Annotated in this window: 50 protein-coding genes (2 of these 50 running past the window's edge); 26 read left to right on the top strand and 24 right to left on the bottom strand. The window is 47.0% G+C overall.

What is annotated here, in order from left to right; all coding sequences use genetic code 11:
• Positions 1-28 carry the 5' portion of a hypothetical protein gene (locus G5B30_RS00955; protein ID WP_165318078.1) on the bottom strand. 851 nt of this gene lie to the left of the window's left edge, so 28 of the gene's 879 nt are visible here — the first part of the coding sequence; its start codon is at positions 26-28; its stop codon lies off the left edge, out of view.
• Positions 29-461: 433 nt separating this feature from the next.
• On the bottom strand, positions 462-602 hold the full coding sequence (locus G5B30_RS00950) for a hypothetical protein (protein WP_165318077.1): 141 nt from the start codon (positions 600-602) through the stop codon (positions 462-464).
• A 404-nt stretch (positions 603-1,006) separates the two neighbouring features.
• Here G5B30_RS00950 and G5B30_RS00945 point away from each other — a divergent pair, with 404 nt between their 5' ends.
• From G5B30_RS00945 to G5B30_RS00930, 4 genes are read left to right on the top strand one after another with little or no spacing between them, the layout of a single operon-like run.
• Positions 1,007-1,495, top strand: a complete 489-nt coding sequence (locus G5B30_RS00945; RefSeq protein ID WP_165318076.1) for a hypothetical protein — start codon at positions 1,007-1,009, stop codon at positions 1,493-1,495.
• Positions 1,496-1,506: 11 nt separating this feature from the next.
• The gene (locus G5B30_RS00940; protein WP_165318075.1) at positions 1,507-2,391 is read left to right on the top strand and encodes a TlpA family protein disulfide reductase; all 885 of its coding nucleotides are present in this window, start codon (positions 1,507-1,509) and stop codon (positions 2,389-2,391) included.
• Positions 2,388-5,570 (top strand): SusC/RagA family TonB-linked outer membrane protein, encoded by a 3,183-nt coding sequence (locus G5B30_RS00935; RefSeq protein ID WP_165318074.1) that lies wholly within the window; start codon positions 2,388-2,390, stop codon positions 5,568-5,570. The genes G5B30_RS00940 and G5B30_RS00935 overlap by 4 nt, the downstream gene beginning before the upstream one ends.
• Positions 5,570-6,979, top strand: coding sequence for a RagB/SusD family nutrient uptake outer membrane protein (locus G5B30_RS00930; RefSeq protein ID WP_317164299.1), 1,410 nt, complete (start codon positions 5,570-5,572; stop codon positions 6,977-6,979). Before G5B30_RS00935 ends, G5B30_RS00930 begins: the two co-directional genes overlap by 1 nt.
• A 68-nt stretch (positions 6,980-7,047) precedes the next feature.
• On the opposite strand, the gene G5B30_RS00925 is transcribed toward G5B30_RS00930, so the two are convergent.
• From G5B30_RS00925 to G5B30_RS00910, 4 genes are all read right to left on the bottom strand, one after another.
• The gene (locus G5B30_RS00925; protein ID WP_165318072.1) at positions 7,048-7,344 is read right to left on the bottom strand and encodes a hypothetical protein; all 297 of its coding nucleotides are present in this window, start codon (positions 7,342-7,344) and stop codon (positions 7,048-7,050) included.
• A gap of 151 nt (positions 7,345-7,495) precedes the next feature.
• On the bottom strand, positions 7,496-8,092 hold the full coding sequence (locus G5B30_RS00920) for a MauE/DoxX family redox-associated membrane protein (RefSeq protein ID WP_165318071.1): 597 nt from the start codon (positions 8,090-8,092) through the stop codon (positions 7,496-7,498).
• 94 nt (positions 8,093-8,186) lie between these two features.
• Positions 8,187-8,816: a Crp/Fnr family transcriptional regulator gene (locus tag G5B30_RS00915; protein ID WP_165318070.1), complete on the bottom strand. Its 630-nt coding sequence runs from the start codon at positions 8,814-8,816 to the stop codon at positions 8,187-8,189.
• Positions 8,817-8,890: 74 nt separating this feature from the next.
• Positions 8,891-9,283: a hypothetical protein gene (locus G5B30_RS00910; protein ID WP_206366968.1), complete on the bottom strand. Its 393-nt coding sequence runs from the start codon at positions 9,281-9,283 to the stop codon at positions 8,891-8,893.
• 279 nt (positions 9,284-9,562) lie between these two features.
• On the opposite strand from G5B30_RS00910, the gene G5B30_RS00905 reads away from it, so the two are divergent.
• Complete coding sequence (locus G5B30_RS00905) at positions 9,563-10,549, top strand: hypothetical protein (RefSeq protein ID WP_165318068.1); 987 nt, start codon at positions 9,563-9,565, stop codon at positions 10,547-10,549.
• On the opposite strand, the gene G5B30_RS00900 is transcribed toward G5B30_RS00905, so the two are convergent.
• From G5B30_RS00900 to G5B30_RS00890, 4 genes are all read right to left on the bottom strand, one after another.
• Complete coding sequence (locus tag G5B30_RS00900) at positions 10,540-12,750, bottom strand: OstA-like protein (protein WP_240903069.1); 2,211 nt, start codon at positions 12,748-12,750, stop codon at positions 10,540-10,542. The two genes, G5B30_RS00905 and G5B30_RS00900, sit on opposite strands and share 10 nt — an antisense overlap.
• Positions 12,719-12,877, bottom strand: coding sequence for a hypothetical protein (locus G5B30_RS17330; RefSeq protein WP_240903077.1), 159 nt, complete (start codon positions 12,875-12,877; stop codon positions 12,719-12,721). Before G5B30_RS17330 ends, G5B30_RS00900 begins: the two co-directional genes overlap by 32 nt.
• A 76-nt stretch (positions 12,878-12,953) precedes the next feature.
• Entirely contained in the window at positions 12,954-13,151 is a 198-nt protein-coding gene (locus G5B30_RS00895) for a hypothetical protein (RefSeq protein ID WP_165318066.1), read from the bottom strand.
• Positions 13,152-13,318: 167 nt separating this feature from the next.
• A complete protein-coding gene (locus G5B30_RS00890) occupies positions 13,319-14,062 on the bottom strand; it encodes a Fic family protein (protein WP_206366967.1) in 744 nt (247 codons plus the stop codon).
• Between the two features lie 239 nt (positions 14,063-14,301).
• On the opposite strand from G5B30_RS00890, the gene tilS reads away from it, so the two are divergent.
• The 6 genes from tilS to G5B30_RS00860 all read left to right on the top strand — a co-directional run bounded on the left by tilS (position 14,302) and on the right by G5B30_RS00860 (position 18,862).
• Complete coding sequence (gene tilS, locus G5B30_RS00885; RefSeq protein ID WP_165318065.1) at positions 14,302-15,651, top strand: tRNA lysidine(34) synthetase TilS; 1,350 nt, start codon at positions 14,302-14,304, stop codon at positions 15,649-15,651.
• Positions 15,629-16,117 (top strand): hypothetical protein, encoded by a 489-nt coding sequence (locus G5B30_RS00880; protein WP_165318064.1) that lies wholly within the window; start codon positions 15,629-15,631, stop codon positions 16,115-16,117. Before tilS ends, G5B30_RS00880 begins: the two co-directional genes overlap by 23 nt.
• 87 nt (positions 16,118-16,204) lie before the next feature.
• Entirely contained in the window at positions 16,205-16,519 is a 315-nt protein-coding gene (locus G5B30_RS00875) for a DUF4834 family protein (protein WP_165318063.1), read from the top strand.
• Positions 16,520-17,623 (top strand): DNA replication/repair protein RecF, encoded by a 1,104-nt coding sequence (recF, locus tag G5B30_RS00870; RefSeq protein ID WP_165318062.1) that lies wholly within the window; start codon positions 16,520-16,522, stop codon positions 17,621-17,623.
• Positions 17,616-17,930 carry a DUF721 domain-containing protein gene (locus G5B30_RS00865; protein ID WP_165318061.1) on the top strand — a complete coding sequence of 105 codons (315 nt, stop codon included), beginning with the start codon at positions 17,616-17,618 and terminating at the stop codon, positions 17,928-17,930. The genes recF and G5B30_RS00865 overlap by 8 nt, the downstream gene beginning before the upstream one ends.
• A gap of 32 nt (positions 17,931-17,962) precedes the next feature.
• Positions 17,963-18,862, top strand: a complete 900-nt coding sequence (locus tag G5B30_RS00860; protein ID WP_165318060.1) for an EamA family transporter — start codon at positions 17,963-17,965, stop codon at positions 18,860-18,862.
• Here G5B30_RS00860 and G5B30_RS00855 read toward each other — a convergent pair.
• The 5 genes from G5B30_RS00855 to G5B30_RS00835 form a co-directional block, all read right to left on the bottom strand.
• Positions 18,851-19,471, bottom strand: a complete 621-nt coding sequence (locus G5B30_RS00855) for an L-threonylcarbamoyladenylate synthase (protein ID WP_165318059.1) — start codon at positions 19,469-19,471, stop codon at positions 18,851-18,853. The two genes, G5B30_RS00860 and G5B30_RS00855, sit on opposite strands and share 12 nt — an antisense overlap.
• A gap of 35 nt (positions 19,472-19,506) precedes the next feature.
• Complete coding sequence (locus tag G5B30_RS00850) at positions 19,507-20,013, bottom strand: hypothetical protein (RefSeq protein ID WP_206366966.1); 507 nt, start codon at positions 20,011-20,013, stop codon at positions 19,507-19,509.
• 77 nt (positions 20,014-20,090) lie between these two features.
• Entirely contained in the window at positions 20,091-20,900 is an 810-nt protein-coding gene (locus G5B30_RS00845; protein ID WP_206366965.1) for a hypothetical protein, read from the bottom strand.
• A 65-nt stretch (positions 20,901-20,965) separates the two neighbouring features.
• Positions 20,966-22,273 (bottom strand): glutamate-1-semialdehyde 2,1-aminomutase, encoded by a 1,308-nt coding sequence (hemL, locus tag G5B30_RS00840; protein ID WP_165318057.1) that lies wholly within the window; start codon positions 22,271-22,273, stop codon positions 20,966-20,968.
• 86 nt (positions 22,274-22,359) lie between these two features.
• Positions 22,360-22,875, bottom strand: a complete 516-nt coding sequence (locus G5B30_RS00835; protein ID WP_165318056.1) for a DUF6702 family protein — start codon at positions 22,873-22,875, stop codon at positions 22,360-22,362.
• A gap of 77 nt (positions 22,876-22,952) precedes the next feature.
• Here G5B30_RS00835 and G5B30_RS00830 point away from each other — a divergent pair, with 77 nt between their 5' ends.
• Positions 22,953-23,534 carry a HupE/UreJ family protein gene (locus tag G5B30_RS00830; protein ID WP_165318055.1) on the top strand — a complete coding sequence of 194 codons (582 nt, stop codon included), beginning with the start codon at positions 22,953-22,955 and terminating at the stop codon, positions 23,532-23,534.
• A 42-nt stretch (positions 23,535-23,576) separates the two neighbouring features.
• The gene (locus tag G5B30_RS00825) at positions 23,577-25,937 is read left to right on the top strand and encodes a M1 family metallopeptidase (RefSeq protein WP_165318054.1); all 2,361 of its coding nucleotides are present in this window, start codon (positions 23,577-23,579) and stop codon (positions 25,935-25,937) included.
• A 21-nt stretch (positions 25,938-25,958) separates the two neighbouring features.
• Here the strand turns inward: G5B30_RS00825 and hemB are convergent, their stop codons facing one another.
• The 7 genes from hemB to G5B30_RS00790 form a co-directional block, all read right to left on the bottom strand.
• Positions 25,959-26,930, bottom strand: coding sequence for a porphobilinogen synthase (gene hemB / locus G5B30_RS00820; protein WP_165318053.1), 972 nt, complete (start codon positions 26,928-26,930; stop codon positions 25,959-25,961).
• Positions 26,931-27,029: 99 nt separating this feature from the next.
• Positions 27,030-28,619: a hydroxymethylbilane synthase gene (gene hemC, locus G5B30_RS00815; RefSeq protein ID WP_206366964.1), complete on the bottom strand. Its 1,590-nt coding sequence runs from the start codon at positions 28,617-28,619 to the stop codon at positions 27,030-27,032.
• A gap of 109 nt (positions 28,620-28,728) precedes the next feature.
• Positions 28,729-29,970: a glutamyl-tRNA reductase gene (gene hemA / locus G5B30_RS00810; protein WP_165318052.1), complete on the bottom strand. Its 1,242-nt coding sequence runs from the start codon at positions 29,968-29,970 to the stop codon at positions 28,729-28,731.
• A gap of 213 nt (positions 29,971-30,183) precedes the next feature.
• Positions 30,184-30,831, bottom strand: a complete 648-nt coding sequence (locus tag G5B30_RS00805) for a hypothetical protein (RefSeq protein ID WP_165318051.1) — start codon at positions 30,829-30,831, stop codon at positions 30,184-30,186.
• A gap of 18 nt (positions 30,832-30,849) precedes the next feature.
• Positions 30,850-31,518: a leucyl/phenylalanyl-tRNA--protein transferase gene (aat, locus tag G5B30_RS00800; protein WP_165318050.1), complete on the bottom strand. Its 669-nt coding sequence runs from the start codon at positions 31,516-31,518 to the stop codon at positions 30,850-30,852.
• 19 nt (positions 31,519-31,537) lie between these two features.
• Complete coding sequence (rbfA, locus tag G5B30_RS00795) at positions 31,538-31,909, bottom strand: 30S ribosome-binding factor RbfA (RefSeq protein WP_165318049.1); 372 nt, start codon at positions 31,907-31,909, stop codon at positions 31,538-31,540.
• A 418-nt stretch (positions 31,910-32,327) separates the two neighbouring features.
• On the bottom strand, positions 32,328-33,377 hold the full coding sequence (locus tag G5B30_RS00790) for an AI-2E family transporter (RefSeq protein ID WP_165318048.1): 1,050 nt from the start codon (positions 33,375-33,377) through the stop codon (positions 32,328-32,330).
• Between the two features lie 212 nt (positions 33,378-33,589).
• Between G5B30_RS00790 and G5B30_RS00785 the strand changes: the two genes are divergently transcribed.
• The 7 genes from G5B30_RS00785 to G5B30_RS00755 all read left to right on the top strand — a co-directional run bounded on the left by G5B30_RS00785 (position 33,590) and on the right by G5B30_RS00755 (position 45,352).
• Positions 33,590-34,168 carry an RNA polymerase sigma factor gene (locus G5B30_RS00785; protein ID WP_165318047.1) on the top strand — a complete coding sequence of 193 codons (579 nt, stop codon included), beginning with the start codon at positions 33,590-33,592 and terminating at the stop codon, positions 34,166-34,168.
• Positions 34,169-34,250: 82 nt separating this feature from the next.
• Entirely contained in the window at positions 34,251-35,396 is a 1,146-nt protein-coding gene (locus G5B30_RS00780) for a FecR family protein (protein WP_165318046.1), read from the top strand.
• A 205-nt stretch (positions 35,397-35,601) separates the two neighbouring features.
• A complete protein-coding gene (locus G5B30_RS00775; RefSeq protein WP_165318045.1) occupies positions 35,602-39,132 on the top strand; it encodes a TonB-dependent receptor in 3,531 nt (1,176 codons plus the stop codon).
• Positions 39,133-39,162: 30 nt separating this feature from the next.
• Positions 39,163-40,914 carry a RagB/SusD family nutrient uptake outer membrane protein gene (locus G5B30_RS00770; protein WP_165318044.1) on the top strand — a complete coding sequence of 584 codons (1,752 nt, stop codon included), beginning with the start codon at positions 39,163-39,165 and terminating at the stop codon, positions 40,912-40,914.
• A gap of 25 nt (positions 40,915-40,939) precedes the next feature.
• Positions 40,940-42,085 (top strand): endonuclease/exonuclease/phosphatase family protein, encoded by a 1,146-nt coding sequence (locus G5B30_RS00765; protein WP_165318043.1) that lies wholly within the window; start codon positions 40,940-40,942, stop codon positions 42,083-42,085.
• Positions 42,086-42,107: 22 nt separating this feature from the next.
• Positions 42,108-44,105, top strand: a complete 1,998-nt coding sequence (locus G5B30_RS00760) for a DUF5689 domain-containing protein (protein ID WP_165318042.1) — start codon at positions 42,108-42,110, stop codon at positions 44,103-44,105.
• An 83-nt stretch (positions 44,106-44,188) separates the two neighbouring features.
• A complete protein-coding gene (locus G5B30_RS00755; RefSeq protein ID WP_165318041.1) occupies positions 44,189-45,352 on the top strand; it encodes an SGNH/GDSL hydrolase family protein in 1,164 nt (387 codons plus the stop codon).
• On the opposite strand, the gene G5B30_RS00750 is transcribed toward G5B30_RS00755, so the two are convergent.
• Together G5B30_RS00750 and G5B30_RS00745 are read right to left on the bottom strand one after the other, a co-directional pair.
• Positions 45,327-45,860, bottom strand: a complete 534-nt coding sequence (locus G5B30_RS00750; protein WP_165318040.1) for a hypothetical protein — start codon at positions 45,858-45,860, stop codon at positions 45,327-45,329. The genes G5B30_RS00755 and G5B30_RS00750 overlap by 26 nt on opposite strands.
• A 41-nt stretch (positions 45,861-45,901) precedes the next feature.
• The gene (locus G5B30_RS00745; protein ID WP_165318039.1) at positions 45,902-46,786 is read right to left on the bottom strand and encodes an AraC family transcriptional regulator; all 885 of its coding nucleotides are present in this window, start codon (positions 46,784-46,786) and stop codon (positions 45,902-45,904) included.
• Positions 46,787-47,141: 355 nt separating this feature from the next.
• On the opposite strand from G5B30_RS00745, the gene G5B30_RS00740 reads away from it, so the two are divergent.
• The 6 genes from G5B30_RS00740 to G5B30_RS00715 all read left to right on the top strand — a co-directional run.
• A complete protein-coding gene (locus G5B30_RS00740; protein ID WP_165318038.1) occupies positions 47,142-50,363 on the top strand; it encodes a SusC/RagA family TonB-linked outer membrane protein in 3,222 nt (1,073 codons plus the stop codon).
• 14 nt (positions 50,364-50,377) lie between these two features.
• Positions 50,378-51,802 carry a RagB/SusD family nutrient uptake outer membrane protein gene (locus G5B30_RS00735; protein ID WP_165318037.1) on the top strand — a complete coding sequence of 475 codons (1,425 nt, stop codon included), beginning with the start codon at positions 50,378-50,380 and terminating at the stop codon, positions 51,800-51,802.
• 14 nt (positions 51,803-51,816) lie between these two features.
• The gene (locus tag G5B30_RS00730) at positions 51,817-53,487 is read left to right on the top strand and encodes a DUF4843 domain-containing protein (protein ID WP_165318036.1); all 1,671 of its coding nucleotides are present in this window, start codon (positions 51,817-51,819) and stop codon (positions 53,485-53,487) included.
• A gap of 84 nt (positions 53,488-53,571) precedes the next feature.
• Positions 53,572-55,377 carry a hypothetical protein gene (locus G5B30_RS00725; protein WP_165318035.1) on the top strand — a complete coding sequence of 602 codons (1,806 nt, stop codon included), beginning with the start codon at positions 53,572-53,574 and terminating at the stop codon, positions 55,375-55,377.
• Between the two features lie 86 nt (positions 55,378-55,463).
• Positions 55,464-56,078, top strand: coding sequence for a hypothetical protein (locus G5B30_RS00720; RefSeq protein WP_165318034.1), 615 nt, complete (start codon positions 55,464-55,466; stop codon positions 56,076-56,078).
• Positions 56,079-56,105: 27 nt separating this feature from the next.
• On the top strand, positions 56,106-57,671 hold the 5' portion of the coding sequence (locus G5B30_RS00715; protein WP_165318033.1) for an N-acyl-D-amino-acid deacylase family protein. Its footprint extends 15 nt past the window's final position; the window shows 1,566 of its 1,581 coding nt (coding positions 1-1,566); the start codon lies at positions 56,106-56,108; the stop codon falls past the right edge of the window.

Here is a 57,671-nt window from a genome sequence, read left to right as displayed (position 1 = left end):
TTAAATATGTGCCTATACCTGTAGCCATTTAAAATTTTAATGTAAAATTTGGTTTAAAAATTTCCTAATTCGTTATATTTTTCTTACGTTTGTATTATAGTATTAGCGACAAGACTTAGGTAGCATTCTTTTTTGCTACTTATTTAACGATGTCACTCGTGAGTGAAAACCGTCAAAATTCCACATGAGTCGATCGTGAGTTCGCTTTCTATTGGATTTTCATATCTTTGTTGATATAGTTCAATAGAGCGAACTTCATGTCAGTCTTTGTGGAACTTGAGCCTTGGCTTAAGGGTTCTTGACGGTACCACACTCAAAGCATTGGAGTTCGCTCTATTGGTGTTTTACCAATCAAGCCTTCTACGCTTTCTGAGTGTCATCGTTCACATAAACTTCAAGATTATGATTGAACGACTAAAAACCACCAGACAAAACCGCCCCGACCACTTCCAGGAAGTACGTCACTGGTTTTCCCATTCCTTGCTCATAAAAAACGTCATCCGCTCGCCGGAATAGACGCAGACCAAACGGACAGAAAAAGGAGAGGGGCAAAATGCCTCGCCTGCCTGCCGCAGGTAGGCAATGACGTGTTCTTGCAACACCGTATTCCTTCCTGTCCAACCGACCTCTTTATTTCAAAAATGACAATATGTATGCATCGCTGCGGACATAGGTCGTAGATCGGTATGGCTGTTTTTTATTATTCGCATTCTAAAATTAGCAAACTTTTCTATTCCTTCCAAGTGATGGCCATCGATTATTGTTGATTTGCAATAATATCGGGGTCGGTTTATGACTTAACCCGGTGAATGTACAGATAAAAAAATGCTTAAAACTGATAATACGTATAGGCACATTCCGGGAACCAAATTTATTAATCGATTAGACCAAAGTCCCGGCATCGGGCTGGACAGGAGGGTTGGTAGCCTCTTAATGTGCTGCCGGGAACGGAGGTCAACCGGGGTAGAATGATATAAAAACGCTACTCCACCAAAAACCTAACAGCATGCGAAAATTACGCAAAGGGGAGGGGTATGTACACCGATCTCCGCAGGTAACGAACCAAAACGAGGTACGTGAAGAAATACCTTCTTCCGTAAAACAGGTCTTTATCGACAAGGCCCAGGTACTGAAATATGAGGAGCTTCTTTCAGCAATGGCAGCGGAGTTCCGTACCATCGAGTTCACGGATTACAGCCCTGCCCGGGTGATCGATAACTTCTGGTCCCGATACAACTGCAACAATACGGACCGCTTGAACCTGTTCGATATGGTGCTGTTGGCAAAAGGAGCCGTGCCGGAGAAAAGCCGGGAGGCTATGGCGCTGGACAGATTCGTAAAGGATTTTGTTTCCTTTATCATCGCCGGGCATACGGTGCATTATATGAATCGTAATTATAATCCTATAGGCCGATATCTCCCCGTAGAACGGACGGCGGAGATCAAGGAAGGGGTAAGACTGGATTTTGTTGGACGTTTATCGGGTCTAAGGTAATGGATTACGGTATGAACGGCGGTAACCAGATGCCGAGGGTGTCTGGGTTACGGTATATAACGTTATTTTTTGTTTCCTTTTTGTTTGTTTTAATTGATGCCCGGGCGCAGTCCCGGCAAGAGGTCGGGACTGCCGATGGGCGCATGACGAGCGGCAGGGTCTTAAAGAACTATACCTTCGAGCCTATAGAAGGAGCGAGGCTGACCCTGATGAGCAGGAACGAGAGTGTCTACACGGATACGGCGGGGACTTACCGGATCCCCGGGAGCTGGGTATCGGGCGAGGTGCGTATCTCCGGCCATGGCTTTGTTCCCTATACCGCGGAACTGCAGGACGGAGGTTTCCGCAGGGGCTCCTCGACGTTCAGCCTGGTACGCGACACGGAAGATGTCCCTGCGCTGGTTATCGGTGATACCGTGCCGGAGAGTTTCTGGGACCTGCCGTTACCGGTTGTCAACCACCCCGGTGGGCGCAGCAGGGTCACCTTCCGGGAGTATATGGCGGGCCGTCCGATTCTGGTACTGGACTTCTGGGCGACCTGGTGCGCGCCCTGCATAAAATCGTTCGACCGCTGGAACGGCCTGGCACCCGGGCTTGCGGACAGCGTGGCCGTTATCGGTGTACACGTGAGCCGTCAGGACAAGGTTCCTGATTTTATCCGTGCACGGCAATGGCCGCTGCCCACGGTGGTGGGTGATATCCACCCGCTGGTCAACGCCTATTTCTTCCACAGGCAGCAGGTAGGCAATGTTGTGATCATCCGTAACGGCATCTTTTATGCGGTGCCCAAAAATAAAGGACTGGACACCGCGCAGCTCAGGGCACTGATATCCGGTGCAGCGGTGGATATGGAAATGGAAGGTGCGGCACTGCACGGAAAGGGGGAAGTACTATGAGAGCGTTTATCCTATTGCTGTCGTTCCTCTGCAGCTGTGCAGTGACCGGCCAGATCCGTATCAGCGGTTACCTCCGGGATGCAGAGACAGGGAGTGCCATAACGGGGGGTGGTATAAAGGCCGTGGTCTCCGGGCTACAGACCCGCACCGACGCCGGAGGTCGCTTCGTGCTGGAGCTGCCCGGTCCCGATACCCTGTGGATCTCACATATCGGCTACAGGGGCAGGCACGTTGCCGTCGACAGGGCTGCTACGGGTATCTCTATCGCGCTGGACAGGAATACGGGCGAGATCGAAGAGGTACGGGTCAGTACGGGCTACTATACGGTACCGCCCGAACGGGCGACGGGCTCCTTTGTGCACGTGGACAACGGGGCGCTCAACCGCGCGATGGGCGGCAATATCCTGCAGCGTCTTGAGGGCATGGCCCCGGGCGTGCAGTTTGTGCAGCCGGAGGGAGGCACGGCGTCGGCCATCCGTGTACGTGGCCTGAGTACGATCGAATCGGACGAGACACCGCTCATCGTACTGGATAATTTTCCGTATGAGGGCGATATCGGCAATATCGACCCCAATACCATCGAAAGTATCACAGTGCTCCGGGATGCTGCGGCGGCAAGTATCTGGGGTGCACGCGCGGGCAACGGTGTGATCGTCATCACCAGTAAACGTGCCACCGAAGGGCAGAGGCCCGCCGTGTCGTTCAATGCCGGCGCTGGACTTGCCGGCCGGCCCGACCTGACCTATGGCAGGGCCTGGCTTCCGAGTGCCACGGTCATGGCCATCGAAAAGGAACGCTTCGGTCTGGGACATTATACTTTCGCCGATAACGAGGGCGTAAGCCTGTATGTGGACTACCTGAAGCAGCATGCCGACGGTATCCTCGACGACGGGGAACTGCGGGATATCGAGGAGCGGCTGTCGGGTACCGATACGCGGCGGGAGGCGATGGATCACCTGTACCGCAGTTCCGCCTATCAGCAGTATGCGCTGAACATCAGGGGCAGCAGTGGACGGCACCGCTATACGCTGAACGCAGGATACCACGGCAGCCGCAGCGATGTGGTGGGCAACGACGGCAAACGGACCATCCTGGGCCTACGGCACGGGTTTCGCCCTATCGATGCCGTCGATATCGGCCTGGGTCTGGATTATGTTGGCCGCCGGGGTTCGACCGATGGTATCGCTTACGAGGGGCTGTCACAGGGAGGCCTTATAGCGCCGTACCTGCAGCTGCAGGACGGTGAAGGCAATGCCATGGCGGTACCGCAAGCCGGGCTGCGGCCTTACTATGTGGCACAGGCGGAAGAGAACGGACTGCTGGACTGGCTCTTCCGGCCACTGGAGGAAAGGGAGCTTCGCCGTAACCTGTCCATGTCGAGCGAACTGCGGCTGAATACCGACGTGCGGGCAAAATTGATGACAGGGATGTCGTTTAGCCTACAATACCGGTATACCCGGGGGAATAGTCGCTCGGAGGCACATTCCCTAAAGGACAGCTACTATGTGCGCGACCTGGTCAACACGTTCACGCAGTCCAACGGATCGCAGGTGATCCCGTTCAACGGGATATACCGGAACAATCCCGCTCTGGAAAACCTTTCGCATTTCGGACGGGCACAGCTGGACTATGCGGAAGAGCTTGGGGGCAGGCACCGTTTCACCGCACTGGCGGGTATGGAGATCCGGCATGCGCAGACCGAACAGCTGCCCGGTTCTGTGCTGTACAACTACGAGGAGGAGTACCTGACGGGGACGGCGCAGTTCAACTTTGATGAGTCGTATCCCACGCGGCCGGCAGGCACCAAACGGCGTATCCCCGGAGCGGTGTCCAACCACCGGCTGTACGTGCACCGTGACCTGTCCTATTTTGCCAATGGGAGCTACGAATTCGATAAACGCTATATCCTGAGCGGCAGTATCCGGTGGGATGCCTCGAACCTGTTCGGCGTGAAGACCAACCAGAAGGGCGTACCGCTGTGGTCGGTGGGCGGTAGCTGGAACATCAGCGGGGAACGGTTCTACGGCCTGACGGACATGCTGCCCTACCTGCGGCTGCGGGGAACCTATGGTATTGCGGGGAATGTCAACAAAACGGTGACGCATTACCCGACCGTACTGTTCGGTACCTCGTACACCGGGCTGACCAGTGCGATGCTGCGCAGCATCGGCAATCCCTCGCTGCGGTGGGAGAAGGTGCGTACGGTCAACGTAGGGCTCGACTGGCGGGCACCGGGCGGACGCATCTCGGGAAGTGTCGAACATTACCTCAAGCACGGTAACGACCTGATCGGTGATGACTACCTGGATCCGACGTTCGGCATAACCGATGGCTATAAGATCAACTATGCCGACATAAAGACCCGGGGCTGGGACGTGCAGCTGTCCACGGCCAACCTGCGGGGTGCCCTGAGCTGGAAGACCGATGTGCTGGCGCAGTGGGTGCGCAATGAGGTGACCGACTACAGGACCAACGATAACCTGCTTGCCACAGGTTACCTGTCCGGTACGGTGCCGCCGACGGTGGGAAAGTCGAGGGACGTGGTGTACGCGATCCCCTGGCATGGGCTTTCGGGCGGGACGGGCCTTCCTATCATCTATATGGACGGGGTGCAGAGCGATGATTACAGCAGGTACTTCCTGGAGTACCTGGATCGGGGGATGTTGCATGACGTAGGATCCTCGGTGCCGACGGTATACGGATCGCTGCGCAATACACTAGGCTGGAAAGGTGTGGAGCTGACGTTCATGGTGGGCTGGAAATCGGGTTATGTGTTCCGTCGTACATCGATGGGAAGTTCGGACGAATATGCCGACCGCTATCATGTGGACTACCTGCGCCGCTGGGAACGGCCCGGGGACGAGGCATGGACGGACGTGCCCCGGCACGTGCCGCTGGCGGATGCCGACACGTACCGGGACGCTTCTTCGATATATATGAAATCCGAAGCACTGATCACCCGCGGTGACCATATCCGTCTGCAGGACATCGGTCTGTCGTACAGGCTGCCGGAATCGCTGGCGGGTAGGCTGCGGATAAGGAACGTCCGGCTGCAGGCCTATGCACGCAACCTTGGTATACTGTGGCGTTCCAACGGTCTGGGGATCGATCCGGATTATGCAAACAGCCTGTTCCGTGCTCCGCGGGGGTACAGCGCAGGGATACAGTTCAATTTTTGATGAAAGGGAATATTATGGAAAAAGTACTTTGTTTATATATCCTGTTGCTGTGCGGCGGGATGTGCATGTCCTGCGGGGAGGACTTTCTGAACGTCAAATCCGATATGAGCATCGCGGCCCCGGGAAAGATCTCGGACTATCAGGCACTGCTGGACAATACCACGGCGCTGATGAACATCACCGCTGCGAATTCGTTCGCCCTGATCGCCGGGGAGGAATACCGGGTAGAGACGACGGTTTGGCAGAACCTGCCGGTGACCAACAACAGGAAGCAGCACCGGAATGCCTATCTGTGGCTCGATGAAATCTATGAGGGTGAACCGGGACAGGACTGGAACCTGGCCTATCAGCGTATCCTACATGCGAATATTGTTCTGGATGGCCTCTCGCGGCTGAAGCCGTCTGTAAAGGACCAGGCCGCATGGAACCATACGCAGGGCTCGGCACTGTTCTTCAGGGCCTGGAGCTACCATATCCTGGCCCAGACTTTCTGCAGGCCCTACCGGAGAGAGGATGCTGCCCGGGACCCCGGGGTTCCCCTGCGCAGGGATTCCGACCCCACGGCATCCCCCGGACGGTCTACCGTGAAAGAGCTTTATGATTTTATCGTGGATGATCTTACCCGTGCAGCCGGTCTATTGGAGGGGCTTCCCCAATATAAGATGCGCCCCTCCAAGCTCGCCGCACTTGGCCTTCTTGCCCGGGTATACATGCAGATGGACGATTATGGAAGCGCTTTTGCTGCCATAGGGGAGGCTCTGGATCTCGATGACAGCCTTATCGATTACAATGGGCTGGACGGTTCAAAGTCCTATGCCTTTACCTATGATTACGGACAGAGCAACCCTGAGGTGGTATTCTATGAGGAAGCACATAACCATACGATCATGAACAGCACCCGACTGAACGTGAACACGGATCTGCTGGACCTGTATGCTCCGGGCGACCTGCGCCGGGATATCTTCTATCGTACGGGCAGCGGTGGCAATATCTACTTCCGTGGCGGCTACCACGGCAGAGGCGGCAACTTCACGGGGCTGACCTTATCGGAGTATGTGCTGGTCCATGCGGAATGTGCGGCCAGGCTGGAACGGTGGGAGGTTGCCCGCAGTGACCTGCGCTACCTTGCAGTCCATCGTTTTGAGGAAGGAACATCTCCAGATACCGATGGGATAGAGAACAGGGACTTACTGGCCTACATACTGGAGGAGCGTCGACGGGAGATGGCCTTCCGTGGAGTCCGGTGGGAGGACCTGAGGAGGCTGAACAAAGATGCGCTGACCGCACATACGCTGATACGGACCGTGGACGGTAAAGATTATGTACTGCTGCCCAATTCTCCGAAATATGTGTGGCCGATACCGCCGGAAGTGATCGGGTTCAACGGTTATCAGCAGAACGAAAGGTAGCGGGCTGTAGAGGAATAAAAAGGCAGGGAATCTCGCATCCCTGCCTTCTCTGTCAGAAGAAGCCCTGTCTATTCAGGTCTTTTCGCATATTGGATAGCGACTGCTCCCGAATCTACTGCCTGCTCCACGGTCATATCCTCCAGTGGTGTCGACGAGGAGAACGAGCTGAGGTCCAGGTTCACCTGACAGGGTTCGGCCTGGTTCGCTGTGTTACATTCGTCTTCCAGCGGTGGATTGGTGTCGGTAAAGCCATCAATCTGCTGGTCTTCCGGTTGGTTCGGATCGCCCGAAGGGGTGCTTATTTCATACCAGCCGCTTTCCGGGTCGTCCAGTATCTGAAAGGCACTGAAGCCTATGATCGTCACGGTGGCGACTATCGCCAGCGTGTATTTCTTTAAAATTTCCATGGTATTGTTATTTTTATATAAAATATAAACCGGCCCGCCTTTCTTCTATCGGGGCGGCAGACCTTGTAAGCCCCGGCCGTATCTTTTTACGGGGATACGGCAAAACGTATCATTTAGGTTTATACAGTACCGGCCTGCCCGGGAACAGTGCAAACGTGCGGCAAAACCATTTCTGAAAAGACATGAAAACAAATAATCCGGAAATTAAATTATCGCTGTCGGATGGCGGGAAGGAGGTGCTCCCACTTTTCATACTACCGTTATCATTGCTATCCTTCCGGGAGAGATAATAGCCATAAAGCGATATACCGAGCAGTGCTATGTTCACGATCAGATGCCGTTCCCAGGACATACTGCGGAAGACGGAAGCACAGCTGCACGGACGCTTGGCATATATCCCCGCCACGCCGAGGCCGATGTACACCGTAAAAACAAACATTAATAAAGAAGATAATAAGAATGGGTTGAAAAAGGCAAAAAGTGTCAGGCCCGGCCGGCGTAGAGGCCTTATAAAAGCTGCGGCCACACCTAACTCGATTAGCGGCAATAGCCAAAATAAGACATCCGCCCACCAATTTGGGAAAGGCTGCTTGAGCAGTGAAGCGTGGAAGCCATCGAGATTCCACAATTTATCCAGCGCTACGTACAACCAGAATACGATCAGCAGGATGGTAATTATATTCAGTAGGTATGTATTTGTTTTCATTGTTTTGTTCATTTGAGTTATTGCTGCTGATTGCAGTGACGCTATTTCAAAGGTCAGAAGAGATTGTAATGGGATGGTGCGCCTATAGGTGGCGCTAATGTTGTGACTTTCTGCCCGTCAGCAGGTAATATTGTGACCTTTGGACTGTCTTCCGAGAAATACACAGCAGTTCGGCCTGCTCAATCTGCGTCAGTAGCGCTTGTAGGTCAGGCATATCATGGGCAAATAACCGATGCCGTACGAAAGGGTCTGTCTCGTGTAGGATGCGGGACAATGTGGTGATCTGCTTTTTTTTCTTATTGGTCAGGATATTAAGGAGTGTGTTGAGCTGTGGTTCCTGCTGGTTGAATGCCACTATCGCCTGATAAGGTATATCGACGACGACGGTGCGGGGGCGAAGTACGACGATATCCCCTTTGCTGGGCGTATGACTGTATAAGTGGTCGGTACACATCAGCGCCATGCCCGGCAGGGCTACGCTCAGGAGCTGGCGTTTTCTTTTATCATTATATCGTACTCGGGCGAGCATTCCCTGGGTGACGAAGTATACTTTTTTATGGTGATCGCCCTCCAGGTACAGCGTTTGGCCTCTGCGAATGCCGTTCTGGATCCGGATATACCGCCTCGCCCAATCGGTATGCCAGGGGTCGAGTTGGCAGTATTTTTTCCAGTAAGCCAGCAAAAAGCGTAGGCCGGGATTGTTGGAGCGGATATAGTGGTTCATGACTTGCTCGGATAATCCCGCATACAGCCCCATTTCGGTAGAGCTATATGCGGGATAATGTTAAAGATTGTCGGCTATCGGTAAGTGATAGCGATCGACAGATCACGGACATCGGTCAACGTACCATCGTCAAACGAATACTGCGCACGTCGGACGGGTTGCAGAAGGATGTCCTTGCCTCGAGGCTCGCCACGTTGTGCGGTGTCGTCCTGCTCTTCTTTAAAAAAGCTGAAGAGACCGCCTTCTTCTAATACATCGGCAACCTGCTGGGCCATGGAATCACAGAAGGTTGCGGGAAGAGACGATAGATCGGCCTGCTCGGATGGACTGAGATCGAAATGCGTGTGCATCCACGCGACAAAGTCCGTGCGTAACGCTTGCAGCTCGGCTGCTTTTTCGCTCGCGGGTAAGGCGAGGATTTGGGCTTGCACCTGGGCAACCCCAATCGTGTTGAATGGTTTTTTCATAAAATCTGAATTAAAAATTCGTACTCCAAAGGAAATAGAGTTGGATTGGATTTCACGAAAATAGAAGTGTCTTTTTTCCCCATGTATGCAAATTTGCTTCCCAACGTGATGTCAATTGTGGAAAACTTTGATGTTTTTGTAGAAAAATATTTATCAAAAAGTTATTTTTTATTTGGTTGCTTGCTTGTTTTTAGTTTATTTAGGTTAATAATTATTAATGTGTACGGCGTATTGTAAACCATTTAGAAATAATTACGTCTGAATCAAACAGTATTTATCATGTGGAAATTAGTGACTTATACCTTTTTGATCTCTTGTGCATGCGCCTACATTATCATCACACGGCAGCATTTCTATAATCTTTTCCATTATGCGTCAAGTGGCCTCTTTCGAACGATGTTTATTATAACGGTGCCTTTATTATGGGTCTATATGTTCTTCAGCAATATGAGCTACAATATATTTCTGGGGTACCGCCCCCGACCACTCCACAAGTGGAAAAAGAAAAGCGGTGCGATAGCTTATTTTCTGATCGGCTTTCTGATCATCTCCTGCTTACATATCGGGATGCTGGAACTCTTGTTTGAAATGCATGGACAAACGGTATGGAGCAGCGGCTATCTGCATGGAGATGTGTTTTTCTTTGCAGCGATTGTATGGGGTTATCATTTTATGATATACAAAAAGCCGCATTGGGCAGTTTTTAATAGGTTGATCTGGAATCTTTTCAAAGGAGGGCTGATCTGGGCGCAGAATAATGCGGGCAAAGGTGAGGATGAGTCATACGAGGAGGATAATGAGTTGGCAGAGATGACTATATTATCGGCGGAGGAGCCAGGGGAAGCATATGGACGGGAGGAGCTGCCGGGGGGAACGGAAAGACGGATACAGGTGTTTAATATCCTGCTGTTGCATTTTTCGAAGAGCGAGGGGACGTATTTTATCGACACACAGGGCAATCGGACATACTGCCGTTGTACGTCTTCGGTATTGAAATCGTGGGAGGTGAGTCCATGGTTTGTGAAAGTCAACAGAAAGGTGTATCTGAATATGTGGTATTTTGCGGAATCAAGGGATATGCCGGGGGCGGTGCTGCTGGAAGAGGTGGTGGCCCGGAAGATTGCTAAGGGGGTACAAGAGCAGGAGCTTGACCTGCGGGAGCTGACGGAGGTATCGGTGCGGTGTAGACCGAATGTCAAACAGCATTTTAAGGAAAGGGATCGGCTGGCGACGGAGGGGTGGGGAAAGTATTTTTATTACGATTGAGGTGGGGGGGAGGGCGTATCTTTCGGCGCTGCTGCTTTGGAACTCGGCTCTTCAGGTGTTTGCTCACCAGAAGCAGTGGCATCAGCGGGTGCTGCAGGTACCGTTTCTTTAGGGACTTCGCGTTTGCGGTTGAGGAGGTCTTCTTTGGAAGTGGGGCGGTCCTGCGGTCGCCAGATAAAGCCTTGCAAGATTTCATTCTCCTGTGTGACCATGCTGAAGGGGTAAACTTTCTGGTCGACTTTCCGGATGGTAATGTAATCAATGATCTCCTTGTTTTCCATCCTCACCTTAATACGGGCCCCGCGATCGTGAAACATTTCGGTGATGATTTGTTTTTCTTCATCGGCCGAGAAGCTGAGGTTCTCGGCATTGCCGTCGACGAATAAGCGGTCGATGTTGTTGTTGGCAAAGAAGGCGGTAATCTTTCGTCCTTTGAGCTGGTTGAACTTGACGGTGTCGAGTACGGCATTGACCATAAAGGCATTGTTTTTTAAAAGGGCATTGTCGACCTGCTGGTTGATAATCTGCATGTAGATGGTGTCTGCGGAGATCTGGGATCCCTGCGCCCATATCATCGGACGGCCCATAAAGCGGAACATCGAATCGACCATGCCGTAATAAGCTGAATCGGCTACGGCTTGTAGATCGGACTTGAAAAGGCGCACGTTGTAATAAGCGCGTACGATACGTGTTTTGGCAGAGTCAGGAAGCGCGCGGAGCGAATCCAGCGGACTACTCAATGAATCCAGAGGGTTGCCCAATGAATCGAGTGTGGGTACGGGCGGACTATCTGCTTGCTGTACGGTATCGGGAGCCACGGTATCGGGTGTCTGCGCGACGCGGAGAGCTTCAGTAATCAAGTCGTTGGCTTCATTTCCGGTGGGGATGACGGCCTCCTGCCGCAAGGTACTGTCGGCCTTTTGGGTCATTTCGATCGTGGCGTTCCCAGGCTCAGCTCTGAGGGGCGGACGTTTGGCTTTGATCTGCGGCGGATCGGGCGGCACGACCGTCGTACTGTCGGTTAAGGTCGCTGCGTCGAGCTGTAGTGCCGTGCTGTCGGGCAGGACTGTACTGTTGCTGTCCAACGGGCTGAGGGTGCTGTCCTGTGCGCCCACTTCTCCGGTTTCGGATACGTCGCCATAATCGACTTCTTCTTCGTCGATAAGTTGCCCGCCATCACGGTCGAGTTTGAGGTCGAGTGGATGGTAATCCCGAATAGGGATAACCCGGGAATATAGCGTGTCGGCAGTCATATACACGGAATCGACGGCTGCAGGAGGCACACTGTCTTTCTCCATCACCCGCAACTGCTTTGCTGCTGCAGTGCTATCCACTTCTATTAGCGTACTGTCCGTTTGTACGGGAGTACTATCCATTTGTCGGATCGTGCTGTCTACTTGTACAGCGGTGCTATCGGCAGTTTCCTGATTTGCGGTAGTATCGTTCTTCACCACGGTAATGATGAGCGGCTTTTCGGTCATCAAGATGGATTCTTCGTCTTGTCGGTAAACGCCTTTTCCACCATAGGCGTAAAACTTATCGAGGGTGTCGACAAAGACGACATTCCGGTAGGCTTCGCCAATGCCGTTGTCCCGGTTGTAGTAGAGGCTGTCGCCTTTGAGAAACTTGGTATCTTCGGTGTAGAGATTGTTTTTGTTGAATTTGGCAATACCGGTTCCGGTGTTATACACGCCCCGCTCGGTATAGAGATTTTCGTTTTTGTTGCCTTTGATATTGGTCGGCCCAAAGAAGTAGGTGTCTTTCGTGATGGAATTGTACCGCATGGTGTCGGTGTACACTTTGACATTGGGCGTGCGTACAATGACCTTATACCGGAAATAGGCATCGGATGTATTTTCGAAATAATAGGCGTTTTTAGAGGTGATGGTGTCACCCCGAGATATGATCCTTCCTCCATTTTGATAGGTACCTACCTTCGATCGCATGTTGTACGTGAGAAAATTGGTGGTCAGCACGGAAGTGGCGTCGACCATCTTGACGTTTCCGGTGAGACGGGCATGCTGCGCCGTGGCATCGTAATGTAGATAGTCGGAATTGATGACGGTACCGGAAGGTTGTGTGATGACAACGTGGCCAAAAGCTTCGAAAAATTGTTGCTTGATCTCGTCTTCATAAATATAGCCGCTGTCGGCGGATAGGGTGTTTCCTTTATGCTCGTAGACAGGATTGAAGAAGACCATATGTCCGGTCGAGGCGTTGATACGACCACTGCTGGATGACACGAGGTTGAGCCGGTCTCTGCCGGGCTGAGCGCTGGTATTGCCCTGCCGGATCTGTCCAAAAGACAGCAAGCTGTAGAATAGGCAAAGCGCAAGTATAGCCCCGTGTTTCATATCCGCAAAAATATACAAATTAATAGCAAAAAAATGTTAATTGGTGAAATTTACATTGTTCCTTTATTGTCGTTGCCACGATGGGCTTTTGTACTTTTTGACCGCAAAAAGTACCCAAAACTCGTCGCTGTGCCATCTCGGCACAAAGGATCACCATTCCTGCTATTGCCGATCTGCCAAGGCGACATTTTTCGGATTTGTACGGGTATTGCTGATATCTTCTCATGTCTCAATTTAATATCTAACATCTCATCTCACGTCTCCTCCGCCTGCAACCCGCATTTGGCTACTGCTTCAGCAGGCATCAGGGTTTGCGCTGGTGGTAGAGGGGCTGATGCAACATTGGCGGCATTTTTAGCAGTACGAAGGGTTTGTGCATTTTGTCATAGCACCTGTTTTAAAAATCAATCGTTATTTAACTATCCCATCCGGCTTTCCATTTATTGAATTCGGAAGGCATAATCCTGTATCGGGCAAAATTTCCCTCATGCATACCCATCAGCTCTGTTTCTACGGCTTCTATAAATTTTGCCCTGTCTGCCAATTGCAGTTTTTCGGCTACATTCTTTATGATTTGTATGGCTTCATCTTTCCTCATTGCCTGCATCACAATCGCCACGATGACAGCCCTGATTTCATCCCGGTATTTCAAACGGAATATATCAGGCTCTCCCAAAGATTGGCGAATAGCGGCATAGCGTAGTGCCGACCTTTCATAAGCCCACATAAAAACATCCTTAAACAAACTGATGCGGTTCAGTTCATAAATACCCAAAATACCTTTTACATAATACTCTTCAGGCACATCTATAAACGACAAAGGTGCGAGATTGTGACGGTTTAGCGGAATATTTGCTGCCAAACGTGAAACCCGCTTATTTACATCATCAAAGGGTTGCAGATATGGGAAATGAACCGACACGAAGAAAGCCTGCTCAAAAGGATTTTCAATTTGTCTTGCTTTTTCCAGGATAAGGTCGAAAAATTCAGATATAAGCTGCGGAACGCCCAATGGCGTAAAAACGGAATTGGTAATGCCCACGCCAAACTCCCGCAACCTGCCCGATGCTGCCGGATTAGGTAACAGGTTATTGGACAAAAGAGCGTGAAGATTGAGAATAGTATATCGGTTAAACCCTATTTCGTCTGCCGTGTCCACAAGAAATTCGATGGCGTCTTTTGTCGCGAATACAAGAATTGCGACAAGTTTATGTCGTTATACTTCTATCGCGACAAAGATATGTCATGATAAAATCTATTTATCTCGATAAATGCTATCCGGACAAGATTCATCACGCCTCCTCCGCCTGCACCCCGCATCTAGGTACCGCGAGTGTTATAGATATCTTTTTTTTGCGGAAAAAAAAGTTAATAATCAATTATCGTTACTTTTGGGGTATGGAGCTTCTGGAGAGGTTTAGGGATTTTATTGTGGCTAATCGTCTTTTGCAAAAGGGAGATCGGGTACTGCTGGCAGTGAGTGGGGGTAGGGATTCGATGTTGATGCTGTGGCTTTTTCAGGCGGTGGGTTGGGCGATAGAGGTGGCGCATTGCAACTTTGGTCTGCGGGGTGAGGCGTCGGATGGGGATGAGGAGTTGGTGCGGGGGTATTGTGCTTCGCTCGGGGTGCCGCTGCATGTGAAGCATTTTGATACGGAGGGGTATGCCGCAATGCATAAAATGTCGATACAGATGGCTGCCCGGGAATTGCGCTACAGATGGTTTGCGGAGCTGGCGGCGGAGCTGAACTGTGCTAAAATTGCGGTAGCGCAGCATAAAAACGATCATGTGGAGACGGTGTTGTTTAACTTATCAAGGGGTACGGGGCTGCAGGGCCTGCGTGGTATTTTGCCGGAGCGGGATAACATTATCCGTCCCTTGCTGTTTTTGGATTCGCGGGAGATCACGGCGGCAGTGGCTCAACTGGAGGTGCCTTATCGGGATGATGCGTCTAACTTCTCGACGAAATACAGCAGAAATAAGATCCGTCTGGATATTATACCGCAATTTGAACAATTGAATCCGGATTTTATTCAGGTAATGGCGGATAATATCGCGCGTTTTCAGGAGTCGTATGGGGTGTTGCGGGATTTTGTGACGGCACGCCGCGGGGAACTGTTGGTAGAACGAGGTCCGCAGGAATGGACGGTGGACAAGAAGGCTTTACAGGATATGGATATCGGTTTGTTGTTTCTGCTGTTTGAGCCGTTTGGATTTTCGAAGGGAGTTCTGGAGGATCTTCGGACGGCTTGGGATAAGGAACCGGGAAGGGTATTTGAAGCGCCGTCGTATGTGTTGCTGTTGGATCGGGAGATGTTGATTTTGCGTGCGAAGGGGGAAGCAGCGGAAAGAGCGGTCGTGCATGCAGGGCAAGCGGAGGTCAGCTGGGGGAGACAGTTGTTCGGGCTATCGGTCTCGGAGGATGTACGTCTACTGCGGGATTCGCAGCAGGCACAACTGGATGCGGAGAAGCTGGTGTTTCCGCTGGAGGTGCGGACCTGGCAGGAGGGGGATTATTTTCAGCCGCTGGGCATGAAGGGGAAAAAGAAAATCAGTGATTTTTTTGTGGGACGGAAAATCAATGTGTTTGAGAAACAACATATTCCGATCTGGGTGAATGGCAACGGTGATATTCTCTGGGTGGGAGGCTATCAGATCGATGATCGCTATAAGATTACGGAAAATACACAAAAAGTTCTTACATTAGTTTGTCTAAATAAGAAGGATGAGTCAGGATTACATTTTTAAAGAACGGCAGTATCTGGGCCGGGATAAATCATGGATAAGTATCCGGTTGGTTTTGGCGTTGTTTTGTTTTATAGCGTATTACCTCAATTTTGATCATCTGGCCTCGCGGCAGTTGTTTTTTATTGTGGGTTCGGCAATTATTTTTGTATCGGTCATCATGATGTACTTGCTGCACTATCAGACGGTGGTGTCGAATAATAATATTACGATGAGTGGTCTTTGGACAACGAGTCTGGTGAAGATCGACCTGTCTGCGGTGGTGAAGGTCGAAAAGAAAGATTATAGCCGCTTTATTTTTAATAATCCGGTGTACAACTTGCACAAAAACGGAAAAATACGCTTTTATGCAGGGGGTAAGGAGGCCGTATGGTTGACGGATAGAGACGGACTGGTGTATATCATCGGTACGCACAAACAGGAGGCTTTGTACGAGAGCATCCTGAAGGCGAAAGAGGGGAAGTCTTAAAATATGTTAAGCCGGTTTTAGTCTGACATTTTTCTGACCTAAGCCTCGCCTGATTTTTAATATATTTGATGAAACAAAGAGAAAAGAATGAGTACGTTAATCTATTTTATATTATTTACAGTTGCTTTTTATTACCTTTTTAAGTTCACCATGCGGTTGGTGTTGCCATTTGCGCTGCGTAAATTGACAGAGCGGATGATGAAAAAGGCACAGCATACGCAGTATACTTATGATGGCTATGGTCAACCTTTCGGCCAATCGCATACGGGTAATAACACACAGCAGAACTCAACACGCTCGAAAGATGGGAAAGTCCGTGTAGACTATGTCCCACCACAGGAGGAGAAGCGGAAAGGAACAGCTACGGCGGGAGAATTTGTGGACTTCGAGGAAGTGAAGTAAATGTGGTTGAAGCAGCTTACGGTACTTAACTTTAAAAATTATACGGAATCTATGTTGACCTTCATCCCGGAGGTCAATGCTTTTACAGGCCCTAACGGTGCGGGAAAGACAAATTTATTAGACGCTATTCACTACCTTTCTTTGTGTAAATCCTATTTCAATCCGGTGGATTCGCAGCATATCAAGAGCAGCGAAGAGTATTTTATGGTGCAGGGGGATTTTGCACGGGAGGAGCAGTCGGATGTTATTTTCTGTAGCCTAAAAAAGAACCAAAAGAAACAGTTTAAGCGGAATAAGAAAGAGTATACGCGTCTGGCGGATCATATCGGCCAGTTCCCTTTGGTTATGATATCACCGAATGACAACAGTATTGTGATGGAGGGGAGCGAGGAACGTCGGAAGTTTGTGGATAATGTGATTTCGCAGACGGACAACAGGTATTTGGATACGTTGATCAACTACAATAGGATCTTATTGCAGCGGAATAACCTGCTGAAAAATATCAAGGAGAAAGGGGTATTGGACATAGCTTTGCTGGAGGTGCTGAATATGCAGTTGAGTGAGATCGGTGAGGCGATATATGCGCGGCGGAAGGAGTTCATGGCGGAATTTCTTCCATCGTTCCAACGGCATTATGCTTTTTTGTCGGATGGGGCGGAAGAGGTGTCGCTGATATATGAGTCTGCCTTGCATGAGCATCGTCTGGATCAGCTGCTGGAGGGAAGTCTGGAGAAGGACCGTGCTTTGGAGCGGACGACGCAGGGGGTGCATAAGGATGATCTCCTGTTTACGATCCACGGGAATATGCCGCTTAAAAAATTCGGTTCCCAGGGTCAGCAGAAATCTTTTTTGATCGCTTTGAAGCTGGCTCAATATGCTTTCCTGACGGTGCATAAACAGTTCAAACCGCTGCTGCTGCTCGACGATATCTTTGATAAACTGGATGCCAAGCGTACGAAGATGCTGATGCAGATGGTGTCGAATGAGGAATTTGGCCAGATATTCATCACGGATACCGATGCGGATAGAATTCGTCGGATATTTGAAGAAATAGCCTGCCCAATCCGTATCTTTGCTATTAAAGAGGGCGCAGTTCATGACTAAAAGGGCAATAGATCGGATTCCGACGCGGGATGATATCAGTATCAAGCAGGCTGTTGAAAAATGGCTGGATGCTTACCGCCTGCGCCGAAAATTTGACGTGTCTTCGATTGTGAATGCCTGGCCGGAGATTATCGGCCCCTATATCGCGAAACGTACATTACAGATCTATGTGAAAGATAAAAAACTATTCGTGAAGGTCGAATCGGCCGTGGTGAAACACGAATTGACCATCCGCAGACGCCAGATTGTGGGGCGGGTGAATGAACATGTGGGGCAGGTCATCGTCGAAGATGTGGTCATCCTTTAGCAGTTTTTTTGCTTAATCGCGATTCGAATTTCATGAAACTTCAATATTATTTATCAGCAGTAGGTGCTTTTTTTATCTGGGGAATATTTAGCTTGGTGCTGAAACCCTTGAGTCATTATCCGGCTATGGACATCTTGTTGTACCGTATCGGTTTTGCCTGCATCGTGGTTATTTTAATAAGTGCACTATTCCGCAGAAAGATCACCGGAGAGAATATCCGATATCTTCGGGTGTTGCCGTCCCGGGAAAAGCGATATCTGACCGTCAATATCATAGCTAGTGCGCTTATGCTGGCGATGAACTGGTTTTTCTTTATTTATGTCATGAACAACGTGAGTGTTAATGCGACGTCGCTGGCCTATCTGATATGCCCGATCCTAACGACGGTGCTGGCACGGGTGTTTTTGGGGGAAAGATTGAATGGAGGGCAATGGGCTGCGGTGGGTATCAGTATGTTCAGTTGCTTTTTATTGTCCTATGGGCATTTTTTTGATATGATATTTAGCGTGGTCATCGCCTTGTCTTACGCGGTTTATCTGGTGCTGCAGAAGCGGACGGCGGATTTTGATAAATTTTTTATTTTGACGATCCACGTCACGCTGTGTGCCATACTGCTGTTGCCGCTTCTTTATCTGATGCCTCAAGGCGTCATGTATGGAGACGACTTTTATGTCTACGTGTTTCTGATTGCAGTTGTGTTTACCGTTATCCCGCTATTTTTAAATACCTATGCATTGAAGGGGCTGGAGTCTTCCTTAGTGGGTATACTTTTATACCTCAATCCGATTATTAGCTTTTTGATTGCTGTATTTTATTTTAAGGAAGCGATTAATGGCGTGCAAGGCTTTGCGTATGCCCTTATTTTAGTGGCGGTGGTACTGTTTAATGTCGCTTACCTGAAAGGGAGGAGGGCGAGACCTTTAGAGGTATAGGTCCAGATCGCCCTTACCTTCACGGACAACTTCAAATTCACCGTTGGTGAGATCGACAATGGTCGAAGGGATATTGTCGCCATACCCACCGTCGATGACCAGATCCACTTTCTCCTGGTATTTCTCGTAGATAAGTTCGGGATCTGTCGAATATTCGATAATCTCGTCATCGTCGTGAATGGAGGTGGTAACAATGGGATGCCCGAGCTGTTTGACCAGTTCCCGGATAATGGCGTTGTCGGGGACCCGGATACCGACGGTTTTCTTTTTGGAGCTCAGCAGCTTGGGAACCTGTCCGCTGGCATTGAAGATAAACGTGAACGGGCCCGGAAGAGCTTTCTTCAGGACCCGGAATACTGTCGTATCAAAAGGTTTGGTGTATTGCGAGATGTCTGTGAGATCGTAGCAGATAAAGGATAAGTTGGCCTTTTCTGGCTTCAGTCCCCGGATCTGGCAGACGCGCTCTATCGCCTTTTGATTGGTAATATCACAGCCTATCCCGTATATGGTATCGGTAGGATAGATGATCACACCGCCTTTTCGCAGGATATCAACTGCCTGTTCGATAGCTTTGGGGTTAGGATTGTCGTTATAGATCTTCAACAGCATCGTCGTCTTTTTTTGCAAAGATACTTTTTTAAAGTCTACTCCACCCAATCTGCATCTGTCAAAGAAACTTTAAAGACAGCATTGGCAGGTGGATCAATCGTAACGCCTGCGTCAATAATAGGATCTTGTGCGTAGATGCGTATGCTGCCGACGACATAATCGAACGAATATGCAATGCCTTCATAAGTCATGGGCAGAGCGAAATAGCTTTCTTCATCATCAACGCTCATGGCAACGCTCACTATCCCCTGGTTGATATAGTATTGGGTAAGTTCATTGACAGGTAAATCAATGTAATTACGGGCTGTACCATCGGGTTCCCACTGTGAAGCAGACCGCTCATAAATCATAGTTTTACTGGGTACCATGTCATATTGCTCGGTGATGTATTCTTTGGTGCAGGAAGTGAACGTCAGCAACGACGCGGTCGTCACAACGAGGGCAAGTAATAGCTGTTTCATAATATGTGTATTTAAATATGTCTTTTGTTTATAGAACGTCGTTAGGACGTTAAAGTTTAACGTGAACAAAAATATTGCCATAATAGAGGTATATAAAAGAAAAGAAGCCTATTGATTTTACACAACAGGCTTCTTTTCGTCAAGGTAGACGTGGTCTATTATTCCGCAGAAAGTTCGATTTTTCTTTCTATAGAAACGTTATCTCCAGTTAAGGCGTTGCCTTCGCTGTCTACCAGTGTAAGTTTTACGGTGTTTTCACCCATCGGTAAATTTAATATTTCGTAAGGTATCCATTGATCGAGGATAAACTCCTGTCCGTTGATATCTGCTTTTACTTTGTTTCCAGTGGCAGCTAAGTCGGTGTTGCTTACGAAGAAGTCCAACAACAAGGCTTTTGCATCTTCTCCTTTATAGCTTCCTTTTGGACGGCTGTAGAACAATGATGGTTCTGTTGGCGCTGCTTGTTCTTCGACATTTCCGTCTGCGTTGACCTTGAATTTAATCAACTTGGAGGCATCAGCAGTTTTGATGGACTCGTGGAAGGAACGTGACAGGAAGGATAAAAGGTGATGTTCCGAATTGACGGGTACAGTCACGGAATGCTCCGGTTTGTATAAGGCTGCATAAGGTGCATTGTCCAAAATAAAATGGATATGCTGTCCTTCGTGCGAATTCGCCATATAGTGCTCGTGCTCCGTTTGCTCGGTTAAATTGAAATTCTGAACATCATATTTTACCGTGATCTTTGCGGAATCCGCACCGACTTTTTCGGACGTAATGGAGGCAATCTTTAAGGTTGCTCCCGGAAATTCTTTAGCGTGTGATAGGGGATTGACAACTATCGTTTGTGCTGAACTGTCTACAGCTGTAGAATCTGCTGCTGTTGAATTTTGTTTAGATGTGTTGTTACAGGCTACAATTGATGCCGATAAAGCGACAACTGCACATGCTGATTTCCAATTTTTCATGCTTATTTGAGTTTGTTATGTTGTGTAAGTCTATTTATTGTAAACGCTAAAAATACAAATTTGTTTTAGGAACAAGCAATTAATAGGGATTCTTTGATGGCTTTCAGGGTCGCGTCGATGTCTTCGGACGTATGTGCTGCGGAAATAAAACCGACTTCATAACCCGAAGGGCCAAAATATATACCTCTGTTGAGCAGTTCCCGATGCATGATCTTATATTTTTCCATGGACGCTGGATCTATCTGATCGGCGCGTTGGATATTTTCGGATGTGGTAAAGGCAAACCAAAAGATAGAACCAATGGTGAATACTTTTACTTCAAGACCCTGCTCGGCGATGAAGGTACGGATGTGCTGGACAAATGATGCGGTGGTTTCGGCTAGGGTTTCATAAAAACCCGGCTGCGACAAAATACTTAGCGCAGCGATACCGGCCGCCATAGCTATGGGATTGCCGGATAGTGTGCCGGCCTGATAGACGCCACCATCGGGTGAAATGTGGCTCATGATTTCGGTAGAAGCGCCATATGCACCGACGGGCATACCACCACCGATGATTTTGCCGTAGGTCAGGATATCGGGTCGTATACCGTAATAATGTGCTGCGCCTTCGAAACCTAAACGGAAGCCGGTAATCACCTCATCGAAAATCAATAGGGCACCTTGCTGTTGAGTGATTTCGCGGAGAAAATGAATGTATTCCCGGTCTTGTATCAATAAGCCGTTATTAGCGGGTACACCTTCAATAATGATGGCAGCAATCTGACCGCTGAAGTCTGCGAATGCCTGTTGCACGGCAGCTTTATCGTTGAGGGCAATGACGATGGTTTCATCGGCAAAAGCCTGGGGTACCCCAGCAGAAGATGTTTCACCGAAGGTTACCAACCCCGAACCGGCTTTGACGAGCAGGGAATCGGAATGACCATGGTAGCAGCCTTCGAACTTGATGATTTTATCTCTTTTGGTGTAGCCTCTTGCCAGACGTATAGCAGACATCACGGCTTCTGTTCCGGAGCTGACAAAACGGATTTTTTCGATATAGCTATTGTTGGATAGGATAAGTTCGGCCAACTCGTTTTCCAATCGTGTAGGTGCACCGAAACTCAATCCTTTGCCCAGTTGAGCCTGTACGGCTTCGCGTATCTGGGGATTGTTATGCCCTAAGATCAGCGGCCCCCAGGAGCAGCAATAGTCTATAAATTCGTTGCCATCGGCATCCCAAAGATGTGCCTTGTCACCGCGCTCGATGAATAGGGGTGTGCCATATACCGATTTGAATGCCCGGACGGGGGAATTTACACCGCCTGGAAAATAGCTTTTGGCTTTGTCGAATAGTTGAGCGGATCGCTCTCTTGAAATATCTTGTACTTGCATAATCCATCTAAATCGAACAAATTTATTGATTTATTCGGTATTTGTACACATCGGAATGTCAGTATTTAGGTTTTTATGGCCAGACTTTAAAACACAACAGTTGTCCGTTTTTCAGGGAAGTTGACCTTTGTACTTTTCCTGTTGCCGTTTTTTTCGACGTGGATGATGTTCATCTGATCGTTGAACAGATCGTACAAAATGCCATTGCTGATGTTAAGTTGTCTAAAATCAGTGATATCTTCTATTTCGAGATACACGTTGGTCGCTTCGTGGTCGTTCTCATAACCAATGTAGTTTGGTTTAAGAAGCTTGCCGTCGACCGAAAACTTAATGCTGGCATCCAAATAGTTTTTTGCGAGCAGATTCATTTCCTTTTCACGTTTTTTGTCGTACAAATCTGTTTTGGTTTTGTACTTTTCGGCCAATATCTGCTCAAAATCATCGGTAAAAATACGGCAGGTAATCTCTAAAGACTTGCTTTTTGCATTGTACGCTATTTCTGTGGTGCTTACATGAAAAGGATGTTTGGCCATCTCCTTCTTCGCAGAAAACAGGGCAGGCAAAGCAAAAAGAAGTAACAATTTTGAGAAGAAAGCACTCATTTTTTAAAATAATCCTTAAAATTAAATCAAAGCCGTTAACTTAGAGTATGAAGTTTTTGCTAAACTAAACTTTTAATATGTCTTTTCAAGATTTTCTTTTTTATTTTAACCTCGGATGGTCACATATTGTAAGTTTGGATGCCTTGGATCACCAGCTGTTTATTTTGGCATTGGTTGCCATTTATACCACCAAACAGCTGAAACAGGTGTTGATACTGGTCACTGCCTTTACCATTGGCCACTCGGTCACGTTGGCGCTGAGTGCGTTGGATATTATCCGTTTCAGTAGCAAATGGGTAGAATTCCTCATTCCCTGTACTATTTTTATCACTGCACTGTTTAACCTGTTCAACAAGGGCGGTACGCACAAAAAAGTAGAGATAAACTATTATTTGGCCTTGTTTTTTGGATTGATACACGGCATGGGTTTTGCAAATTCGGTCCGTATGATGCTGGCAAAAGACCAGTATATAGGCTGGGGCTTATTTGGCTTTAATCTGGGGCTGGAAGCAGGGCAGGTGATTTTTGTGGTGTTGGTGCTGATACTATCGGCGATCGCGTTTTCGGTTTTCAATGTAAAAAGAAGGGATTGGATTATATTTGTATCTTCTGCCGTTTTTGCCTTAGCTTTGCAAATGGCTTTAGAACGGATACCGTAGGCGGTTGAGATTGTTGAGGGGGGGACTAAATAAATAAAAATTATGAAAAAACTTACTTACTTGTGGCTGCTTGTAATGGTGATAGCACAAACTGTTTTTGCACAGGACATTCAAAATAATCCGAAAAGCGACCATGGTAACAAATTTGAGCAATTGGGCACGATATTGCCCACACCCAATGAGCAGCGTACTGCAAGCGGAGCGCCGGGCGTAAAATATTGGCAACAACGTGCCGATTACGATATCACGTGCGAACTGGACGAAAACAGCCAGACCCTAAAAGGCAGCGAAACCATTACCTATTACAACAACTCTCCCGATGTGCTTACCTACCTTTGGTTGCAATTGGATGAAAACCAACATAGTAATACAAAAAATGCCAACTACCAATCGGCAACAAAACTGCCCGTAACGGCTAGCCCAAAACAGGTAGAAGCCATGTACATCAACCAGCCCGACAACGGCTATGGGTTTAATATCCTTAAAATTACTGATGCACAGGGAAAAGCATTAAAATACACGATCAATAAAACCATGATGCGTTTGGAGGTGCCAACGCTTAAATCGGGCGAAAAATTCATATTTAATATAGACTGGAACTATAAAATAGTAAACCGCATCGCCCAAGGGGGCAGGGGAGGGTACGAATATTTCCCCGAGGATAAAAACTACCTGTTTACTATGGCGCAATGGTACCCACGTTTGTGCGTGTACAGCGATTTTCAAGGATGGCAAAACCACCAGTTTACAGGCCGTGGAGAGTTTGCCCTTACCTTTGGCGATTTTAAAGTACAAATAACGGTTCCGGCCGACCACGTTGTAGGCTCGACAGGCGAATGTCAAAATTATAGCCAAGTGCTTACGTCTGCGCAATTGGCAAGGTTTAACAAGGCCAAAACGGCTACCGCTCCGGTAGAAATTGTAACTTTGGCCGAAGCCAAAACGGCCGAAACGCAAAAATCTACCGCCAAAAAAACGTGGGTTTTCCATGCGAAAGATGTGCGGGATTTCGCTTGGACATCATCACGCAAGTACGTGTGGGATGCCATGAACCAACCTATAGCGGGCAAAAATGTACTTTGCATGAGCTTTTATGGCAAAGAGGCCTACGGTCTGTACAGTCGGTTTTCCACCCGCGCCGTAGCGCATACCATAAAAACCTATTCCCATTTTACTATACCGTATCCCTATCCCGTAGCACAGAGTGTAGAAGCAGCCAACGGCATGGAATATCCGATGATTTGCTTTAACTATGGACGCACCAATGCGGATGGCACGTACAGCGAAACCGTTAAAAACGGGATGATCGGCGTCATTATCCATGAAGTGGGGCACAATTTCTTTCCCATGATTGTAAACAGCGACGAGCGTCAATGGAGCTGGATGGACGAGGGACTGAATACCTTTACCCAATATCTTACCGAACAACTGTGGGATAATAAATTTCCGAGCAAGCGGGGGCCGGCATATGCCATCGTACCTTACATGAAACTGCCCAAAGATCAATTGGAGCCTATTATGTCCAATTCGGAAAATATTAGACAGTTTGGGCCAAATGCGTATGCCAAACCGGCAACGGGTTTAAATATATTGCGCGAAACCATTATGGGGCGTGAACTTTTCGATTATTCCTTTAAAGAATATGCCAGAAGATGGGCATTTAAACATCCCACTCCGGCCGATTTTTTCAGGACTATGGAGGATGCCAGTGGTGAAGATTTAGACTGGTTTTGGCGAGGTTGGTTTTACGGTATAGACCCCTGTGATATTTCGTTGGACGAGGTGAAATACGCAAAGGCGGATTTTCCGAAACCAACAAACAATACCCAAAAGGGCGCGGTAATCATTGATAAGCCGATACCGGTGGACGACGATATCAGCAAACAGAGAAACAGGGAAGATAAGAGCCTTAAATTTTATACCGACCAGGATTTGGAAGCGCGGGACTTCTACTGGAAATACGCCCGTGGCCTGGTGCAGATAGATAATAGTAAAGCTAAACCAAGTGCAGCGAGATTGCCCTTGGAAGAATTTACCCCGGCAGAAAAAGCCAAATATGCCAACAAACATTTCTACGAGCTTAATTTTAGCAACAAAGGCGGTTTGGTCATGCCCATTATTGTAGAGTTTACCTATAAGGACGGCACGACCGAAATAGATCGCATACCGGCGCAAATATGGCGACATAACGAACTGAAAACCTCAAAAGTGTATGCGCTCGGCAAAGAAGTGGCTTCTATTAAAATAGACCCTTTTCGCGAAACAGCTGATATTGACGAGAGCAATAACGTATGGAATACCGCAGCAGCACCCTCTAAATTTAGGATGTTCAAAGAGAGGCAATCGGCAGTTAGGGGACAGTCTGATGGTGTGAACCCGATGCAGTTGGAAGTGAAGAAGTAAAGGCTTCGGAAGTCTGTATAATTACCTCAACCAGCCCTTATCCAGCACTTCTTTGGCGTGGTAGGTGAGGATGGATGTCGCACCGGCGCGCCGGAAGCTCATGAGGGTTTCCATAATGGCCTGTTCACCGAGCCAGCCGTTTTTTATGGCGGCTTTCAACATCGCGTATTCACCTGAAACGTTATAGGCCGCGATAGGGAGATCGAAGTTATCGTGCAGGAGTTTGACAACATCGAGATAAGGTAAGCCTGGCTTGACCATCAGGAAATCGGCTCCTTCTTCGGCATCGAGCTGTGCTTCGATCAGCGCTTCCCGTACGTTGGCGGGATTCATCTGGTAGGTCTTTTTGTCTCCTTTTTTTGGCGCGGAACCCAGCGCATCCCGAAAGGGACCATAGAACGCGGAGGCGTATTTGGCCGTGTAGGACATTAAGGATACCTGCGTAAAGCCGTTGTCGTCTAAAAGTTGACGGATATAACCGATACGGCCGTCCATCATGTCGGAAGGGGCGATGATATCAGCTCCGGACTGGGCGTGGGCTAAGGCCATTTTACCCAGGACTTCCAGTGTCGGGTCGTTTAGGATTTCACCGTTTTCGACGATACCATCGTGGCCGTCTGAACTGTAAGGGTCCATGGCAACGTCGGTAATGACACAGGCTTCGGGAAAATTTTTCTTGACGGCTTCAATGGCTCTTAGGTATAAGGTGCCCGGCCGATAGCTTTCGGTGGCGTATTTGTCTTTTAGCGATTCTTCTACTGCCGGAAAGAGATCGAAGGCTTTTAGGCCCAGCTGGAGGCAGCTTTCTACTTCACGGAGGAGGTTGTCGATCGAATACCGATAAATACCGGGCATCGAGGACACTTCAACCTTTTTATTTTCACCGTCGACAATAAATAACGGAAAAATCAGATTGGCGGGGGACAGGTGTGTCTCTTGAACCATATCACGTATGACAGCTGATTTTCTATTTCTTCGGGGTCGTTGTAACATTTTGTAGTATTTAGTACAAAGTATTTAGTATTTAGACTGTATGTCTTTTATATTTAATCCCTTCCTACCGCAGGCAGGCTTGTTTCTTTGTCTTTCTTCTTAATATTCCAGTCCAAACACGGCTTCGGCTAACCCCATTTCATCGGGCGAGAAGGGTAGGGTATATTTTAATCCCATTTCTTCGATCAGCTTCGCGGTAGAATAACCGATACAAATGATTTTTTGATCCGGATCGGCGAGGTTCTCGTTGAAATAAGCCTCGACATTGCTGGGACTGGTGAAAATAAGGACTTCGGCATTGGACTTGTCCACTTTTTCGTCTAATACGGTTTCATAGATAGGCATATCTATGACTTTTGTATTGGCTGTCAGGGCCTTTTGTATGCTTTGCAGGGAACCTTTTGCACGGGGGATGAGGACGGTCTGTCCATCGACCAGTCTGGCAAATTCTTGTGCAATTTCATCGGTGCTGATGCCGAGGTCATCGCCCGAAAAATCGGCAACACGGCCAAATTTTCGTAAGGTGGATTCGGACCCCCTTCCTAAGACGGCAATTTTTGTTTTCTTTAACAAAAGCGGTTTCAGGTTGAAGAAGTGCTCGATGGCATTTTTGCTGTTGAAGAATATCCAATCGGCTCTTTTCAAGATAAAGGAATCCAACACATTGATGGTGGGATAGATTTTAATAAGCGACCGGTCTTCGATGTGAATAGCATGCTTCCGCAACGCACGGGCGAGATAGGAGTTTTCATCCAGGTCCCGGGTGATGAAGACAGATGCAGGTAGTTTTCGTCTTTTATCGTATTTGGCGAATATGGTATCGGCCATACCTTCGGTGGTCTCCGACTGTATATAAACACGGTCCGGAAAGTCTTCGTTGTCTTCCGCGATGGATGTCCACGCTTCGTATTTTCCATCCCGTTTGCGGCAATAACAGCCTAATGGTGCGTGACAGCCGGCATCAAACATGTTCAGAACTTTGCGTTCTACGGCAATCGTTTCTGCTACATCGGCGTCGTTTATCTGTTGTAAAAGGGTGTAGAGTTCCTGATCGGCTTCGCGGATCTGTATCGCTAAGACGCCTTGGGCGGGAGCGGGGATGACTTCTACAGGCGCGATTTCTTCGATATGGAAGTCAGACAGATCCATTTGGATGCGGGCAATACCTGCCTTCGCTAATACAATGGCGTCGTATTTTTCGTCCCGTAGCTTTTGGATGCGTGTCTGTAGGTTTCCCCTTAAGTCGTCAAATTCCAGATCGGGCCGAAGGGACAGCAATTGTGCTTTTCTCCGGTTGGAGGATGTGCCGACAGTGGCATTATGTTTTAACGAAAGCCGTTTGCTGATGTCCACACAGTCTTTATGGATGATGATGACTTCGGAAGGATCTTCTCGTTCGGATACAGCTGCAATCGTCAGTCCCGGAGGATTGACCGTTGGCAGGTCCTTATGGGAATGCACGGCGAGATCAATCTTTGAGGTTAACAGTTCTTCTTCGAGCTCCTTAGTAAAGAAGCCTTTGCCTTCTAGCTTGTCCAGCCGAAGGTGTTGGATAATGTCACCTTGGGTTTTGATAATTTTTAGTTCGGCTTCGATACCGATAGCGGCCAATTTGTCTTTTACAAAATTTGCCTGCCACAAAGCAAGCTCACTTCCACGAGTACCAATAGTTAATTTTCTGTTCACCATTCAAGATTTACATGAGGAAAATATACGTAGCAAAGTTAGACAAATACACGAACAATACTGACCTTAAATGTCAGAATAAAGTATATTTAGGAGGCCGGGAAAGCGGGTGTCAATTATTTTCGTATTCCGAACTTTTGACTAGAATCTCCTTAGCCATAACCATGGGAACTTTAATGTATTTTTTCTCCATGTAGTTCATGACTTTTTCGAGAACGGCACGAGCTTGTGGATCCAGGTTATTGACATCCTGGGCAAAAACTTCGTTAATGGCCATATGGCGGATTTCTTTGATGGTGGTCGGGACCTGGCGCATGGCCACTTCTACGCGTCTTTGTTTGACGGTAGGAAGAAACTCCTCAATATTGACGTCGATAATCTGTTCGGCGTGCTCCAGCTCGCTATAACGTTCTTGTATGTTTTTGGCAGCAATGGCTTGTAGGCCGGATATTTCGATGTAATGAATAGGATTATTTGCGATGACCTGTGTGTCTATATCGTTGGGCACGGCTAAATCGACGATAACTTTCTTGTCTGTTTCGCCCTGTAGTAGATTTTCGTATGTGGCCTGATCAATAATGGCATGGGGTGCACCTGTACAGGTGATCATGACGTCAAAGCCCTTTTTGTAATTTTTCAGCTCCGCTAAAGGATAAGCTTCCGCATTTAACTCCGCCGCGAACGCCGTGGCATTGGCTAACGTGCGATTAAAGACGACGAAGTTGGATAGCTTGTGCTTTTTGAGGTATTTCGCCAGATTTTGGTTGGTCTCGCCGGAACCAATGACCAATATCCTTGGATTCTCAGGAAGCTTGACTTCTTTCAGTTTCCGGTAGGCCAGTGAGACCACCGAAATGGGATTGCGTGAAATGTTTGTATCGGTATAGACTTCCTTGGCTGTTTTTACCAGACGATCCATCATTAAGCGTAGAAAGTCACCGGTAAATCCTGCTTTGCGACACTTTTCAAAAGCACGTCGCACCTGGGCAAGGATTTCTTTTTCGCCTACTACCAAACTTTCGAGTGAACATGACATACGGAAAAGATGGCGTAAAGCTTCTAATCCGGAATATCGGGTGACTTGTCCTAAATAACATTGAAGGCGTTCGGATGGTACACAAAAATTCATCTTATCCATGAAATTGGCGATAAATTCATCGGTTAATTCGTGGGCACCATAAAAAACAAATTCCACACGATTACATGTCGCAATATAAAATATCTCCGGAATGTCAAGATTGTTTTTTAGATTAATCAATCTGGAATCCAACTCTTCGTTACAGATCACCAAATTGCCTAAATCTTTTAGGTCAACATGCTTGTGTGTAAATGCTATTACTTTTAAATTCTTCAACGCTTTCTATTCTAGCACAAAAAACTAATGACACAAATGTAGATTAAAACCTTGTCTCTTCTGTCAAAAATCTGTCAAAGGCATTAATTTAGAACGTTTTTAAATAGATGATTTTAAGGTGTATTGTACTGATATATAGATGTTTGTATTTGCGTCGGAAAAACGGCGTGATGACAATCATTATTTCGGTAGTATAATGTGAGACAGGTCACCTTATCGTTTATTGGGACGATGGGAGATAAAATGAGACTTGAGTTTATCCAATCCGATGTCCTCTTCCGTCTTGTCCAGCTCGTACAGCCATACTTTCTCAGTTAATAGCGCAACGCGTTCTTTGGAACGAATAAGATCCATAGGTTTTACGCGGAATTCTTTACTTAACGGCTGGGTTTGGGTTTGTGGCACCCGGCTATGACGGATGATCTGTATATGAAAGGTAGGCCATTTGCCAAGAGCGGAGAAGTTAGCCGTATAGATCTGGGCAAAATCATTTTTGGGAATAACATTGGCGAACAGGCCAGTCGTTTTTGAACCCGATAGGGTAGATATAGAGACCAGCAGTTCGTAAGATGTTTCATTAATCAAAAAGAACTTGGCTAATCCTTCCTTTTGTTCACCACCAATACCAATATAGATGCCCTTATCTATAAAGGGTTGATTCGCGGCCGCTGCGGTATCCTCCATGTCATCTTCCGGCATACGCATGTTGCCGTGGACAAGTGTGATTTTAGATTTTAGAACGGGTATTTCGAAGCCTTCGTTATCCGTTACGCCCACAATATCGTTGTCCTGTATGGATGTGATGTGTCCTTCGATAGGTTCATCCACAAAACGTACAAAGTCTCCTATTTTAAAATGCATAGTTCTTTTTATAAAAATTTATAACAATTCAGACAGACCATGGGCTTTATAATCCTGTTGTTCCAATAGGGCTAAATAGTCCTTTTGGGACATATTTTCCGCACCCATATTTTCCAGATGGCGTGAATGCACCTGACAGTCGATCAACGCGAGCTCATAGTTTTGGCAGAGATAGATTAAAGCGGCTTTCGAGGCATTGGGCACTTTGGAAAACATACTTTCGCCACAGAACACCTTTCCAACGAGTATGCCATACAGCCCACCTACCAAGGTGTCATTTTGCCAGACCTCAATGCTATGGGCGAAACCGAGCTGATGCATGTGAATGTAAGCTTTTATCATGTCGGATACAATCCATGTGCCGGTCTGACCTTTTCTATATGCGCTGGAGCAGTTGTAGATCACCTGTTCGAAAAGCTGGTTGGTGGTAAATGCAAAATCGTTACGGGCAAAAGCCTTTTGCATACTCTTGCTTATTTTTATTTTCTGCGGATAGAGCACAAAGCGCTCATGAGGAGCATACCAAAGTATAGGTGTTTCTTCCGAATACCAGGGAAAGATGCCTTGGCTATACGCATTCAGCAAACGTTGCGCAGAAAGATCGCCGCCGACGGCAAGTAGCCCATCTTCATCAGCAAGGCTCGGATGGGGGAATACGGGTCGTTCAGGGTCAAGTTCAAAAAGCATAATGAAATAGATAACCCGATTAGTCGGGTTGTCGCGGTTCCTTACTGATTTCGTCAAATAACCGATCCATATGCTCCACGTATTCGTTGGTGTCATCCAAGAAAAATTCAAGGTGAGGGACTATCCGAGCTTGGTTTTTTATACGGAGACCGAGCTTATACCGTATCTCGCCTGCCTTACTTTTAATCGTCTCCAAATCCTCTTTCGCTGTTTTGGTATTTAAAAAACTTAGATAAATACGTGCTATCGATAAATCGGGTGTCACCCGTACGCGTGTTACTGTAATAAAAGCACCTGGTGCCCATACGTTGCCTTCACGTTGAAATAGCTCGGCTATATCTTGCTGAATAACGCCAGCAAAGCGTTGTTGTCTCTTGCTTTCCGTTCCCATATTTCTCCTATTTGTATATAAGATGATTTGTCTTATTACACAAACTTAAATAAAATGCCTTGCATTTACGAACCGGATGTTAATGAGCTCATGCATACCATTAAAAATAAACAAAAATCATTTATGAGGATTACGCTTAAAACAAAGAAACTTGCCGCACGTCACGACAAGTTTCTTTATCAAAATAGTCTATAATTGGATAGAATAATATCTTCAAGTTTAAAGACATTGAAGTCTATCACTGTTTAGTTTTTTGGTTACCAATGTGAGCTGATACTCACATTGTTTTTTCTTTTCATCTCCCTTAACACTACAAACATACAGAGTTCGAATCTTTATCCAAAGATGTTTTTTTAAAAAAAGTAAGTGATTACTTTTAAACCCATTTAACAGTTTGTTAACACTGTTTTTTGAAATTTCACACATTTAATTCTTGTTCGTCTCTATCCGATCTGCCGAACTCATTTCCATAAACTTTGATAAGAACCTGTACGGATGAAAGTATCAAAGGACCAAATATTAATCCCAACATGCCAAATAAATTGAGGCCGAGCAAGACGCCGAATACTGTAATCAGCGGGGGAACGTTCCCTAATGTTTTAAGGATAGTAAAGCGTAGAATATTGTCAATTCCTCCCACTAAAAGGAAACTATAGACGAGTAAACCTATTCCGTTTACCGTTTGCCCCGTGGCTAACACCATAATGCCTAATGGTACATAAATCGTCATGGTACCCAATACCGGGATGATGGAGGATACACCCGTGAGTATTCCCCAGAGGATGAAATTGTCAACGCCAAACATCCAATAACCTAACATGGCCACCAATCCCTGACAGACGCCCAGAATAGGAATACCTAAGGCATTCGAGCGCACCATCAGATTGACCTCCTGCCAGATTTCGTTTTTGCTCTTCGCCGAAAAAGGTATAGCACGATAGATATAATCTTCCATTTTCTTCGCATATACTTGCATGAAATACAGGACAAAGAAGGTTGTGATGAGGTTGATCGCTATCTCGACGACAGAATTGAGCACGTTGGGAATGTAGCGGGTCAGGCGCTGTAAAAAAGCCAATAAAGCTTCATCAGAAAGATCAATCTCCTTAAGCAACGGTTTGTCGCTCATATATTCCTTCATCAGATTAAACTGTCGTACGATGTGTTCAGTATTGCTTGCGAATGTGCTGATCTGTCGGACAAGGTAGTCTATCATTCCCCAAAGCGGGAATACAATGAATACGATAGATAATACAATGAACAATAAACTGGTCAACGGTCTGTTCCATTTTCGTCGTTCCGTCAGGTTAAAGTAGGTCTTCCGGAAGAGTATATACAGCGTCACGGCCCCCAGAAAGCCGGGAAGGTAATACAACAGATTCTTAAAAATCAATATGCAGATCAAAAGGATAATCAGAATGAGCATGATCTGGTTAATCGAGTTATTGTTGATCTGTTTGTGTTTCATCGTTTTATTCTTAAGGCGTATTTTTATTGCGGATGACCAAAATGCTAACCTAACCACAAATATTGAAAAATGAAAAATTTTATGATTTAAAGTTTTCATCATATTCTGTTAATCCGTATTTAAACTTTGTTGGGTAATATTGTCACTTGGTATCCCGGATGTTTTTTGTTTTGTATATATCTTTTTTTTAATTTTGAATGAGCCAGTTGCCTATGCGTACACGATATGATACTGATGAGAAGGATCTGCTGCAAAAGTTGCGGAAAGGGGATAGGTTGGCTTTTGAAATCATCTACCACCGATACAAAGGTCTTTTGTACGTCCATGCGTCAAAACATCTCAAGGATCAGGAAGAGGCCAAAGACATCATTCATGATATTTTTTCTGCTTTATGGCAAAATAGGGAATCGTTCTATATCGAAGAAAATCTGACATCCTATCTTTATCAATCGGTCCGGAACAGAGTGATCAACCATCAGCTGAAAGGTCGGCGTGCGGACGAATATATTCATTCTTTTGAAGGATTTCTGGCACATGCTCAGGTCGGCACAGACCATCTGGTACGAGAAAAAATGTTGCGGGAACTTATCGAGGGAGAGATTGCATCTCTTCCTGCCAAGATGCGCACGGTCTTTGAGCTCAGCCGCAAGGAAGGTCTTTCCCACAAAGAAATTGCTGAGCAACTCCATATCAGTGAGCAAAGTGTCCGTAGCCATGTCAAAGGAGCACTTAAAATCCTACGTCTTCGTTTAGGTTTTTTTATTTTATTCTGCTTTGTTACAGGTATTTAATAAAAAATTGTCTTTTCTTTACCCCCCAACACCTCTCTTGTTTGTCTCTCTTTCTGTATAAACCGAAAGTAGAAAGGAACAATTGAAAAAGCGACAATATAATACCAAAGAAATTCTACAGCGCTACGTGGACGGCCGGTGCACGGAAGAAGAACGCGCATGGGTAGAAGAATGGTACACGAAAAATTATGATCGGGAGTTTAAAATAGATCCGTTGCTGGCTGAGGAACATTTTGTGGAAGTATGGCAAGCACTGGAAAGTGAAAAAACCGGCAAAAGCATATGGCCGATCCGAAAGATTGCAGCTGTGGCCGCATCTATCGTTATGGTACTGGGGATAGCTGTTTTTTATATGTGGAAATCTGCGGCACCGGATATTGAGCAGGTTGCAGTACAGCAGGACAATTCTCCGATAGCGGCTGGACGTGACCAAGCCTTGCTTACACTTGCCGATGGGCGTACTATCCATCTGGACAGTGTAGCGGTTGGCGATTATGTAGCCGAAGGCGGCATGATCATCACTAAGATGGATGACGGTACTTTGGCCTATAAAATGAGTGAAACCCCGCACCATCAGGCGAAGGAAATTTATAACACGATATCTACGCCGCGTGGCGGTCAATATAAAGTCGTACTCCCTGACAACTCGGTAGTATGGCTTAATGCAGCATCCTCGTTGCGGTTTCCTATAGCTTTCGGGGGTAATACACGCTCGGTAGAGTTGACCGGAGAAGGTTATTTTGAAGTCGCTCACGATCAGCAGAAACCTTTTATCGTCACGTCTCTGAACCAACAGACGATAGTCAAAGGGACTAAATTTAACATTACGGCCTATGCCGAAGATCAGAAGATGACGACTACGCTGTTGGAAGGTTCCGTATTAGTAAAGGCAGTACACGATGACCGTACAGATGAAGTATTGCTCAGGCCTAATGAGCAGGTGGTACTTGAAAATAATGTTATCGCCAAATCAAGTGTACATGCTATGCAAGCTATCGCCTGGAAAAATGGCAAATTTATCTTTAACAATACGCCGCTACGTGATATCATGCAGCAGTTGGCGCGTTGGTATGATGTAGAAGTACAGTATCTCGATGCTGTTGATGGTCTCATTTTTACAGGTTCGGTATCCCGGTCCGGGGACATACAAGACGTACTGCGAAAAATATCCCTTACCGAAAGTGTGCAATTTGAGACCATAGAAAGGAGGGTTATGGTACGACGCTAAACTCACGGTGATGTACCTGACATGAAAAACCGGATTCCGATTGCAGCGGAATCCGGTAAAAATCATCAGGGAATCACAAGTTCATCTTACATAGGACATATATGATATATTGCTAACCCTAAATTGATTCAAATATATGAATTTTTATAACTATGCTATTGCGTGGCGATCATCTATACATGCAATGACATTAAAGAGAACCATTATGAGAATACAACTTGTATTATTATCTCTTTTTGTTCTGATTCTACAATTGCAAGCTAACAACCTTAGCGCCCAGAGACTGACATTAAATGCGAACAGTATGTCTTTGGAAAATGTATTAAAGGAAATCACCAGACAGACGTCTTACGACTTTCTGTTTAACCCCAGGTTGTTGAAAGAAAACGCACGGCCTGTGACGTTAAATCAGCGAAACATGCCACTTGACGAGGCCCTTGTAGAAATTTTCGAAAATCAACCGAATCTATCCTATACAGTCGATCAAAAGACAGTTGTTATACGACCCAAGAAAGAGAGAGGCGTAGGCGAAGGGGTTATAAAAACAGCGGAAGCATTACAGCGAACTATTCATGGAAAGGTAACGAATGAAAAAGGCGAACCTATCCCGGGTATAACAGTCACGGTAAAAGGTACCAACATAGCCACGAAAACAGACAATAACGGAGATTATCAGATTAATGTCCCGTCCGCAAACGATATCCTGCTGTTTACGGGAATTGGACTTACCCCTCAAGAAAGACCGATCGATACATCTGGAATGGTGAATGTAACCTTAAAGGAGATGCTTAGCAGTCTTGAAGAGATTACGGTCGTCGTGGGGTATGGTACGCAAAAGAAAGTGAATCTAACAGGAGCCGTAAGCCAGGTTTCTGGTGAGGACTTTGCCCAGCGCCCTATAACACAGGTGTCACAAGCCTTGCAGGGAGCAATCCCAAATGTCAATGTAACTTTTGGATCGGGAAGACCGGGCACAAGCGGTAGTGTAAACGTACGTGGAACGACCTCAATAAATGGGGGAGGACCACTGATTCTGATTGACGGTATTTTGGGAACATTGGACCGTGTCAACGTAAACGATATCGAGTCGATTACAGTGCTAAAAGATGCATCCGCCGCAGCTGTATATGGTGCGCGTGGTGCATTTGGGGTGATCTTGGTGACGACTAAAAGTGCCAAAGAAGGTAAAACGAATATTTCCTATACCGCCAATGCGGGATATACGACACATGCCGTAAATACCGACTTTATTACTTCCGGATACTGGAATGCCAAAATCACGGATGAAGCGATGTACAATGCGTTGGGTTACGGGACTACCCGATATTCCGAGGAAGATTATGAAGAACTCTGGGCGCGTGTCAACGACAAGACCGAAAATCCCGATCGACCCTGGGTCGTCGTCAAACAAAATGCCGGCGGGCAGGACATGTACCGCTATTATGGGAATTTTGACTGGTTTAATTATTTTTACGACGATAAGCGTCCAAAACAAGAGCACAATCTAACACTATCCGGTGGAAATGATAAAACTCGATATTCCCTGACCGGTGCCACCTCTAAGGAACAGGGGATTTTCAATATCAATCCCGATCAGTATAGACGGCATAATCTCCGGGCAAAGGTGGAGAGCCAACTCAAAGACTGGTTGACGGTGAGCAACAATACCCACTTCTTTAAATCAAAGTACGATTGGCATGGCTTGGGAACCAATTTCAATACGGTAGATAACGGTGTTAGTAATGATCCGATTTATCAATATCATCCTGCATATGTACCCCGAAATCCAGACGGTACGCTGACAGGTTATTCGGGAATAAACAGCTATCCTATCGGCTACGGTATGCACAATGCTTTGGAAAGCGGTACCATGAAAGGATATAATAATCACACGGAATTGACGAATACCACGGAGGCTATATTCAAACTGATGACGGGATTGACCTTGACGGCTAACTACTCCTACCGGGAGTTCCGTTCAGAGTATTCATACCGTTATACACCACAGTATTATTCCAAGTTTCCCGGCGTCTTGGAGCGGAGCAATCTGGGGGCACTCTCTCTGGATCGGCTCAATGAAAACATGACGAAATATTCTTGGAACTTTATCAATGTTTTTGGTAACTACGAAAAGAGCTTCGGTGATCATCATCTGAGCGTGATGGCCGGTTTTAACCAGGAAGACCGGACATACAAGCGTATTGGAGGAATTGGTGATAAATTGTTGTCTGAATCATTGAATGACTTTGATTTGGTCGTGGGGAATAAACAACTGAGCGGAGGTGCCGATGAATGGGCGGTGCGTGGCGGGTTTTATCGACTAAATTATAACTTTGCTGGAAAGTACCTCTTTGAAGCCAGCGGCCGTTACGACGGGACGTCACGATTCCCACAACATAGCCGATTTGGTTTCTTCCCCTCATTCTCGGCAGGATGGCGTCTGAGTGAAGAGTCCTTTTTTGATGGATTACGCCCTATAGTGAATAATCTAAAGATCAGAGCTTCGTACGGATCACTCGGAAATCAGGAAGTAGGTACTTATGAATATATAGCTTCCATGAATACGGATCGTCAGATAGACTATTTGGTGGATGGACAACGGTTGAGTGTAACCGATCCTCCGGCACCTGTAGCGAATACACTGACCTGGGAAAGTATCACCACAAGTAATCTCGGACTGGATCTGAATATGTTGCGGAACCGACTTTCAGTAGAAGCTGATGTCTATATCCGCGACACACGTAAAATGCTGGGTCCCGGCCAGCAACTGCCCGGTGTATTCGGTGCCAGTGAACCGCGTATCAATGCGGCTGATCTCCGCACAAAGGGCTTCGATCTGACGCTTGGGTGGAACGATAAGTTCCAACTTGCAGGAAAATCCTTTTCTTATAATATCCGTGGAGTATTGTCCGATTATGTCGCACGGGTAACCAAGTTTGATAATCCTGACGGACATCTCGGTTCTCACTATGCTGGTAAGCAGTGGGGCGAAATCTGGGGATATACCTATGATGGTTTCTTTAAAACGACCGAGGAAGCTCAGGCCTGGGCTTCCATCGTCAACCAGGATCAGATCAATAAGCGCCGTGTGCAGGCGCCTACCGCTGAGCTTCGTATGTTGCAGGCGGGCGATATTAAAATCATGGATCTCAATGAAGATGGAATCATCAATTCCGGCGCCAATACCTTGGACGATCCGGGCGATCGTCGGATTATTGGGAACAGTCTGCCGCGGTACTCTTACGGGCTTACCTTGGGCGGAAGCTGGAGCGGGATAGACATGACGGTCTTCTTCCAGGGGATTGGTCGTAGACATTGGTATCCTGATCCCAATAGTGCGGCATTCTGGTCTGTATATTCTCGACCATATGATTCCTTTATTCCTATCGATTTTCCAAGCAAGGTATGGTCGCCAGACAATCCTAATGCTTATTTCCCATTTCTACGCGGATATACGGCACAGAACGCAGAATTGTCGGTTGCCAACGATATGTATCTGCAGGACTTGGCATATTTAAAACTTCGCAATATGACTATCGGTTATACCCTACCTCAGACATGGATGAATCGTATCAAGGTAAATCGGCTGCGTCTGTATGTGAGCGGGGAAAATCTGCATACATGGACAAAACTGAAAACAGATTATATGGATCCGGAGTCGGTCATGTCCGACCCTACAGGTCGGAGTTACCCGATGGGAAGAGTCTATTCGTTTGGCGCACAATTGACTTTTTAATCGATGATAAGCTTATTAAAAAATAAAAAAATGAGAAAGATATTCCATTATATAATTATAGGTACGGTTGGCTTATTACTGTCCTGCAACGATGATTATCTGGAGCGTTATCCGTTGGCCGAGCTGGCCCCGGAAAACTATTTCCGCAATGCACAGGAGTTGCAGAACTACACGAATGCATTTTACGATCTTTTGCCGGATGCGCTCGCTATTCACTATAATAACCCCCATCAGGCGGATGACGAAGCCCGAAATACATTAGCAGATGAATTTCGGGGCTCACGGATCACACCGGGGAGTGGAGGGGGCTGGTCCTGGAGCACATTGCGTCGGATTAATCTTTACCTCGCGTATTCGCATCAGTGTGAGGATGAGTCCGCGCGTCTACTGTACGACGGTATCGCCCGGTTTTTCAGGGCTTATTTTTATTTCGATAAAGTCGTTCGTTTTGGTGATGTACCCTGGTACGATGCGGTATTGGGTGTAGATGATGAAGGGCTCCTCAAACCACGCGATTCTCGGAAAGAGGTGTTTGCCAAGATGTTGGAAGATATCGACTTTGCAATTGCGCATTGTCAGGAGCAGAAGAGTGCCCAATTGATTACCAAATGGACGGCATTAGCTTTGAAATCCCGGATGTGCCTGTTTGAAGGGACATTCCGCAAGTACCACGGTCTGGGTGACTGGCAGGATATTTTACACGAAGCCGTTGAAGCATCAGAGCAGTTGATGGAAGGTCCATATAGCATCTATACCAGTAGCCCCGATAAAGCGTATCAGGAGCTCTTTATTGCTGATGAAGCGATCACGCAGGAAATGATTTTGGCACGGCAATATACAGAGGCACTGCCTTTGATACATTCAGCTAACTTTTATATCCTTTCCGCTTCGTTCGGTAGGCCAGGCATGCAAAAATCTGTCGTAGACAGTTACCTGATGAAGGACGGAAGCCGCTTTACGGATATACCGGGTTATGAGACGATGCAATTCTATGAAGAAAGCCAAAACCGGGATCCCCGTATGGCGCAGACGATCCGTACACCGGGATACCGTCGGATCGGAGGTACCCAGGATGTTGTGCCGGATTTCGCAACTTGTGTGACCGGATACCAATATGTGAAGTATGTCCTAGCACCTAGTTATGATGCGGGTCGGAATGTCAATGATATGCCTATCTTCCGGTATGCCGAAGTGCTGTTGAACTTTGCGGAGGCCAAGGCCGAACTCGGGTTGCTCCTGCAGCCGGATATTGACCGCAGCATCAAGCTGCTGCGCGATCGGGTGGACATGCCCAATCTGAATGTCGATGCAGCCAATGCCAATCCGGATCCCTATCTCGTTTCCGAATACCCGAATGTAGAGAGTGGAGCGAACAGAGGTGTTATACTCGAGATCCGCCGCGAACGCCGCATTGAACTCATCAAAGAAGGTCATCGTTACCGTGATCTTATGCGGTGGATGGAAGGGGCCCGGTTGGCTAAGCCTTTTTATGGGATGTATTTTCCGGGTGCCGGGGAATACGATCTGGATCATAACGGTACGATTGATCTGGTGATTTACCAAGGTAGTGCGCCTACTCCGGTACCGGGCAGACAGTATCAACGGCTTGGTGAGCTGGTTTTGGAGAACGGCACGAACGGTGGACGGATTGTTAACTTTCCCGATATCAGCAAGACTTGGGATGAGCGAAAAGATTACCTGTATCCTATACCGTTGGAAGAGTTGACGTTAAACAAAGCGTTGGAACAGAATCCGTGGTGGGATGATATTGAAAGAGATTAGTTGAAGAAATGAAAAATTTAGACAGATGAAAACAAAAAATTTAACCCTATTATTCTTCCTTACGTTCCTAATGGCTACGTCATGTAAAAGCAGTGGAGAGTTCGATCCGGGCCCTTTTGCGGGAGGGGATAAGGGAGATAAAACCTTATTGACATTTCAGGTGTCGGATGCGTCCGGAGATCCTATTGAAGGGGCGTATGTCGTGTCTTATCGACAACTAGCACCCTTGCATATCCGGGTGGGCGAAGGCTTTACCGATCAACAGGGCCAGATACAACTGGAAGATCAGACACATACCACGGAGGGGTATGCAACGGTTGTTGCCCCCGGGTACAATTCCAAAAAAGTAACGCTCAACATAGAGCAGAAACAGGAAAATACTATTCAAGTGACCTTGGCTGACCAAGATGTGCTCAAGGTGATGAGTTACAATATCTTAGTGGGGCTTAGTAATGATACGAAACTGCGGCAGGATTTTGCAGCTTGGGTAGCTACTTACGATCCCGATATAATCCTGTTTCAGGAAACGTCGAACTTTACCGACGCCTCATTTGCAGCATTTGCAAAAACGTTTGGGCATGATTATGCTGTGCGTACGAAAACCACAGGTATCCCGACAGGTATCACCTCCAAAGAACCCATCACAAATATCCGGAAGGTGGTTCAAACAGGGGTGTTACATCACGGATATGTAACCGGTGAAACGTCTGGTATGCGCATATTTTCTATTCACTTATGTCCCTATGAACTGGACAATGAAAGGAATATTTATCAGATTGACCGAAAAGATGAAATAGAAATTATCATGAATGATGCGACGCAATACACGAATGTTCCGGTTATCATGGGTGGGGATTTGAATTCGCACAACACGTTTGACCGTGACAGTTATGGGCCGGGGTACAGCTATGGGAATAGAGATCATGCTGTTTACAATACGGTTAAGGAGAATAATTTCTACGATACATACCCACTGCGCAATAGCGATTTTAAAGCGACATGGCCGGTAGCGGAAATTGCGGTCAATGGCCCCAATAGAGGAGCCCGATTAGATTATATGTTTGTAAATAATACTATAAAAAATGATGTCGTCTTTTCGGATATTTTATACTCGGTCTATACGGACAAATTTTCCGACCACTATCCGACGTATATTGAAATAAAGAAGTAAATCAATCACTCAATGACTGATCATGTTATATAAAAAATATGCTAAACAGATGTTATCGGCTATGTATCCGGTAGCATCTATGTTCCTCTTGCTTCTGACCATATGGGGATGTAGTAAAGAGCTGGAAGTCGCAGAAACACTAGAGGTTAGTAACTTAGACCCTACGGTCCTTGCTGCTGGTGGTGCCGTTTCTCTTGATATCACCTCCAATGCTTCGTGGAAAGTCGGCAAAATAGATGTCTCTTGGTTGCATGTAGAAAATACTGCAGGAGAAGGCGACGGGCAACTACGCTTATCGTGTGATGAAAATGATGCGGTTGAATCGCGGACAGTTGAGTTTTTTGTCGTCACCACAAAAGATGGTACATATCAAAAAATTGTACTCACACAATTGGCGACCGATCCATTTATCGAAATTGGGCAGAATGAACTCGAAGTTGGATCGCGGCCGCGAAGTCATGCGGTTCAGCTGAACACCAATATTCCGGCTGGAGCAATTCGTGCCGAAATTCTGTACGAAGAGGAAGCAGAGAATTGGGTAGTCGGTGTAAATGTTGAAGATGGAACGCTTAAATTCCAAACAACACTGAACAGTTTGGCGGAGGAGAGAGTAGCTACGATTATACTATCCTATGAAGATATATCAGGACAGGATTTGGATGTGTGGGATAAAATAACCATTACACAAATGGCGAGTGGGAACGAGCCACCATCTGAAACAGTGGAATTTAGTTATGTCAAAGGGCTGCCATTGGGTGAAATCGTTGAAAATATATCTATTATAGGGAATATCGTTTCTACGGGAACTTCGGATAACTTTAAGAAAAATACGTATATCATTCAGAACGGTAACAGTTCGGCCATAGCATTTGAAGGTATTGAAAATCTGACATTCGATAAATACGATAAGGTTCATTTGCTTTTGGATGGTGCTCAAATAGAAACATTTGAAGACTGTGGTGTTCAGTATCGGGTGATTCGGGGTATTAGTGCCGCAAACATATTGGAGCGTACGGCAAACGTAGGTTTCACGCCACCAACCATGCATATTAGTGAACTGACAGATGCACATCTATTATCAGTTGTAACCCTAAAGGATGTAGAATTTGCTATGCCACACGGTGCATATACTAATATTCATGAGTATTACGCTGGTGAACCTAGAGTAGAAGCTTATTCGGATTATGCGACTAAGCATTATCCGGCTCCTATAACAGACATAGATGGCGATAATATGTATCTGATTACGAACAGAGAGGTCACTTATCGACGAAACGCTGTTCCCAAAGGGTCGGGTACCATTACGGGCGTAGTGGTTAAAATAATGGATAGTGCTTATGGTGATTTGGGCCAATACTCTATTCGTCACCTTGAAGAGTCGGATATTGCCATCAATCCAAATCGGGCAAATGGGTTTTCGGAAATATTGGTAGAGTGGGAACTTCCTCCAACAACTGGATTTCCAAACGGAACCCCCAACTTGCCAGCTACGACAGGGCCTGCAAGTGCTACACTACAGAAGGACGAGGGAACAGGTTTTTATTCGGGTAACACATTAAACGGAATATATCTCATTGATAAGTATAGAGGTGATGTTTCAGGGTCTGGTACTGCAGTGAGCAAGTCTTGTTATAATGTAAACTCGTGGGGACCGGGAAGGTATTGGATAATGGATAATGTATCTACACTGGGAATTACTTCTTCTCTTTCGTTGCAATTTGAAGCTAATAGTGCTACGACCAGTGGCCCACGGGATTTTGCAGTCGAATATTCGCTGGATGGTGACAATTGGACTCGTATAGCTGCCTATCAGCTCACCGGTCAAATTGCTGCTAATGTGGGACAGGATGTTATCGCTGGTTTTAAAGTGTTCACATACCGTTTGCCTAACGAGTTACTCAATAAGCCGAATATTAAAATCAGGTTGATGAATATCAATAATACGTCGGTAACTGGTGGTACTTTCACCTCAACAACAACAAGTCGATTAGCTCATTTCTCGATAAAATATAATAAATGATAATTTAAAAAACAATTTTTAAGGGTGTCTCATGTGTTTGTCCCAGATAAATGTAGGAGACACCCTTTTTAAATAAAGAAGGAATGGATAAAATAAAAGTAATATTCAAAGGCGTATTATATGTAGTTTTTACGGTTTTTTCCGTTGCCTGTGCTAAGGAAGGCGGTTCCGCAGAGGATAAAAAAGGGGATGAAACAAACAATCTAACTGCTCCTTATAATGATGTCAATGTGCAATATGAAGGTCGGGTAGACCTCAAATCGCAGGATGGAGCTTATCTGTATTGGCCTGGAACGGCGGTACGGATGAAATTTTCCGGAACAGGCGTAAAGGCGATCCTGCGGGATTTTAGTTCCAACAATGACAATTATTTTCAGATTATTATCGACGGAAGTCCACGTGGTAAGCTCAAGCTTGATAAAACAAAGCGACAGTACACATTAGCCAGCAACCTGGGGGGAGGAGAACATGAGGTTGAATTATTTAAAATAAACCACATGAATGCAGGATATGCCCGGGGATATTCGGTGTTTTACGGCTTTGATGTAATCGGTGACGGCGAGGTGCTGGATGCCCCTTCTTTGAAAGAAAGGAAAATAGAGTTTTATGGTAATTCCATTACCTGTGGACGGTCCAATGAAGACAATACCGGAGCGGACAGCCCAGCCAGTGAATATGAAAACAACTATTTAGCTTATGGTGCCATAACGGCAAGACATTTTGAGGCACAATATCATTGTATTGCCATGAGTGGTATTGGAATGACTGTCGGTTATACCGATGTCATCATGCCGGAGCTCTACGACCGGCTAAACCCGCTTGAGGGTAGCCGTAAGTGGGATTTTAAAAAATATGTACCTGATATTGTTGTGATCAATTTACTTCAGAACGATGCTTCTATTCTGAACACCCCGGCCAACAATCCGAGTGAATTCCAAAAAAGATGGGGAGGTACACAACCCACCGATCAACAGCTTGTCACCAAATATCGGTCGTTTATAAGTACAATAAGACAAAAATATCCACAGGCGCATATTATATGTACCTTGGGCAGCATGAATGCTGTTACATTTAAAGAAGGTAGGTATGCGGATATCATAGAAGATGCCGTCGACGGAATGGATGATGATAAAGTCTATGTCCACCTGTTTGCCTATAAAGGCACATCGGGACATCCCAATGTGTCGGAGCATCGGGAGATGGCAAACAGTCTGATCTCTTTTATCGAAGAAAACATAACTTGGTAATGAGGGCTGCTACCTGTTCTATCCGACGAGCTATCTCTTCGGGTATTTCAGCTAGCAGTTTTACCAAAACAGCTAGCGCTATAAGCAGGGCTGCTACCTGTTTTACCGCGCAAGCTACCTCTTCCGGCATTTCAGTTAACAGTTTTACCAAAACAGCTAGCGCTATAAGCAGGACTGCTACCTGTTCTATCCGACGAGCTATCTCTTCGGGTATTTCAGCTAGCAGTTTTACCAAAACAGCTAGCGCTATAAGCAGGACTGCTACCTGTTTTACCGCGCAAGCTACCTGTTCCGGCATTTCAGTTAACAGTTTTGCCAAAACAGCGAACAGTTCTACCAAAACAGCTAGCTGCCCGATGTCCGGATTTATGACACCTGATTTGTCAAAAAACCCGGATAACAGCCTAAATAAAGCGTATTTTAAGCGAAAAATCTGTTCAAAAATACCCAAAAAAGGTGTAAAAATGAGACAGCGAGCTATTAACCCTACCCCCCGAATTGGTCTCATTTTTACACCTTTGCCTATTTTTGTACTGCACGTACACTATATCATACAAACACGTTTTCATACAGATATCGTTGTCTGTATTCAATAGGCGTACAGCCCGTAATACGCTTGAAATGGCGAAAAAAATTAGACCGGTTGTTAAAGCCACATTCAAAGCAGATGGACTCGGTCGTAGGAATATTGTTCTCAATGAGTATACGTTTAGCATGACTAATGCGTACTTCAATCAAAAAGTCCCGAAATGTTTTTTTTGTCATCATCTTGAAGTAACGGCAAAAAGAAGTAACACTCAAGTGCGCTACCGACGAAATTTCTTCCAATGAGATTTCGTCTCGGTAATTGGAAAGAATATAATGGTATATCTTATTGATACGATCCGTCTCATCTTTATTGGCATGGTACGAGGAAAGTCCGGAAGTAATCTTTGTTGTTTCCTTACTATTGGCCAAGATATGTACCATATTGAGTATGGTGATCAACCTGCTCATCCCTTCTTGCTGTACAGATTCTTGCATTAAGTTGAGAATTTCTTTCTTCGTTTTCCCATGAATGATTAGTCCGGACTGTGCCCGTTCATACAACGCGTGGACAGCGGTAGCCTCTTGCTTCGAGAGAAAATCGGCACCCATGAAATCGGGGAGGAAATGTACGACAATAGCCTCTGCGGTGACGTCCGGATTCCCTTCGAAATATTGCTTGTTGCATCGCCACATATGTGGGAGGTTTTCACCCAATAAGAGTAACTCTTCGGCATCAAAATTACTGATGTTATCTCCTACAAACCGTACCCCTTCTCCGCGTATAATGTAATGTAACTCTAGCTCAGGATGGTAATGCCAGACCGTGCCAAAGTTAGGTAAGGTATGTTGCCTCGCGAGGTAGGGAAATTGCGTGTTTCTCGGTACGAGGTGAAAATGTGCTTTCATGTTTACAATTGTGAGTCAGTATACAAATTTACATAAAGGTGTATACAAAAACAAAGTGCCTTGGTATCTTGATAGGACTTATTTTATCTGTAATTCTTTGTTTTCAGTGTTTTGAGTTAGGTTTCTTACGTTTTTTTGATCGTGCTACAATATTAGGGATGATAATATAGTATACAATGTAGGCAAACCGATGAACTGGATTAGCCATTTTTTCTGTCATATTTGTACTGTTGATCGATGATAAAAAATAGATCAGTAATATTATGATCTAACCAAAATTTATAAATGGAATAATATACGTTTACATATTTTTACATGGCAAGGATGCTTTTAACCCTTAATAATCTATAAATATATGAGACAACATTCTTTGTTCGGTAAGTACTGGAGGTTTCTAGTACATCGTCGAGAATTTCATTTCTCGGAACTAGATCGCTTTCCACTTTTCTTATCGTATACGAGTATGACGATTCTTCTTTTGCTGATCACATTGCCGAGCGTTTTTGCGGAAAATGTAGAACAGGATGCTGTCACCGTAACGGGAAAGGTGGAGTTAATGGTGGGAGACACCTCCCGACCCTATGAGGGTGTAAATGTCCAGGAAAAAGGTATTCGAAACCGTACAACGACCAATTCGCAAGGCGATTTTTCCATTCGTGTACGTAAAGGAGCAGTGTTGGTGTTCTCCATGTTGGGATATGTCACACGGGAAATTGCTGTGGGCACGAATACGACCGTGAACGTGGTGCTTGTGGAAGACTTGAAAGATCTGGATGAGGTCGTGGTGACCGGATACCAGACACAGGAGCGGCGCACGATCACGGGGGCTATGGGACAGGTAAAGGCTGCAGATTTCGAAGACATGCCTATTCAGACCTTTGATCAGGCGATGCAGGGACGCATGGCCGGGGTATTAGTACAGGGTGTGTCCGGGACACCTGGTGGTCCAATGCGGGTCGAAATCCGCGGAACGGGTTCCATCTCTGCCGGTACTCAACCGTTGTACATTGTGGATGGTGTAGAAATCAGTACAGAAGAGGGGGATGTGTCGGATGTCACGGCATCCAATCCGTTGGCACTCTTGAATCCTGATGACATTGAATCCATTGAAGTGCTGAAGGATGGCGCTGCGGCTTCCATCTATGGTGCGCAGGCAGCTAACGGAGTGGTCCTGATCACGACCAAGAAAGGGGTGGAGGGAAAAACAAATATTTCCCTCAACTATTACAAAGGGATTCAGGAACCCGTACCGTTGTTGCCCATGATGAACACGCAGCAGTATCTGAACGTTCGCATGGAGGCGATAAGCAACCTAAATCCGGACTGGGCATATGATCGGGTGCGCACAGAAGTGCTGTCGCAAAACCAGTTGCCCGTGACGTTGACTGATGCAGAGATCTCCGCCATTCCAACCTATGACTGGCAGAGCGAGGCATTCCGCCTCGGGTATACCGACAATGTGCAATTGGTCGCTTCGGGAGGCACGAAGCAAACTACTTTCCGGGTTTCCTCATCGTTCAACAAAACGGATGCTACTGTGGTAGGCAATGACTTCATGCGGGCGACGCTCAGCTCACGGTTAGACCATCAAGTCAATAAACGTTTACATCTGTACCTGAACACCATTCTGAGTACGCAGGAATATAACGGCAGCTACGGTTCATGGAATTCCAGTAATTGGTTTGCTTCGCCCCAAATGAGGGCACCTTTGATGTTGCCTTTTCTGCCCATCTATCTGGAAGACGGTTCGTACAATTCCCCCATGGACCGGTTCCCCGGGGAAAATCCTTACAATACGCTCCAAGTGACGGAAGTGAACACGCAACGGGCCAGAACCCATAACTTGCTCGGTCACCTGAGATTTCGTTATGACATGACAAAGGGCTTAAAATTTGAATCACGGTTCGGATTGAACTACCGGCTGCTCCACTCTGAGTTTTATCAAGACCCTCGTACGGTATATGCCAATCCGTTTGGTGGAATCAAGCAGTTCCGGATGCAACCGAGCCTATCGTTTACGACGTCACAGACGTTGACATACAACAAATCACTCGGGGGAGGACACAACCTGAATACACTCTTGGGCGTGGAATACCGGAGCTACCACCGGTATCGGGTGGGAACCACTGCCGAGGGGTTCCCTTCCTACGAATTCAGGTATTTGTCCTCGGCCGCCGTCATCCGGGATGCCTATGAAAATATTACAGATAGTAAGCGAGCGGGGGCATTCAGCCAGGTGAACTACAACTATAAGAAAAAATACATGTTCAGTGCCGTGTTGAGATATGATGGTTCTTCGCGTTTTGGCGCTGACAACCGCTATGGTTGGTTCCCCTCTTTCTCCGTAGGCTGGGATGCTTCGCAAGAGCCGTTCCTCAAGAGAACCAATTGGGCGCAGCAGCTGAAATTACGTGCGAGCTACGGCGAAACCGGCAACAGTGCCATCGGCGATTTTGCAGCGCGGGCGCTTTCGGATGGAAGTGGTTCCTACGAAGGAAAGCCGGGTACGTCACGATCACAGATAGGCAATGACGACCTTCGCTGGGAAAGGAACATCATGACGAATGTTGGTGTAGATTTCTCGTTTTTCAAACGTCGTCTCTATGGCTCGGTAGACGCCTTCCAGCGCCGCAGTAAGGATTTGCTGCTACTGGTACCGCTTCCTAATACCAGTGGCTTTTCGAGTGTATGGCGGAATGTGGCCGAGGTGAGAAATAAAGGGCTGGAGGTAGAGCTGGGCTCTGACCTTATCAGGAGAGGCGACTTTCGTTGGACATCGACGTTCAATATCACGTTTATCCGTAACCGTGTCACTCGGCTTTACCGTGATATTATTGATGACCTTGTGGATGAAGGGGTCGACGGCAACGAGATAACAGAAGATGAAGTGATGGTTTTGCCGGGAGATCCCGGGATTCGTGTAGGATACCCCATGTATACCAACTGGGCGTTCCAGTATGCGGGTGTGAACGCGGCGACGGGTAAGCCTATGTGGTGGCAGGGAGAGAATAACCTCACGTATGCACCCACGGGTATGACTGCTCCTTATGGATTAGGCAATAGATTGTCTGATTATTATGGAGGAGTTACGAACAAGTTTCGGTACAAACGTGTGGAACTGGGTATCTTCTTCCAATACGATATGGGTCGGGAGTTATATAACCAGACAAATACCTATCACTATGTCAATGGCAACAGGCAGTCCAATTCGCTGGCCAGGGTTTACGATGCGCGGTGGACAACACCTGGACAGATGACGACTACTCCACGTCCTATTGATGGTGCGACAGAGGTGTTGGCACAGCCGATGGACCGGCATTCCTCCCGTTTTCTGGAAGATGCGTCCTACATTCGGCTCAAGGAACTGTCGCTTAACTACCGAGTGCCTACCAAATACATCAGCCGATTCAATCTTCGGAATGTAGACTTCTATGTCCGGGCGGTGAATATCTTGACTTGGACAAAATGGACAGGCTACGACCCGGAGTTTTACATTAGTGACAGTGTTTTTACCTCGAATCAAAATCAAATTCCGCCGGCACGTACATATACCATCGGCTTTAAGGTAGGATTTTAAAATATGGAGTTATTATGAGACAGATATATGTTTACTTTGTGGCCTGTTTTGCCACGGTACTATTGACCTTGTTTTCGTGTAAGGATTTGCTTGATGTTCAGCCCGGGCAGGCGGTAGACACCGAGTTGTCCCTCACATCGGTAGAAGGGTTTGAGGCGGCTACGATGGGTGTGTATGCCGTCCTGAGATCGACCGCTCAATATGGACAACAACTGATTGTGTATCCCACCATCATGAGTAATACAGGAGCGCATTCGGGTGTTGGATCAGCCTTGTTGAACCTTTCGCGGAACGCTCGGCTGAGCCACATGAACCCATGGGCAACCGGATACAAGGCCATTTCGCAGATTAATGTGATTCTGATTGCATTGGAAGATTTTGAGGCCGACCAGCAATGGAAAAATAGTATTGCCGGGCAGCTGCATTTCTTAAGGGCCTTGTTTTTTCACAACCTGTCGAGGGTATATGGATATGATCCGACGGCGATCGGATCGACTAACAGGGGGACTGTTCCCTTAACCTTACAACCGGTATACAGTTGGGACAACCTCGAATCGTTGGCTAGGGCCTCTATTCCGGAGATGTATGCTTTTCTGTATGACGAACTTGAAAAGGCGTATGCGTATCTGGAAGGAACATCCAATGAGCGTGCCCCCGGCTTTGCGACCCAAGGGGCGGTGGCGGCGCTTTTCTCCAGGGTAGCATTATACAACGGAGACTACCCAAAAGTGATTGAAGAGGCGAATAAGGCCATTGCATCCCATGTGGGAAGGTTATCCACCACCGCCTCGTATTATGCGGACTGGCGCACACCTTTTCACCCTGAATCGCTGTTTGAAGTAGGGTTCAGGTCAGACCAGAACGTAGGGCCCAACAATTCCATCCGGGCCGCCTATACCAACCGGGTGTCCGAAAGTTCCGACGCTGTCAGTGGTAGTAGCTATGTAATGGTGTCAGACATGCTCTACGCCCAATATGCCGCGGGAGATGTGCGGCGTACCCTGATTATGAAAGGGGTGGGGAACGAAAGTGGAAATAACCAAATGACTAAATTTTTCAGCCGAGGCGGACAGATCAATCTGGACAATGTACCGGTCATCCGCTTATCGGAAGTATACCTGAACCGGGCGGAGGCCTATGCCAATATATCGGGCATGGAACCACTGGCGGTGGCTGATGTCAATCTGATCAGGAACCGTGCCGGGCTTACGTCGGTGCCAACGCTGTTTGACGTCGAGTTGATGGAGGAGGTATTGTTGCAGCGCCGTCTGGAGCTGGCATTCGAAGGGCACAGCTGGTTTGATTACAAGCGATTGGGCAGGAATATACCGAAACCAACAGGAACCACATTCCTGTTTAGTGATTACCGGATATTGCCGAGGATTCCTGTTCGGGAAGTGGCAATCCATCCTGACCTGAAGCAGAATCGAGGATATTAAAAAAGAATATAGTTATGAGACGTATTTATATAATCATGATAGCAGCCATTACGCTCGGGGTATTGGGTGGATGTTTTAAAGATTACAACGAAAGATATTTTGTACGGGATAACCGTGTGGAATTCCAGGATGCGGTGGTCAACTCCAACACCGGAACATTAGGTTTTCCTATATTGCCTGCTGTGCTTGGTGATGCAGTTGGCAAGGTGCGGTTCCGGATCAATATGACCGGCGAACAGAAAGATTATGATCGTACGGTAAATTTCCGTGTTATACCAGAAAGCACTACGGCACGTGCGGGCATCGAATACAATCTGCCTCAAGATTCGTTTGTGATCCCGGCCAACAGCAGTTTTGGCTGGGTTGAGGTGGAGATCCTGCCAGAGGGCAGTGGCAATCGTGTGATCGCTTTGGAATTATTGGAGACAGGCGATATCACGGTGATGAAACGTTACAACCGCATCGGGTTTAGGGTGCTGTATTATTCCAGTTCCCCGGAACCCGGAACAGTAGAACAGATCAATGACATCACCTACTTCAATACAATCACATTTGGTGGACAGAGCAATACGGAAATCGGCAATTACATTGATCTCCTCACCGGGGATGCCTATGTGATACAGGGTGCCAATGTAAATCAGGATAATATCGATTTAGTCTACATGGTTGGGGCATCGACGCGGCTCAACTTTATATCACCTTCCGATGATTTTGCCGGGTGGGGCGGGGCTGCTAGTCATATCGTCAATGACTGGACGATACGAAATCACGGTACATTAGTACGGTGGCAAGGTCCGACTCCCGAGGAGGTGGAGCTCTTTGATAATGCCGAATCTGTGGCCGACCTGATGGCTGCCTTTGTACAGGCGCGCACGACTGCTCAAGACCGTCCCGGACATAACGCCACCAACCATGGCCCAGGATCACGCGTGCAGCTTATAGATGTAGAAGATATCGTGCTGTTCTATTCGCCCGATCGCAATGTCGTGGCCATGATCAAGATCATCGGCGGTGTGGGGTCGGCTGACGGAGACGTTGTGTTGGAAATCAAATCCGGACAGGTAACCGAAGATCCTAACGCGATGCACCATGTTGCTGAGACCACGTTGGGGCCACAGGCGAGCACTTCTGTGGCTGGCATGATCGACCTCTTGACCGGCAATACCTATTTTAGGGATAGTTGCCCTTCTTGTTCACCGCAATCAACGCCTGCTCAGGAAACTATAGATCTGATCTATGCATATGGCGGCAGCGGACTGAACTCGCTCTATACACCCATGGGCATTGATCCTGCGTTTACGCAGTATAGCTATATCGCTGCCAACTGGACCAAGCCCAATAATGGTCTGCTTGTGCGACTGGTGAATCCTACCGCAGAAGAACTGGCAATGTATGCAGATGCGCAATCCGTGGCCGACCTGATGCGGACTTTTGAGCATGCCGTGGGTGCAGCACCGGGCCGCAGCTATGCCGGTTATGATCCCGCTACATACACCAGGACCACTCATGGGCCTGGGGTTAAAGTTCTGCGATTAGAGGTTGGCGAATTGGTAGCGTACTATTCGCCGGATCGCAATCTCGTGGCGGTGATCAAGGTGAATAATCTTCACCTGCAAGGTGGGACCGCGGCTGTCAATAGAAGGATAGATATCGAGATCAAATCAGGACAGTTCGGGCCTTTGTAGGTCGGAGTGTCCTTTACACCCGCATTTATCAATGAGGGTGTAAAAGAAGATGAATAAAGGAAATGTTAAAACACATACACAACAATGAAAAGCTTCAATAATAATCTAAACTTAGCGTGCCTGGCAGCTTTTTGTCTGCTGATCATGACCGGGTGTAGCAAGATGAAGATTCAGGATGATCTGGCGGGATTTGACCCTGACGGTGATATGGGGTACTTCAATGTACTATTGAAAGGACCCGGGCAGGCATCCGGCGAGCGTATCCTGGACGTGGGCAATGGACAGCTGTACACATTAGAGCAAGCTTCCGAAGTTCCTGAAAAAATTGATTTCCTCACCTTATGGGATCCGGTATCCGGTATGAATATCGTCGCACCAGTAGACATGGAATATCTGGCGCAATGGGAAGACGGGCAAACTGTCAACGCCAATTGGCACGTAAAGAATACGACTAACTTTATAAAGCTTGATGCGTCTGACAGCCATCTTCAACTTTTTGCTTCCATCGCTAGTGCGGAGGATGTGAAGGCTGCATATGCCCAGGCACGAGAAGAAGTGGTCGATCAAGAAGACTACGATATTGCCCAACACGGCCCCGGCCTTTTCGTACAGCAGATCTCCGAGGGAGACCTGATTCTCATGGAGACGGATAAAGGTGTGTATGCGGCGGCATTGGTGCAAAACGTTAATGCGGGTGCGGCAGGTTCTCTCCGGTTATCTGTCAAGGTAGACAAGCGAAGTTATAGCGATGTCCCACCGCTTGATCCATCTGAAGTGATGGATATCTACGAGACACAAGTGGAGCAGCCTGGTGCTATTGGCGGACTGCGGTACCTTGATTTTTCGACAGGAGAAACGTATTTACAATCCAATGTCTTATTTTATCAAGGAGCTATCTACCACCAGGAGAAAATTGATATGGTGCTGTTTAATGCTACAGGTTTAGGGTCGTACAATTTTGTCAGCCCGGACAACGATGAAAGACTGGCTGAATGGCCGGGGGCGGGTCAAGAGATCATCGATCGATGGCAGGTCAGAAACTCAAGCCATTTTATCAAGCTGGAGTCTTCGGAGTCTTCACATGCCTTGTTTTCAGAGATCTACAATAATACCGGTATCCGCAACGCCTATCACCAGACTTTGGCCGAGCTCGAAGCCGATCCGAACTATGAACCCGACGGTCGGGGCCCAGGGAAATACATCAATGAGGTCGAACTTGGTGACGTGATCCTGTTCAAATCGGAGACAAAGAATATATATGCTATTGCTCAGGTCATCAGCCATGCACCAGGGGACGATGGACATGTACGACTGTCCGTCAAGGTAGACAATTCCGCCCAGCAGTACGTGGCACCAGCCCCCCTGCCAGAACCTGTCGGAGAGGTTACGGAGTTGCATGTGGATTTTTATGGGGCTTCTAATAATCCGGCATTAATAGACCTTGCTAACGCAACGCTGCATCTGGAAGCAGATGCCGAGCAACATCCGGGTGATATAGACATGGCGATACTGGAAGGATTATCAACCCGGACCAACTTTAATGTCATCGCTAACAGGACAGGTTTTGATTGGGTTACAGCTTTACGCGGCCGAATCGATAATTGGTCCGTGAAGAATGACGGAGCGTTTATCAGGCTGGAAGCGGGCCCGGCAGCCAATGCCCTCTTTGACCAAACGGATAGCCGTTATGACGATCTTAAGGAAACATTTGAAAAAGTGGCCAAGGAGAAGGCTTCAGTACCGCACTTGACGCTTGTCGATACAGATCAGGTCATCTTTTTCCGCTCTATAAGCCGTGATTTCTATGCCGTCATGAAAATGGTCAATGTGACCAAGCAAGGTAATAATGTTGGGGAGCTGACCATGCTCGTAAAGGTGGGGCTTCCCTAATTTTGGATAGCACATATAGCAAGGCGTGAATGGTGTAGGTTTTTATTCATATACTAAATTAAATTTAAAAATAAAGGAGTGTGTTTATGAGAAAGTTGATTTTATTAGCTGTGGTCATGGTGTTTTTCGGTGCCGATGTGGTAGTTGCACAGCAAAAAGGAGAAGTGAAAAGTTATGATGTCGAAATGGGAAGCTTAAACAACAAAAATTTGGGTGGCTACCTTGATTCCCGTGCTGGATTGGCATATGGCCGACTTGAGGCCAGCTATAGTGCAGACAATATTGATTTGCTGTTTTATCATGGCAAAACCTCCGGAGCAAATTTGCTTGTTCCGGCTAGCAACAGCGGATTGGCGGTATTTTCCAAGTTTTTGCTGGAGCGTATAGGAGCCTGGAGTCAGCGCAATAACGGTATCCTCATCAGTCTGGGTGCGAATGGGAGTAAAACGTTCGACGGAATAAAAAGCGCCGATGATGTGAAGAATGCCTTTGAGCGCGCCTATCGGTCCATCAATAAAATAAAAGGCTATGATCCGATGAAACATGGCCCCGGAGATCGATTGACCCAGGTTAATGAAGGCGATGTCTTTCTTTTCAAATCCTATGAAAGGAATACCTATTTCATCGGGAAAGTGAATACGATCAACCGTGATGCACAGGCGACAATTGCAATAAGCATCAAAGTGGTGGATTTTGAATAATTTGTTTTTCTATAGCATAATTGACGCATGATAAAAATAAAACAGTTGCTACTTACAGTGTCTTTTGTGATACTACAAGCTTCGGCCCTCATGTCACAGGATGCGCGGTTAGATATTTTGATCAAAAATGCTTGGGTATTTGATGGCACAGGTAAAGATTCTGTACAGCAGGATGTGGGCATCACCAAAGAGCGGATTAGTTTTGTCGGCAAGGCCGGGGACGATATGAAGGCCAAACGTGTCATTGATGGAGAAGGATTATATCTTTCTCCGGGATTTATCGAACCCCATACCCATCATGATAGAAGGCTTTCGGATGAAGCAGCCGAAACTCGGGCCTTGCTACGTTGTCTGAAACAGGGAGTCACCACGGTGTTTATGGGTAATGATGGTGCGGGGCCTATGCCCGTGGGCGAGAAACTCGATGAATGGGATAGAGACGGAATCGGGGTCAATGCAGCGTTGTTAGTGCCGCATGGCACCGTGCGAGCCGCCGTGCTCGGCTACCGCAATATCGGTGCTTCAGCGGAGCAAATCGAGCGGATGAAGCGTTTGGTGGATGCCGGGATGAAGGAAGGAGCCTTTGGGATGTCCACAGGTCTGTTCTACACGCCAGGTTTTTTTGCCAGCACGGAGGAGGTCATCGAACTTGCTAAGGTCGCTGCCGCCTATGGAGGGATCTACGATACACACCAGCGTGATGAAGGATCACAGAGTGTGGGTATTATTAATTCGGTGAAAGAGGTGCTTGAAATTGGTGAAAAGGCTAATATTCCCGTCCATATTTCCCACATCAAAGTGGAGGGGGTGGATTCTTGGGGCAAGAGTGATGAGATCATCCGACTGATTGAAGAGGCCCGAAAGCGTGGTATAAAAGCAACGGCAAACCAATATCCCTATTTGGCTTCCATAACGAGCTTGAGTGCCTCAACTGTACCCAGTTGGGTGCGCGACGGGGGGACAGCGGGCATGAGAAAACGGTTTAAGGATGAGTCCTTGCGTGACACCATTCTTCGCGGTATTGCCGATAACATCCATGCACGGGTGGGCACTGCCGACAAGCTGGTGCTCTTTACCTCGGATCGCTTTCTCGGTGGGAAAACCGTGGCTCAGGTTGCTCAGGCATGGGGCGTATCACCTGAAGAAGCCATCGTAAGAATCCTGGAGAACAAGACACCTGCCGCCCTATCGTTCGGCATGTCGGAGGATGATTTGCTCAATTTCATGCGCCAGCCCTGGGTCATGGTGGGCTCCGACGGAGGAGGCAACGCCCATCCTCGATCACATGGCTCATTTACGCGCGTACTGCGCCATTACGCCATGGATAAGGGTATCATTACGCTGTCCGAGGCTATCCGTAAGGCATCCGGTCTCACCGCTGAGACATTTCACATCAAAGATCGGGGATTGATCAGGGAAGGGTATTATGCGGATATAGCGCTGTTCGATCCAAACACCCTCCAAGAGAATGCGACTTTTGAAAAGCCGGCACAGTTGTCATCCGGTATGGTCTATGTCATCGTAAACGGGCAGGTGACCATTGACAAAGGGGAGTACTCCGGTGTACTGGCAGGAAAGGCTTTGCGGTTGAAT

The organism is Sphingobacterium sp. SGG-5, assembly GCF_011043525.1.
Lineage (GTDB): Bacteria > Bacteroidota > Bacteroidia > Sphingobacteriales > Sphingobacteriaceae > Sphingobacterium.
The sequence above is the reverse complement of the archived record's forward strand: the minus strand, read 5'-3'. Positions and strand labels throughout refer to the sequence as shown.

What these genes read in the sequence shown, in the direction of transcription:
- G5B30_RS00945 (WP_165318076.1), top strand. Translation starts at nt 1,007, where the DNA reads ATGCGAAAATTACGCAAAGGGGAGGGGTATGTACACCGATCTCCGCAG.
- G5B30_RS00940 (WP_165318075.1), top strand. Translation starts at nt 1,507, where the DNA reads ATGAACGGCGGTAACCAGATGCCGAGGGTGTCTGGGTTACGGTATATA.
- G5B30_RS00935 (WP_165318074.1), top strand. Translation starts at nt 2,388, where the DNA reads ATGAGAGCGTTTATCCTATTGCTGTCGTTCCTCTGCAGCTGTGCAGTG.
- G5B30_RS00930 (WP_317164299.1), top strand. Translation starts at nt 5,570, where the DNA reads ATGAAAGGGAATATTATGGAAAAAGTACTTTGTTTATATATCCTGTTG.
- G5B30_RS00920 (WP_165318071.1), bottom strand. Translation starts at nt 8,092, where the DNA reads ATGAAAACAAATACATACCTACTGAATATAATTACCATCCTGCTGATC.
- G5B30_RS00915 (WP_165318070.1), bottom strand. Translation starts at nt 8,816, where the DNA reads ATGAACCACTATATCCGCTCCAACAATCCCGGCCTACGCTTTTTGCTG.
- G5B30_RS00910 (WP_206366968.1), bottom strand. Translation starts at nt 9,283, where the DNA reads ATGAAAAAACCATTCAACACGATTGGGGTTGCCCAGGTGCAAGCCCAA.
- G5B30_RS00905 (WP_165318068.1), top strand. Translation starts at nt 9,563, where the DNA reads ATGTGGAAATTAGTGACTTATACCTTTTTGATCTCTTGTGCATGCGCC.
- G5B30_RS00900 (WP_240903069.1), bottom strand. Translation starts at nt 12,750, where the DNA reads ATGGTCTTCTTCAATCCTGTCTACGAGCATAAAGGAAACACCCTATCC.
- G5B30_RS00895 (WP_165318066.1), bottom strand. Translation starts at nt 13,151, where the DNA reads ATGTTAGATATTAAATTGAGACATGAGAAGATATCAGCAATACCCGTA.
- tilS (WP_165318065.1), top strand. Translation starts at nt 14,302, where the DNA reads ATGGAGCTTCTGGAGAGGTTTAGGGATTTTATTGTGGCTAATCGTCTT.
- G5B30_RS00880 (WP_165318064.1), top strand. Translation starts at nt 15,629, where the DNA reads ATGAGTCAGGATTACATTTTTAAAGAACGGCAGTATCTGGGCCGGGAT.
- G5B30_RS00875 (WP_165318063.1), top strand. Translation starts at nt 16,205, where the DNA reads ATGAGTACGTTAATCTATTTTATATTATTTACAGTTGCTTTTTATTAC.
- recF (WP_165318062.1), top strand. Translation starts at nt 16,520, where the DNA reads ATGTGGTTGAAGCAGCTTACGGTACTTAACTTTAAAAATTATACGGAA.
- G5B30_RS00865 (WP_165318061.1), top strand. Translation starts at nt 17,616, where the DNA reads ATGACTAAAAGGGCAATAGATCGGATTCCGACGCGGGATGATATCAGT.
- G5B30_RS00860 (WP_165318060.1), top strand. Translation starts at nt 17,963, where the DNA reads ATGAAACTTCAATATTATTTATCAGCAGTAGGTGCTTTTTTTATCTGG.
- G5B30_RS00855 (WP_165318059.1), bottom strand. Translation starts at nt 19,471, where the DNA reads ATGCTGTTGAAGATCTATAACGACAATCCTAACCCCAAAGCTATCGAA.
- G5B30_RS00850 (WP_206366966.1), bottom strand. Translation starts at nt 20,013, where the DNA reads ATGGCAATATTTTTGTTCACGTTAAACTTTAACGTCCTAACGACGTTC.
- G5B30_RS00845 (WP_206366965.1), bottom strand. Translation starts at nt 20,900, where the DNA reads ATGAAAAATTGGAAATCAGCATGTGCAGTTGTCGCTTTATCGGCATCA.
- hemL (WP_165318057.1), bottom strand. Translation starts at nt 22,273, where the DNA reads ATGCAAGTACAAGATATTTCAAGAGAGCGATCCGCTCAACTATTCGAC.
- G5B30_RS00835 (WP_165318056.1), bottom strand. Translation starts at nt 22,875, where the DNA reads ATGAGTGCTTTCTTCTCAAAATTGTTACTTCTTTTTGCTTTGCCTGCC.
- G5B30_RS00830 (WP_165318055.1), top strand. Translation starts at nt 22,953, where the DNA reads ATGTCTTTTCAAGATTTTCTTTTTTATTTTAACCTCGGATGGTCACAT.
- G5B30_RS00825 (WP_165318054.1), top strand. Translation starts at nt 23,577, where the DNA reads ATGAAAAAACTTACTTACTTGTGGCTGCTTGTAATGGTGATAGCACAA.
- hemB (WP_165318053.1), bottom strand. Translation starts at nt 26,930, where the DNA reads ATGTTACAACGACCCCGAAGAAATAGAAAATCAGCTGTCATACGTGAT.
- hemC (WP_206366964.1), bottom strand. Translation starts at nt 28,619, where the DNA reads ATGGTGAACAGAAAATTAACTATTGGTACTCGTGGAAGTGAGCTTGCT.
- G5B30_RS00805 (WP_165318051.1), bottom strand. Translation starts at nt 30,831, where the DNA reads ATGCATTTTAAAATAGGAGACTTTGTACGTTTTGTGGATGAACCTATC.
- aat (WP_165318050.1), bottom strand. Translation starts at nt 31,518, where the DNA reads ATGCTTTTTGAACTTGACCCTGAACGACCCGTATTCCCCCATCCGAGC.
- rbfA (WP_165318049.1), bottom strand. Translation starts at nt 31,909, where the DNA reads ATGGGAACGGAAAGCAAGAGACAACAACGCTTTGCTGGCGTTATTCAG.
- G5B30_RS00790 (WP_165318048.1), bottom strand. Translation starts at nt 33,377, where the DNA reads ATGAAACACAAACAGATCAACAATAACTCGATTAACCAGATCATGCTC.
- G5B30_RS00785 (WP_165318047.1), top strand. Translation starts at nt 33,590, where the DNA reads ATGCGTACACGATATGATACTGATGAGAAGGATCTGCTGCAAAAGTTG.
- G5B30_RS00775 (WP_165318045.1), top strand. Translation starts at nt 35,602, where the DNA reads ATGAGAATACAACTTGTATTATTATCTCTTTTTGTTCTGATTCTACAA.
- G5B30_RS00770 (WP_165318044.1), top strand. Translation starts at nt 39,163, where the DNA reads ATGAGAAAGATATTCCATTATATAATTATAGGTACGGTTGGCTTATTA.
- G5B30_RS00765 (WP_165318043.1), top strand. Translation starts at nt 40,940, where the DNA reads ATGAAAACAAAAAATTTAACCCTATTATTCTTCCTTACGTTCCTAATG.
- G5B30_RS00760 (WP_165318042.1), top strand. Translation starts at nt 42,108, where the DNA reads ATGTTATATAAAAAATATGCTAAACAGATGTTATCGGCTATGTATCCG.
- G5B30_RS00755 (WP_165318041.1), top strand. Translation starts at nt 44,189, where the DNA reads ATGGATAAAATAAAAGTAATATTCAAAGGCGTATTATATGTAGTTTTT.
- G5B30_RS00750 (WP_165318040.1), bottom strand. Translation starts at nt 45,860, where the DNA reads ATGAGACCAATTCGGGGGGTAGGGTTAATAGCTCGCTGTCTCATTTTT.
- G5B30_RS00745 (WP_165318039.1), bottom strand. Translation starts at nt 46,786, where the DNA reads ATGAAAGCACATTTTCACCTCGTACCGAGAAACACGCAATTTCCCTAC.
- G5B30_RS00740 (WP_165318038.1), top strand. Translation starts at nt 47,142, where the DNA reads ATGAGACAACATTCTTTGTTCGGTAAGTACTGGAGGTTTCTAGTACAT.
- G5B30_RS00735 (WP_165318037.1), top strand. Translation starts at nt 50,378, where the DNA reads ATGAGACAGATATATGTTTACTTTGTGGCCTGTTTTGCCACGGTACTA.
- G5B30_RS00730 (WP_165318036.1), top strand. Translation starts at nt 51,817, where the DNA reads ATGAGACGTATTTATATAATCATGATAGCAGCCATTACGCTCGGGGTA.
- G5B30_RS00725 (WP_165318035.1), top strand. Translation starts at nt 53,572, where the DNA reads ATGAAAAGCTTCAATAATAATCTAAACTTAGCGTGCCTGGCAGCTTTT.
- G5B30_RS00720 (WP_165318034.1), top strand. Translation starts at nt 55,464, where the DNA reads ATGAGAAAGTTGATTTTATTAGCTGTGGTCATGGTGTTTTTCGGTGCC.